Annotated in this window: 56 protein-coding genes and 1 tRNA gene; 36 read left to right on the top strand and 21 right to left on the bottom strand. The window is 55.2% G+C overall.

What is annotated here, in order from left to right; translation table 11 throughout:
- The 6 genes from alaS to speB form a co-directional block, all read left to right on the top strand.
- Positions 1–2,557, top strand: a 2,557-nt coding sequence (alaS, locus tag VNL73_02115; GenBank protein ID HXF48206.1) for an alanine--tRNA ligase, incomplete at its 5' end; no start/stop codon positions are given.
- On the top strand, positions 2,557–3,300 hold the full coding sequence (locus tag VNL73_02110) for a geranylgeranylglyceryl/heptaprenylglyceryl phosphate synthase (GenBank protein ID HXF48205.1): 744 nt from the start codon (positions 2,557–2,559) through the stop codon (positions 3,298–3,300). The genes alaS and VNL73_02110, both read left to right, overlap by 1 nt.
- 77 nt (positions 3,301–3,377) lie before the next feature.
- A complete protein-coding gene (locus VNL73_02105; GenBank protein ID HXF48204.1) occupies positions 3,378–3,884 on the top strand; it encodes an SIS domain-containing protein in 507 nt (168 codons plus the stop codon).
- Complete coding sequence (locus VNL73_02100; protein HXF48203.1) at positions 3,885–5,084, top strand: O-antigen ligase family protein; 1,200 nt, start codon at positions 3,885–3,887, stop codon at positions 5,082–5,084. It begins immediately after the preceding gene.
- 97 nt (positions 5,085–5,181) lie between these two features.
- Entirely contained in the window at positions 5,182–5,733 is a 552-nt protein-coding gene (locus VNL73_02095; GenBank protein ID HXF48202.1) for an arginine decarboxylase, pyruvoyl-dependent, read from the top strand.
- A 91-nt stretch (positions 5,734–5,824) separates the two neighbouring features.
- Positions 5,825–6,715 (top strand): agmatinase, encoded by an 891-nt coding sequence (speB, locus tag VNL73_02090; protein HXF48201.1) that lies wholly within the window; start codon positions 5,825–5,827, stop codon positions 6,713–6,715.
- 7 nt (positions 6,716–6,722) lie between these two features.
- Here speB and VNL73_02085 read toward each other — a convergent pair whose 3' ends face one another.
- The 9 genes from VNL73_02085 to VNL73_02045 form a co-directional block, all read right to left on the bottom strand.
- A complete protein-coding gene (locus VNL73_02085; GenBank protein HXF48200.1) occupies positions 6,723–7,538 on the bottom strand; it encodes a methyltransferase domain-containing protein in 816 nt (271 codons plus the stop codon).
- Between the two features lie 65 nt (positions 7,539–7,603).
- The gene (locus VNL73_02080) at positions 7,604–8,014 is read right to left on the bottom strand and encodes a VOC family protein (protein HXF48199.1); all 411 of its coding nucleotides are present in this window, start codon (positions 8,012–8,014) and stop codon (positions 7,604–7,606) included.
- Positions 8,015–8,035: 21 nt separating this feature from the next.
- Positions 8,036–8,506: a hypothetical protein gene (locus tag VNL73_02075; protein ID HXF48198.1), complete on the bottom strand. Its 471-nt coding sequence runs from the start codon at positions 8,504–8,506 to the stop codon at positions 8,036–8,038.
- A gap of 58 nt (positions 8,507–8,564) precedes the next feature.
- On the bottom strand, positions 8,565–8,774 hold the full coding sequence (locus VNL73_02070; protein HXF48197.1) for a hypothetical protein: 210 nt from the start codon (positions 8,772–8,774) through the stop codon (positions 8,565–8,567).
- A complete protein-coding gene (locus VNL73_02065) occupies positions 8,774–10,261 on the bottom strand; it encodes a lyase family protein (GenBank protein ID HXF48196.1) in 1,488 nt (495 codons plus the stop codon). The genes VNL73_02070 and VNL73_02065 overlap by 1 nt, the downstream gene beginning before the upstream one ends.
- Positions 10,262–10,411: 150 nt before the next feature.
- Positions 10,412–11,635 carry a PD-(D/E)XK nuclease family protein gene (locus VNL73_02060; GenBank protein ID HXF48195.1) on the bottom strand — a complete coding sequence of 408 codons (1,224 nt, stop codon included), beginning with the start codon at positions 11,633–11,635 and terminating at the stop codon, positions 10,412–10,414.
- A gap of 9 nt (positions 11,636–11,644) precedes the next feature.
- On the bottom strand, positions 11,645–12,850 hold the full coding sequence (locus tag VNL73_02055) for an acyl-CoA dehydrogenase family protein (GenBank protein HXF48194.1): 1,206 nt from the start codon (positions 12,848–12,850) through the stop codon (positions 11,645–11,647).
- 25 nt (positions 12,851–12,875) lie between these two features.
- Complete coding sequence (locus VNL73_02050; protein HXF48193.1) at positions 12,876–13,268, bottom strand: RidA family protein; 393 nt, start codon at positions 13,266–13,268, stop codon at positions 12,876–12,878.
- Complete coding sequence (locus tag VNL73_02045; protein HXF48192.1) at positions 13,265–15,184, bottom strand: S9 family peptidase; 1,920 nt, start codon at positions 15,182–15,184, stop codon at positions 13,265–13,267. The genes VNL73_02050 and VNL73_02045 overlap by 4 nt, the downstream gene beginning before the upstream one ends.
- A gap of 85 nt (positions 15,185–15,269) precedes the next feature.
- Here VNL73_02045 and VNL73_02040 point away from each other — a divergent pair, with 85 nt between their 5' ends.
- Together VNL73_02040 and pth are read left to right on the top strand one after the other, a co-directional pair.
- On the top strand, positions 15,270–15,752 hold the full coding sequence (locus tag VNL73_02040; protein HXF48191.1) for an acyl-CoA thioesterase: 483 nt from the start codon (positions 15,270–15,272) through the stop codon (positions 15,750–15,752).
- On the top strand, positions 15,749–16,357 hold the full coding sequence (pth, locus tag VNL73_02035; protein ID HXF48190.1) for an aminoacyl-tRNA hydrolase: 609 nt from the start codon (positions 15,749–15,751) through the stop codon (positions 16,355–16,357). Before VNL73_02040 ends, pth begins: the two co-directional genes overlap by 4 nt.
- A gap of 34 nt (positions 16,358–16,391) precedes the next feature.
- On the opposite strand, the gene VNL73_02030 is transcribed toward pth, so the two are convergent.
- Both VNL73_02030 and VNL73_02025 read right to left on the bottom strand, forming a co-directional pair.
- Positions 16,392–18,707: an efflux RND transporter periplasmic adaptor subunit gene (locus VNL73_02030; protein ID HXF48189.1), complete on the bottom strand. Its 2,316-nt coding sequence runs from the start codon at positions 18,705–18,707 to the stop codon at positions 16,392–16,394.
- Positions 18,679–19,890 (bottom strand): cation:proton antiporter, encoded by a 1,212-nt coding sequence (locus VNL73_02025; GenBank protein HXF48188.1) that lies wholly within the window; start codon positions 19,888–19,890, stop codon positions 18,679–18,681. Before VNL73_02025 ends, VNL73_02030 begins: the two co-directional genes overlap by 29 nt.
- 215 nt (positions 19,891–20,105) lie before the next feature.
- On the opposite strand from VNL73_02025, the gene VNL73_02020 reads away from it, so the two are divergent.
- A complete protein-coding gene (locus tag VNL73_02020) occupies positions 20,106–20,669 on the top strand; it encodes a nicotinamidase (protein HXF48187.1) in 564 nt (187 codons plus the stop codon).
- Between the two features lie 43 nt (positions 20,670–20,712).
- Here the strand turns inward: VNL73_02020 and VNL73_02015 are convergent, their stop codons facing one another.
- Positions 20,713–21,450, bottom strand: a complete 738-nt coding sequence (locus VNL73_02015) for a VCBS repeat-containing protein (protein ID HXF48186.1) — start codon at positions 21,448–21,450, stop codon at positions 20,713–20,715.
- Between the two features lie 114 nt (positions 21,451–21,564).
- On the opposite strand from VNL73_02015, the gene VNL73_02010 reads away from it, so the two are divergent.
- Positions 21,565–22,911: a trypsin-like peptidase domain-containing protein gene (locus tag VNL73_02010; GenBank protein ID HXF48185.1), complete on the top strand. Its 1,347-nt coding sequence runs from the start codon at positions 21,565–21,567 to the stop codon at positions 22,909–22,911.
- A gap of 98 nt (positions 22,912–23,009) precedes the next feature.
- On the opposite strand, the gene VNL73_02005 is transcribed toward VNL73_02010, so the two are convergent.
- From VNL73_02005 to VNL73_01990, 4 genes are all read right to left on the bottom strand, one after another.
- A complete protein-coding gene (locus tag VNL73_02005) occupies positions 23,010–23,576 on the bottom strand; it encodes a tetratricopeptide repeat protein (GenBank protein HXF48184.1) in 567 nt (188 codons plus the stop codon).
- A gap of 189 nt (positions 23,577–23,765) precedes the next feature.
- On the bottom strand, positions 23,766–24,314 hold the full coding sequence (locus VNL73_02000; GenBank protein HXF48183.1) for a tetratricopeptide repeat protein: 549 nt from the start codon (positions 24,312–24,314) through the stop codon (positions 23,766–23,768).
- Positions 24,315–24,414: 100 nt separating this feature from the next.
- Positions 24,415–25,557 (bottom strand): aminotransferase class V-fold PLP-dependent enzyme, encoded by a 1,143-nt coding sequence (locus VNL73_01995; protein ID HXF48182.1) that lies wholly within the window; start codon positions 25,555–25,557, stop codon positions 24,415–24,417.
- A 29-nt stretch (positions 25,558–25,586) separates the two neighbouring features.
- Complete coding sequence (locus tag VNL73_01990) at positions 25,587–25,970, bottom strand: hypothetical protein (GenBank protein ID HXF48181.1); 384 nt, start codon at positions 25,968–25,970, stop codon at positions 25,587–25,589.
- A gap of 133 nt (positions 25,971–26,103) precedes the next feature.
- On the opposite strand from VNL73_01990, the gene VNL73_01985 reads away from it, so the two are divergent.
- From VNL73_01985 to VNL73_01930, 12 genes are all read left to right on the top strand, one after another.
- Positions 26,104–26,979, top strand: coding sequence for a DMT family transporter (locus tag VNL73_01985; GenBank protein HXF48180.1), 876 nt, complete (start codon positions 26,104–26,106; stop codon positions 26,977–26,979).
- Complete coding sequence (locus tag VNL73_01980) at positions 26,979–27,422, top strand: PaaI family thioesterase (protein ID HXF48179.1); 444 nt, start codon at positions 26,979–26,981, stop codon at positions 27,420–27,422. Before VNL73_01985 ends, VNL73_01980 begins: the two co-directional genes overlap by 1 nt.
- A gap of 1 nt (position 27,423) precedes the next feature.
- Positions 27,424–27,711 carry a hypothetical protein gene (locus VNL73_01975; GenBank protein HXF48178.1) on the top strand — a complete coding sequence of 96 codons (288 nt, stop codon included), beginning with the start codon at positions 27,424–27,426 and terminating at the stop codon, positions 27,709–27,711.
- A gap of 6 nt (positions 27,712–27,717) precedes the next feature.
- Positions 27,718–28,119: a VOC family protein gene (locus VNL73_01970; protein ID HXF48177.1), complete on the top strand. Its 402-nt coding sequence runs from the start codon at positions 27,718–27,720 to the stop codon at positions 28,117–28,119.
- A 58-nt stretch (positions 28,120–28,177) separates the two neighbouring features.
- On the top strand, positions 28,178–29,290 hold the full coding sequence (gene hisC / locus VNL73_01965) for a histidinol-phosphate transaminase (GenBank protein HXF48176.1): 1,113 nt from the start codon (positions 28,178–28,180) through the stop codon (positions 29,288–29,290).
- A gap of 8 nt (positions 29,291–29,298) precedes the next feature.
- The gene (gene hppD / locus VNL73_01960) at positions 29,299–30,432 is read left to right on the top strand and encodes a 4-hydroxyphenylpyruvate dioxygenase (protein ID HXF48175.1); all 1,134 of its coding nucleotides are present in this window, start codon (positions 29,299–29,301) and stop codon (positions 30,430–30,432) included.
- A complete protein-coding gene (locus tag VNL73_01955; GenBank protein HXF48174.1) occupies positions 30,433–31,422 on the top strand; it encodes a fumarylacetoacetate hydrolase family protein in 990 nt (329 codons plus the stop codon).
- 40 nt (positions 31,423–31,462) lie between these two features.
- The gene (locus VNL73_01950; protein ID HXF48173.1) at positions 31,463–32,680 is read left to right on the top strand and encodes a homogentisate 1,2-dioxygenase; all 1,218 of its coding nucleotides are present in this window, start codon (positions 31,463–31,465) and stop codon (positions 32,678–32,680) included.
- Positions 32,677–33,309 (top strand): flavin reductase family protein, encoded by a 633-nt coding sequence (locus VNL73_01945; protein ID HXF48172.1) that lies wholly within the window; start codon positions 32,677–32,679, stop codon positions 33,307–33,309. Before VNL73_01950 ends, VNL73_01945 begins: the two co-directional genes overlap by 4 nt.
- Before the next feature lie 138 nt (positions 33,310–33,447).
- A complete protein-coding gene (locus tag VNL73_01940; protein HXF48171.1) occupies positions 33,448–33,993 on the top strand; it encodes a hypothetical protein in 546 nt (181 codons plus the stop codon).
- A 159-nt stretch (positions 33,994–34,152) separates the two neighbouring features.
- A complete protein-coding gene (locus VNL73_01935; protein HXF48170.1) occupies positions 34,153–34,707 on the top strand; it encodes a hypothetical protein in 555 nt (184 codons plus the stop codon).
- Positions 34,708–34,807: 100 nt separating this feature from the next.
- Positions 34,808–35,587 carry an energy transducer TonB gene (locus VNL73_01930; protein HXF48169.1) on the top strand — a complete coding sequence of 260 codons (780 nt, stop codon included), beginning with the start codon at positions 34,808–34,810 and terminating at the stop codon, positions 35,585–35,587.
- A gap of 49 nt (positions 35,588–35,636) precedes the next feature.
- Here VNL73_01930 and VNL73_01925 read toward each other — a convergent pair.
- Positions 35,637–35,710, bottom strand: a tRNA-Val gene (locus VNL73_01925).
- 58 nt (positions 35,711–35,768) lie between these two features.
- On the opposite strand from VNL73_01925, the gene glmM reads away from it, so the two are divergent.
- The 5 genes from glmM (at position 35,769) to VNL73_01900 (ending at position 42,758) form a co-directional block, all read left to right on the top strand.
- Entirely contained in the window at positions 35,769–37,121 is a 1,353-nt protein-coding gene (glmM, locus tag VNL73_01920; protein HXF48168.1) for a phosphoglucosamine mutase, read from the top strand.
- Between the two features lie 11 nt (positions 37,122–37,132).
- Entirely contained in the window at positions 37,133–38,959 is a 1,827-nt protein-coding gene (glmS, locus tag VNL73_01915; GenBank protein ID HXF48167.1) for a glutamine--fructose-6-phosphate transaminase (isomerizing), read from the top strand.
- A 62-nt stretch (positions 38,960–39,021) separates the two neighbouring features.
- The gene (locus VNL73_01910) at positions 39,022–39,441 is read left to right on the top strand and encodes a hypothetical protein (protein HXF48166.1); all 420 of its coding nucleotides are present in this window, start codon (positions 39,022–39,024) and stop codon (positions 39,439–39,441) included.
- Between the two features lie 114 nt (positions 39,442–39,555).
- Positions 39,556–41,316: a HEAT repeat domain-containing protein gene (locus VNL73_01905; protein ID HXF48165.1), complete on the top strand. Its 1,761-nt coding sequence runs from the start codon at positions 39,556–39,558 to the stop codon at positions 41,314–41,316.
- Positions 41,313–42,758: an HD domain-containing phosphohydrolase gene (locus VNL73_01900; GenBank protein HXF48164.1), complete on the top strand. Its 1,446-nt coding sequence runs from the start codon at positions 41,313–41,315 to the stop codon at positions 42,756–42,758. Before VNL73_01905 ends, VNL73_01900 begins: the two co-directional genes overlap by 4 nt.
- Before the next feature lie 10 nt (positions 42,759–42,768).
- Here VNL73_01900 and VNL73_01895 read toward each other — a convergent pair whose 3' ends face one another.
- On the bottom strand, positions 42,769–43,914 hold the full coding sequence (locus tag VNL73_01895) for a deoxyguanosinetriphosphate triphosphohydrolase (GenBank protein ID HXF48163.1): 1,146 nt from the start codon (positions 43,912–43,914) through the stop codon (positions 42,769–42,771).
- Positions 43,915–44,020: 106 nt separating this feature from the next.
- Here VNL73_01895 and VNL73_01890 point away from each other — a divergent pair, with 106 nt between their 5' ends.
- On the top strand, positions 44,021–44,392 hold the full coding sequence (locus VNL73_01890; protein HXF48162.1) for a hypothetical protein: 372 nt from the start codon (positions 44,021–44,023) through the stop codon (positions 44,390–44,392).
- A 1,007-nt stretch (positions 44,393–45,399) separates the two neighbouring features.
- Positions 45,400–46,755 carry an SBBP repeat-containing protein gene (locus VNL73_01885; protein HXF48161.1) on the top strand — a complete coding sequence of 452 codons (1,356 nt, stop codon included), beginning with the start codon at positions 45,400–45,402 and terminating at the stop codon, positions 46,753–46,755.
- A gap of 168 nt (positions 46,756–46,923) precedes the next feature.
- On the opposite strand, the gene VNL73_01880 is transcribed toward VNL73_01885, so the two are convergent.
- Positions 46,924–48,420, bottom strand: coding sequence for a pitrilysin family protein (locus tag VNL73_01880; GenBank protein HXF48160.1), 1,497 nt, complete (start codon positions 48,418–48,420; stop codon positions 46,924–46,926).
- 10 nt (positions 48,421–48,430) lie between these two features.
- Positions 48,431–49,942, bottom strand: coding sequence for a pitrilysin family protein (locus VNL73_01875; GenBank protein ID HXF48159.1), 1,512 nt, complete (start codon positions 49,940–49,942; stop codon positions 48,431–48,433).
- Between the two features lie 184 nt (positions 49,943–50,126).
- Between VNL73_01875 and VNL73_01870 the strand changes: the two genes are divergently transcribed.
- Genes VNL73_01870 through VNL73_01840 form a run of 7 tightly spaced genes read left to right on the top strand, consistent with a single transcriptional unit; the run spans position 50,127 to position 54,432 of the window.
- Positions 50,127–50,927: a hypothetical protein gene (locus VNL73_01870; GenBank protein ID HXF48158.1), complete on the top strand. Its 801-nt coding sequence runs from the start codon at positions 50,127–50,129 to the stop codon at positions 50,925–50,927.
- Complete coding sequence (locus tag VNL73_01865; protein HXF48157.1) at positions 50,908–51,267, top strand: Rieske (2Fe-2S) protein; 360 nt, start codon at positions 50,908–50,910, stop codon at positions 51,265–51,267. The genes VNL73_01870 and VNL73_01865 overlap by 20 nt, the downstream gene beginning before the upstream one ends.
- A 34-nt stretch (positions 51,268–51,301) precedes the next feature.
- Positions 51,302–51,898 carry a redoxin domain-containing protein gene (locus tag VNL73_01860; GenBank protein ID HXF48156.1) on the top strand — a complete coding sequence of 199 codons (597 nt, stop codon included), beginning with the start codon at positions 51,302–51,304 and terminating at the stop codon, positions 51,896–51,898.
- 8 nt (positions 51,899–51,906) lie between these two features.
- Positions 51,907–52,545, top strand: a complete 639-nt coding sequence (locus tag VNL73_01855) for an O-methyltransferase (protein HXF48155.1) — start codon at positions 51,907–51,909, stop codon at positions 52,543–52,545.
- Positions 52,545–53,090: a DUF4149 domain-containing protein gene (locus VNL73_01850; protein ID HXF48154.1), complete on the top strand. Its 546-nt coding sequence runs from the start codon at positions 52,545–52,547 to the stop codon at positions 53,088–53,090. The genes VNL73_01855 and VNL73_01850 overlap by 1 nt, the downstream gene beginning before the upstream one ends.
- 46 nt (positions 53,091–53,136) lie before the next feature.
- The gene (gene nth, locus VNL73_01845; GenBank protein HXF48153.1) at positions 53,137–53,799 is read left to right on the top strand and encodes an endonuclease III; all 663 of its coding nucleotides are present in this window, start codon (positions 53,137–53,139) and stop codon (positions 53,797–53,799) included.
- A 60-nt stretch (positions 53,800–53,859) separates the two neighbouring features.
- On the top strand, positions 53,860–54,432 hold the full coding sequence (locus tag VNL73_01840; protein HXF48152.1) for an HDIG domain-containing protein: 573 nt from the start codon (positions 53,860–53,862) through the stop codon (positions 54,430–54,432).
- A gap of 82 nt (positions 54,433–54,514) precedes the next feature.
- Here VNL73_01840 and VNL73_01835 read toward each other — a convergent pair.
- Positions 54,515–56,059, bottom strand: a 1,545-nt coding sequence (locus tag VNL73_01835) for a T9SS type A sorting domain-containing protein (protein HXF48151.1), incomplete at its 5' end; no start/stop codon positions are given.

The raw sequence follows: 56,059 nt of genomic DNA, 5'->3' as shown, positions 1-56,059 counted from the left end.
CCGGGTGCCCTCTTCTCCCCTTGTTCCCGAAGAGGACCCGACTTTGCTTTTCACCAATGCCGGGATGAACCAGTTCAAAAAGGTTTTTTTGGGGCTGGAGAACCGCCCGTACAAACGGGCCGCTTCCTCGCAGAAATGCATGCGGGCGGGGGGAAAGCATAACGATTTGGAAAACGTTGGTTTGACCCCCCGGCATCACACTTTTTTTGAAATGCTGGGAAATTTTTCCTTCGGGGACTATTTCAAAAAGGAGGCGGTGGCGTTTGCGTGGGAGTATCTGACCAAGAAGTTGAAGTTGCCCGCCTGGCAGCTTTGGCCCACCATTTATAAGGATGACGACGAGGTGGAAAAGCATTGGCTGGCCGTAGCGCCGGAGACGAAAGGGCGAATCCGCCGGTTCGGGGAGGCCGACAATTTCTGGTCGATGGGGGAAACCGGCCCCTGCGGCCCCTGCTCGGAAATTCATTATGACCGGGGAGAAAAGTACGGCTGCGGCAAGAAGGATTGCGGCCCGAACTGCGAATGCGGCCGGTTTATGGAGCTTTGGAATCTGGTTTTTATGCAGTACAACCGGGATGAATCGGGAAAACTAACCCCCCTCCCCAAGCCCTCCGTCGATACCGGCGCCGGGCTGGAGCGGCTTTCGGCCGTTTTACAGGGAGTGGAGTCAAATTACGACACCGATTTGTTCGTGCCGATTATCCGAAAAATCGAGTCGCTCACTGGAAAAAAATATTCGCCCGGGCCGGAAGGGGTTTCCTTCCGGGTGATTGCCGACCACCTCCGGGCACTTTCCTTTTGTTTTGCCGACGGGGCCCTCCCTTCCAACGAAGGGCGGGGGTACGTTCTGCGACGGATTTTGCGCCGGGGGGCGCGCCACGCCCATCTTTTGGGGAAAAAAGAGCCGTTCATTTACAAGTTGGTGGATACGCTCGCTGCGGAAATGGGCGATGTTTACCCGGAGCTTTCGGCCAAAAAGGAGCACGTCAAGCTGGTCATTGAAGAGGAGGAGAAAAATTTCGGCGTCACGCTCGAAACCGGATTGGAGCTGGCGGCCAAGGAGTTTCCGGCTCTTGTCAAAAGAGGGCAAAAGATTGTTCCGGGGGAGCTGGTTTTTAAATTTTACGACACGTACGGTTTTCCGGCCGATTTGACCGAGCTGGTGGCGAAGGATTACAAGCTCACCATCGATTGGGCCGGTTTTGAAAAGGAACTGGAAAAACAACGCCAGCGCTCGCGGGAGCATTCCAAATTCACGGCCGCCTCCACAGACCAATTGGTGATCCGCATCAAGGAAAAGAGACTGCCGGAAACACGCTTTGTCGGCTACGATCCGGCCAACGTCAAATGGAAATCGAAAGTGCTCGAAGCGGACGCCAAGGCAATGGTTTTGGAATCGACCCCTTTTTACGCCGAATCGGGCGGTCAGGTGGGGGATACTGGCAAACTGATTGCCGACCATACCGCTCTGCCGGTTACTGACACCCAGAAAAAAGACGGGTACATTTTCCACGAGCTGGCGGATACACCGATTAAGCCACAGGAGATGGTAGGAAAAGAAGTTGCCGCCGAAATCGACTGGCAACGCCGGCAGGAAATAATGCGGAATCACTCGGCCACCCATCTGGTGCACAAGGCCTTGCGCAACGCTTTGGGAGAGCACGTCCATCAGGCAGGCTCCCTGGTGGCGCCCGACCGGCTGCGTTTCGATTTCACCCATTTCAAGCCGCTTTCAAACGAAGAATTGAAACGAATCGAAGAAGAGGTAAATGAAAAGATACTGGAAAGCATAATGATAGAAACACTCTTGGATATCCCCTTGGAGCAAGCCAAAAAGATGGGGGCAATGATGCTTTTTGGCGAAAAGTACGGAGAAAAAGTCCGGGTCATTAAAATCGCCGACTATTCAATGGAGCTTTGCGGCGGCACGCACGTGGCTTACACCGGCCAAATCGGGCTTTTTTCCATCCTTTCGGAAAGCGGTATCGCTTCCGGCGTCCGCCGTTTGGAGGCTGTCACCGGTTCCGGTTTTCTGCGGCTGGCCAAAGGGGAACGGGAGCTATTGAATTTGCTTGCCGAAAAGATGAAAGTGCCGGCGGAAATGCTGGCCCAGAAGGTTGAAGAGTTGCTTTCCACCCATCGGCAGTTGGAAAAGCGGCTGGGAGAGCTGGAAAAGGAACAATCCAAAGAAAAATTGACCTTGGCCTTGCAGAATGCCGTGCAGGTTAACGGCATCAAGGTTGTAGCAACAGCTTTGGAAGTGGAAAACCGGCAGGCGTTGATGGACTCCGCCGATTTGATTGTGAACGCCAAGGAAAAAATTGCCGGCGTTCTGGCGGCGGTTTTGGAATCGGATGTGGCCTTGGTGGCGGCGGTCTCCAAACCGACAATGGAAAGTTTGAAAGCCCCCGATTTGGTCAAGGAAGTGGCCGTGCGACTCGGTGGAACCGGCGGAGGCAGGCCGCATTTAGCCCAAGGAGGTGGCAAGGATAAGGCCAAACTATCCGAAGTTTTGACCGAAGTGCCCAAAATGGTCGAAAAGCTTTTAGCACGCTGATGGGTGTCTTTCAACACCTCACCAATGAACTGAAAAAAAAACGGGGGCTTTTCTTTTTGCTTTTGGACCCGGACAGAAAAGCCGCCGCCGAGTTGGCTTGTCAGGCGGAAGTGGCCCAAAAGGCCGGAGCGGATGCTGTTTTGGTCGGCTCCTCCATGCTGGTCAATTCCCAGTTCGACGAGGCGGTGGCGGCCATCAAGCAGAAAATTTCGATCCCCCTCGTTCTTTTTCCCGGCAATTCCAACCAGATTGCGCCAAAAGCGGATGCCGTTTTATTTTTGTCGCTTCTTTCCGGACGCAATCCGGATTTTTTAATCGGCGAACAGGTGAAAGGGGCGCCTTTGGTCAAAAAATACGGTTTGGAGCCGATTCCGACCGGGTATTTGCTCATCGAATCGGGGAAAACGACATCGGTTGAATACGTTTCCGACACCCGGCCGATTCCGCGCGACAAGCCGGACATCGCCTGTTCGCATGCCTTGGCCGCCGAATATTTCGGGATGAAACTGGTCTATCTGGAAGCTGGCTCCGGTTCGGCAACCTCCGTGCCGGACGAGGTTATTTCCGCAGTTTCGTCTTTCGTCTCACTTCCGGTCATTGCTGGAGGAGGCATCAAAACGCCGGAGGAGGCGGCCTCGAAGGTTCGTGCCGGGGCTAAGATTGTCGTGGCGGGAAATCAGTTTGAAAAAAATGATTCAGGCCGGTTTTTGAGCGAATTTGCCGCCGCCTGCCATAAGGGATAGTGAAAAACTCGCCGCAGGAAATCGCCCGCAGGATTCTGGCCGACTCCATCGAGCTCCGGCAGCATTGCTTCGACTGGATCGAAGAATGGGCGGCCGCTTACCGGCTGCTTTATTCGGCCTTGAAAGCGGGCAAAAAAATCCTTCTATGCGGCAACGGCGGCTCGGCGGCCGACTGCCAGCATTTTGCGGCCGAGCTGGTCGTCCGCTTGCGCAAGAGAAAACTGCAGAAAGCCCGCCCGGCCATCGCGTTGACCACCGACAGCTCTATTTTGACCGCCACGGGCAACGATTTGGGATTTGAAAAGCTTTTTTCCCGCCAGGTGGAGGCCCTGGGTGCTACTGGTGACGTTTTGGTGGCGATTTCCACCTCCGGCAATTCGGCCAACGTGCTCGAAGCGGTGCGTATGGCCCGAAAAGAACGGTTGAAAGTCATCGCGCTGACCGGCACAAACGGCGGAAAGCTGGGAAAGCTGGCGGACTTGTGGGTCGCCGTTCCCTCCGTCGATACCCAGCGGATTCAGGAAATGCATATCACCATCCTCCATTTCTGGGGTGAGGCGCTGGAAGCGGCCCTTTCCCGGTAAATGGGGACCATCCGCCAACTTTTATGGTGGGGGCAGCTTTTCGGCTGTTACCTTTTTGCTTTTTTCGCTCCTTTTTGGACTTCCGGAGCAGAGGCGGGTTTTGCCTTGGTGCTTTCCTGCTGGGTTTTGGATTGGCTTTTTGAATTGCCGCGCCCGTTTCCGGCCTCCTTTCTCGTTTTTCCGACATTGGTTTTCTTTGCGGTACTGTTTCTTTCCGCCATATTCGGACTTTCCTTTTCCAATTCGTTTGTTTACATCTCCAAACAGTGGGTATTTTTGGGGATTTTCTTTTTCGCCCTGCGATTTAGAGATGAACTCGTTCGGCGGAAAGCATTCGTGCTGCTTGGAATCTCCTCGGGGCTGGTAGCCGTTTATTCTATTCTACAGTCCTTTACCGGGTGGGATTTCAATATGATTGACCCGATGGAGTCGCTTGGAAAACACTTCCGGGCGCGCGGTTTTTTTAACGTCAAGCTGGTCTTTGGGCTTTTTTTCAGCTTGACGGCTCTGACCTTTATGGCGCTCGGCTGGCCGCGACGTAAAGAAACGCTCGGGAAGTTTTTTCTTTCCGTGGCCGCTCTTTGCTATCTGGCGGTGCTTTTCGGCGCCGTGCGGGCCGGGCTTTTGGCTATAGCGGTTGGGCTGGCTCTCTACCTTCTGCTTTCACCAGAAAAAAAGAAAGCTTATCTGGTTGGCGGTGTCGCCTTTTTGACGCTTTCCGCGTGGGGGATCAATCCGGCCCTGTTTTCCCGCTTCGAAATCGTGCAACGATTCGATATGCAGGCCGCCAATCCGGAAAGCCGGGCCTCGATTTGGCAGAAAAGCTACGAAATTTTCCAGGACCAGCCGGTTCTGGGGGTCGGCACGGGGAATTTCCGGCTGGCCTACGGCCCGAAAATAAAAGGGATGGATACCACCTTCTTCGGCCATGCCCATAACGAATTTCTAAACATGCTCGTTTGTTGCGGGCTTTTCGGGCTGGCGGCCTTTCTTTTATTCTGGAAGGAACTGATTTGGCGCATTTGGACAAATTTCCGGCAGAACCGGGCCTCCCACTATCTTTTGATGGGAGTTGTGACCGTTGCGACCTACCTGGTCTTCACGCCGTTTGAATCCGCACTCGTGCACCGCGAAGTGCGGATGATACTTTTTTTCCTTCTGGGTGTGAGTTTGGCGACGGGGGAGGCAAAAACGGCGTGAAATCCGCCCCGTTTTCGCAAAAAATTATTGCATTTATGCGGCGCTTCCCTATATTTTTCGGCGCTTTGACAAAAAACAGACCGAAAGGGAGGCGAAAATGGTAATTCTGCCGAAAAAAATTTTTCTGACCAAGGGGGTGGGGAAGCACAAAGAGCAGCTATCCAGCTTCGAGCTGGCGCTGCGTTCGGCCGGCATCGCCCGGTTCAACCTGGTTTCGGTCTCCTCCATTTTCCCCCCCAAGTGCAAAATCATCAGCAAGCAGGAAGGGCTGACCTATTTGTACGACGGGCAGGTGGTTTTTTGCGTGATGGCCCGGGCGGCGACCAACGAGCCGAACCGGCTGATTTCCTCCTCCGTGGGGCTGGCCGTGCCGCAGGACCGGCGGCAGTTCGGCTATTTGTCCGAGCACCATGATTACGGGATGACCGAAAAGAAAGCCAGCGATTACGCCGAGGATCTGGCGGCGGAGATGCTGGCCACCACCTTGGGGCTGGAGTTTGACCCGAACAAAGGGTACGACGAAAAGCGGGAAATCTGGAAAATTTCCGGCAAAATCGTGCGCACCCGCTCCATCACCCAGTCGGCCGAGGGGGACAAAAATGGGCTTTGGACCACCGTCGTGGCAGCCGGGATTTTCATCACGGAATGAGGCGCGGGGAGTAGGGGCGTATTGCAATACGCCCCTACGGGGTTCAATTTATTGAACCCCTACAAAAACATATCTGAAAAAGGAAATCATCTTGGCTGACGCCCTCCATTTTCATCACAATAATTTTTTAGGGATTCCGCCGGAATTTTCCTCCCCAAAATCCCCATTCGTCATCCTGCCGGTCGGCTACGATTCCACCACTTCCTACAAGGCCGGTACGCGGGAGGGGCCGGCGGCCATTTTGGCCGCTTCACGCCAAGTGGAAACCTACGATGACGAACTTGGATTCGAGCCGTATGAAGCGGGGATTTACACCCATCCCTCCTTGGAAATAACCACCAAGGGGCCAAAGGAGATGGTGGAACGTGTTTATCGGGCCGTTTTGCCCTTGGCGCGCAAGAAAAAGAAGGTGGCGATGCTGGGCGGGGAGCATTCCCTCACTTTCGGCACCGTTCGGGCCTACAAGCAGATTTACAAAAACCTTTCCGTTTTGCAAATCGACGCCCATGCCGATTTGCGTGATTCCTTTGAAGATTCCCCTTACAACCACGCCTGCGTGATGCGTCGGATAACCGAGCTTTGCCCCACGGTCGGCGTTGGCATCCGCAATTATTCGATAGACGAGGCCAAGTTCATCAAAGCCAAAAAAATCCCGGTCGTCTCCGCCTACAGTTTCATTTCCGGTGAGACCTCGATAGACGAAATTTTAGACCGCTTGACCGACACGGTCTACTTGACCTTTGATCTGGATGGTTTTGACCCCTCCTTTATGCCGGCGGTCGGCACGCCGGAGCCGGGAGGGGTGGGCTGGTATGAAACGCTCAAACTTTTACGTTTTTTGGCCGAGCGCAAGCGGGTGGTCGGCTTTGACGTAATGGAGCTTTGCCCCCTTCCCGGCCAGATTTCCTCCGATTTCATCGCGGCCAAGCTGGTTTATAAGATTATCGGGTATTTGGTGGCGGCGGGGAAACGTCCCGCGTAATTTTTATTTACTTCCGAACCGCAATAATCTCCAACACCCCCGGCGTTATCATCAGCGTGCCGGGCTGGGCTTCGCGGGCGGCAAAGTCCTCCGCAATGGCCCGGGCGCGCTCCGGCGAGATAAGTCCCAAATCCACCAATCGGCGTGTGCCGACATCCACAAACGCTTTTGGCCATTGCCACCAGTAGCTGGTTTTGGGAAAGATTTCGATTATCGGGTTCAGTGTTTTTATTTTGAATCCCAATTCCGAGAGCCAGCCGGGGAGGGAAAGCCCGATGTCCGGTTCGCCGCCCGCGTCGCGCCAGCTTTTGACCACCAGCCGGACAAATTCCTCGTGTATTGGAGAATGAGGCGCAAACCGCCAAGTGCGATAGTCGAAATATTCGTGGGAGACAAAAAAGGCGCCCGGTTTCAAAGCCCCGGCGATGCGCTGGACCAGCTTGCGCGGATGTTTGACGAACGCCAAAACCCAGCGGCACCAGGCGCCGTCCGCTTGGACGGCGGGCAATTCCGAGTCGTCCAAATCCAGTTCAAAAGTCGAAATGTTTTTCAGCCCGCGCTGTTTGGAAGTGGCTTCCAATGCGTCGAGAAACCGCCGCGAGCGGTCGATGGCAAAAACTTTTCCGGAAGGGCCTGTGATTTCGGCCAAATCGAGCGAGGCATATCCCGGGCCGCAGCCAGTGTCCAGAATCGTCTGGCCTATGGTAAGCCCCGCCCGTTTCCAAGCGTCCAGCACCTTCGGCCGCCAGACCCGGTGCTGCAGACCGAGGCGCTCGATTTCCTCGTCGTGGGTGCCGAGGATGTAGTCCTTTTCCGGCTCCATTGTTTTTAAAGGTTAGCCAGTCGAGCTCTGGCTTAGCTTTTTAAAGTAGGCCTCGGCCCGTTTTTTCATTTCTTGGGTGGCACGTCTTCCTTGTGCGTGGCAATCCACCATTCGTTGCCGAAGGGGTCTTTCACCCCGGCGTTGCGGTCTCCCCAGAACATATCCTGCGGCTCCATTGTTGAGGTAGCGCCGGCGGCCAAGGCACTTTTGTAGAAAGCGTCCGTGTTCTTTACATAGAGGTAGATTTTTCCCGGCGCCGCTTTATATTTCTCGGTCGCATCCCCCATCATCACAATCGAATCGCCGATTTTGACCTCGGCGTGACCGATGCTGCCGTCCGGCCGGATCATCCGTTCCTTTTCCCTGGCGCCAAAGGCCTTTTTCAAGAACTCAATCAGCCGCGCCACCCCCTCAACGGTCAGGTACGGCGTGACGGTGTGATACCCTTTTGGTATCGGGTTCACTTTCTTTTTCATTTCAACCTCCCGTTATGGTTTTCAGTCAAACTCCACCCGTTTATCGGACTGCTCCGGCCCCACCCGGCCGGTTACGATTTCGGCCTTAAAGTAGTTTTCACCTTTAACCGGCGAGCCGGCCAGCCGGCGGAGCATCGCAATCTGCCCGACGTGGTTTAGGGCATCGGCAATCGGGCCTTGAAAGATTTTTTCGGCCGGATTGCCCAAAGGGGCCTCCGAAGCGAGGCAGTCATCCAATTCCTTGAGTTCGTCAAAGAAGCGTTTGACCTCCTCCTCCCATGGCCGGGGCGGCACCTCTTCCCATTTGTGCGGCCCGATGGCCAAAAGCCGTCCCCATTTGAGCAAATCGCCGATATGTTTCAAAATTTCGATGGGGGTTCTGGTTTTGTCGCCAACTTTGAAGTTGGCGAAACCTTCGGGCGCATCCCGGACGGCCTTGCCCCCACGGTAAGCGAGCGTGGCTACCGTGTGGCGCAGGAATTCGCGCTTCAAATCGATCCTTTGTGTTGGTTTCCGCCGTCTGTTTTTTTTCGGTTTTGGGCGGTTTTTTCTATTGGTTGTTTTTTTCATTGCCGTGCTTGTGGTTCCCGGTGGCTTTAGCCATCAGCAGTTGCAGTTCCTCCTCGCCGGCCGTCCGGGCTTTTTCCAGGAAGCCGGAAGCGGCCGCCCGGGCCAGCGTGGCGGCCAACCGGCCGCGATGGAAAATCCGGACGCGACCATCCGCCGTGCTTTGATACGAAAACCCGGCCGGTTTGCCCATTATTTCCGTTTTTTCAATTCTGCTTTCAACGCCTCAAGATCCGCCGAAAAATCCGACCTTGGAGCCGGCTTTTTCAATTCCGTTTTCAACCGGGCCAGCCGTTGGGCAACGGTAGCGGCGATTTCGACCGCCCGGACAGGGGCGGCACCGGCGTAGGCGGTCGGGTCGTCCAGAACCTTTTTGGTCAAGTCCGATATTTTGTTCCAGTACTCCGGCAGTTCTTTTTTGACAATGGCAACGGGATTTTCACCTTTGTTTCTGAGGCGGTTGGCCAGCTCTTTCGCTTTTTCATACGGCGCGGAATGCCCGGCCAGGGCCAAGGCGATGTAAATCGGCTCGGCCACGGTCAATGATTTGCTTGCTTCGAGGTTCTTTTTCAGATTCTCGCGGTTCGGTTCCAGGCGGGAAAGGGCCTTGTTCATGCGCAAAACCGCCTGCTCGAAGGCGACGAAAAGCTCCACCGCGAAGCGGTTGGAGGCGGAGTTAGTCAAGTCCCGCTGGTGTTCCGAAATCTGGTCGGATAGCAGGGTCACCATTCGCGGCGCGTACGCCTTCCAGAGGGATTTGACGTTTTCGAAATCCTTGGGATTGATTTTGTGCGGCATGGTGGAGGAGCCGACCCGCTTTTCGGCCCCCCGCTCGTACACCTCGGCAATTTCGGAGCGATACAAATGGCGCATATCATCGGCCAGATTGGCCAGAACGGAGAATGCGGAAAGGATGGCGTAGCCCAAGTCCGCCAGGGGCTCCGGCTGGACGATTTGGGTCGAGACCTGCTGTTCGTCCACTTCCAAGCCAAGCCGGTTCAGAATCAATTTCTCAAAAAGCGGGGCTTTATCCCCGAAGGCCAAGGCCAGCGAATTGTAGGCCCCCACCGGACCGGCGAATTTTCCAACCAGCTTGTTATTGGCCTCCTGAATTTTTTCGATGCGTCCCAAAAGGCGACTGGCGTAGTAGGCGAGATAGAAACCGAAGGTGACCGGCTCGGCGAACTGCCCATGGGTGCGGCCGATTTGGGTTGTTTTGGCCTCTTTTTTGGCCATCTGGGCTATCAGTTCGGTCAGCGCGATAAAATCGGGAAGAATCGCCTCCTGCACCATTTTTTTGATGCGCAGGGCCTGGGCTGTGTCCGTGATGTCCATCGAGGTGGCAAAAAGATGGACGTAGGGGGCCGCTTCCGGCGGGAGGGTTTTTTGAATCAGATTCACCAGCGCCCGGACGTTATGCTCGGTTTTCTTTTCCTCCTCGTAAACTTTTTGGGCGGTGATTTGTGCTTTCCCGGCTTTGGCGTACGTGCCCTTTGGAACAATGCCGAGTTCTTCCAAGGCCCACAATAGTTCCAATTCTACTTTCAACTGGGCCTGCACGTAGGCCTCTTCCGAGGCGTGGTTTTTAAGCCGCTCAAAAACGGCCGTATCCGATGCGTAATAGCGGAAATCGAGCGGGGAGGCGAGGTCGAAAATGGAAATTTTGTCGTTTTCCTTCATTTCGGGGGAATATATGTTTCCGAAAGCGAAATGCGAACCGGTACTTGGCTGCCCCTCCGCCCCACCAACCAGATTCTTCGCTTTGCTCAGAATGACAAACCGTGTGTCGTACTGCTGGAGGAAGGAGGCCCCGCGGTTTTGTGGAAGGATTTACTCCTCTTCTTGTACCAGCTCGTCTTTTCGGCGGAGAACGGAGACGGTAAACTGTTTTTCCACCGGCGCCAAAGTCCGCAACTTTTTTCTTACTTCTTCGGGAAGGGTACGGTCTTTTAAAATCCTATCCAGCTTGAAGCGGCTGACTTCGGCGGCCTTTTCCCAGAGATTGTGTTCCTTCAAAAGTTTTTCCAACGCCTCGCGGGCTTGGGGATTTGTCTTTCGATCCGGCAGCCGGGGCCATTCGGAATCCTTGATTTGGGCAATCTGGCCGCTGCCGAAGAGAGCGGTAAGTCCGTTCTGGCGGGCGAATTCGAGAATGATTTCCCGCACCTGCTCGATTCTGGCCTCCAGCTCGACCTTGTCCGCCTTCAGCCGGGCCAGCTCGTCCACCATCTGCTTTCCCTGGTCGGCGTCGGCGATTTTTTCTTTTTCCTCCTCCAGCCAGAACAGATGCTTCCAGGCGGGGCAGATATGCTTGTAGTCGCACCAGCCGCAAAAATCGGAGACCTTGGTGGGGAAATGGCCGGCTGCGCGGGCCGCCTCCACTTCGTCAATCCGCTGCATCACTTTTTGCTTGGCTTCCTCCACCTGTTCCGGGGTGCGGACGGTTTCCAAAAGCTCGTCGAAGCGCAAAAAATGCCAGATGGAGCGGACTCTGTTGACCTGCGGCCAGAGCTGACGCACCAAAAGATTATAGAGGGTCAACTGCTGGTCGGATTCTAAATCGGCCTGGGTTGGGAGATTTTTGCCGGTTTTGAAATCGTGAATTTCGTAGGTCTCGTCCGGCGATTTGGCCAGTCGGTCGATGAAACCGGTCATTTTGTAACGGCCGGACTCGTCCAACGAAACGGTGGCCTTGTAGTCCAACCCCAAAGTCCGGCTCTGGTTAAACGGATGATGGTGCTGGTAAAAATCCCTCAGACACTTTAAACCGATGCGGTGGTAGTCCCCGGCGTCATAATCCCCGGACATCCGCAGACCCGAATGCCATTCTTTTTTCCAGAACTCGTCGAAGTTATTTTCCACCTCGGGCAGGGCCGGGATTTTTTCCATCTGGACATCTTGAAACAGACGGGAAAGGGTTTTGTGAACGGTGGAGCCAAGTATCGTTTCCGCGGTGGCCACTTCCGGCACTTCCGGCTTCAAAATGTAGCGGAACTCGTACTTCTTGGGACAGATGCGGAAGGTTTCGAGTTGGGTATGGGAGTAAACCGGCATTGCAAAAACTTAGTCGAAAGGATACGGCGGCAGCTTGACCCGCACCGGCTTGTCCGTGCGGTAGCCCAGAACATAGTCGGCCTGCATGAGGGTGTGGATTTCCCGCGTCCCCTCGTAGATGGAAGAGCCCTTGGAGTTGCGGTAGAATCGCTCCACTGGATACTCGTCCGAAAAACCGTAGCTGCCGTGCACCTGCACGGCGTCGGCGGCCGCCTTTTCCGACTCCAGACAGGCGACCCATTTCGCCAGCGAGGTTTCGCGGGTGTTACGCTCCCCTTTGTTTTTCAGCCAGGCGGCCTTGAGCCACAAAAGCCGGGAGACCTCGTACCCCTTCACCATATTGGCAATCATCTCTTTTACCAATTGGTGCTCACCAATGGGGCGGGTGAAGGTTTTGCGCGTCTGAGCGTAGGAAACGCAGGCGTCCAGACAGGCGCGGGTGAGCCCCGTGGCACCGGAGGCGACGGTGAAACGCCCCTGTTCCAGACAGAACATTGCAATCTTGAATCCCTCCCCTTCCTGTCCCAGAAGATTTTCTTTGGGGACCGGCACGTCGGTCAATACGATAAAGCCGGTGTTGCCGGCGCGAACCCCCAGTTTGCCGTGGATGGTGCCGGTTTTGACGCCAGGGAAGGAGCGTTCCACGATGAAGGCGGATAAGCCGGTGTGGTCCCGCTTTTTCTTTTTTTCCTGGTCGGTCCAGCCGAAAATCAAAAAATTATCTGCCACGTCCGCCAGCGAAATCCAGATTTTTTCGCCGTTCAGGATGTACTTGCTTCCATCCTTCCGGGCGGTGGTCTGGATGCCGACGGCATCGGAGCCGGCGTTCGGCTCGGTCAGCCCGAAGGTCGCCACTTTCTCCCCTTTGGCCTGCGGAACCAGATATTTTTGCTTCTGCTCTTCCGTTCCCCAGGAAAGAAGGGTGAGGGAATTGAGCCCCAGATGGACGGACATTATCACCCGGGCGGAAGTGTCGGCATATTCCAGTTCCTCGCAGGCCAGCCCGAAGGAGATGTAGTCGTAGCCTGCGCCGCCGTAGCGCTGGGGGATGCAGATGCCCAAAATGTCGGCCTGCCCCATTTTTTTCAAGAGATTCGGGTCGAACTTCTGCTCCCGGTCCCGTTCCCGGATGCCGGGGAGCACTTCGCGGGCGGCGAACTCCCGCACTAGCGTTTCGATATTTTTGTGGTCTTCGTTCAACTCAAAATCAATCATGCCTTCGGGCCTTCTCCATCACGCGCTATTTTTTTTGGACGACCGCCACCGCTTCGATTTCCACTTTGGCCCCCCGGGGGAGGCGGGCGACCTCGACCGTCGAGCGGGCAGGGGGATTGGCCCCGAAGTAACGGGCGTAGGTTTCGTTCATCAAGGTGAAATCATCCATCGACTGCAAAAAGACGGTGGTTTTGACCACATCCTCCATTCCCGCTCCCGAAGCGGCCAGAATCGATTTGACGTTTTCCAGAACCTGCTTGGTCTGCTCCACAATCCCGCCGTTGGTCAACTCCCCCGAGCGTGGGTTGATGGCAATCTGGCCGGCGGTGTAGATGATCTTCCCGCAAGCGGCGGCAATTCCTTGACTGTAGGGGCCGATGGCGGCGGGGGCCTCCGCGGTTTTGATGACCTCCTTCACTTGTCCAGGCCGCTCCCCCCGCCGGTGGTGGCGGCGGATGAGCGGTTCTTCACGTATTTGTCCAGAAAATCGGCCGCGGCGGTATAGGCCTTGATCTGGTTCGGAATTTTGGCCAGCCCGTGCCCCTCGTCCGGGAAGAGCAGATATTCCACCACGCCCCCCTTGGCTTTCAATTTTTCGGCAATCTGGTCGGCCTCGATTTGCGGGACGCGCGGGTCGTTGGCTCCCTGAATAACCATCAAAGGGGCGGTGATTTTATCCACCATGTAAATGGGGGAAATCGATTTCATAAAGTCGAGGTCCTTGTCCAGATAGCCGTACTCCGATTCCCTAAGCTTCCGCCGCCAGGCGCCGGTATTTTTCAAAAAGGTCTCAAAGTTGGCAATCCCGACAATCGACACGCCGGCCGCCCACAAGTCGGGATACATCGTCAGCATCGCCAACGTGGAATAGCCGCCGTAGCTCCCCCCCATCACGGCAATTTTCTTCGGGTCCGCGTACCCGGAGGATTTGAGATATTCCACCGCCCAGACTAAGTCCTTCAGAGCCTCCGGGCGTTTGCGGATATTGTCCATCGCCATAAATGTTTTGCCATAGCCGGCCGAGCCCCGCACGTTGGGGGCCAAAATGGCGTAGCCGCGGGACAGGTAGTATTGGTATAGCTTTGCAAACCAGGGGCGTTCCTGGCTTTCCGGCCCGCCATGGACGGAAAGAATGACTGGCAGGGAGCCGTCCTTTTTGGCCCCGGCCGGGAGATAGAAGAAGGCCGGGATTTCCAACCCGTCATGGCTTTTGTACTTGATTAAAGCTGGCTCCACCATCGTGGAGGCATCAATCCCCCCCATCGGAGCACGGGTCAACTGGCTTACGGTCTTGGCGGTCTGGTCGTAAATCCAGACGTCGTTGGTACGCGCCGCCGAGGTGAAGCTGAAGGCCAGCTTGTCACCGGTTTTGGTGAAGGAGAGCCCGCCGACGATTCCTTTGGGCATTTTGGGGAGATTCACCATTTTGCCGGTCCGCATATTCTTCACAAACAGCTCGCCGTAGCCGTCGACATTGGCCGTGTAGGCCATGTAGCGGCCGTTCTCGGAGAGAATCATTCCGGAAACCTCCCGCTTTTCGTTTTCCAGATAGGCCAGTTTGCCGTTCGGCAACTCGATTTTGGCCAGATTCTCAAAATCCCGATCCTGGTCGGAGGAAAGGTAAATCGTTTTGGAATCGGGGGTGAAACGGACGTTTGAGTAAACGGCATCCCCTTCGTGTGGGGTCAAAAGAGCCGCTTGGCCGGTGGCGATATCGAAGAGATACAGATTGGCGTTCGTATTGGTCACCGTCTCCTCGAGAATCAAACTTTTGCCGTCCGGCGACCAGTCCGCCACGGCGAAATTGCCGTCCTTCTGATAGACCATTTTTTTCTCTTTAGTGGCCAGATCCATCACATAAATGTCGAAATATGCTTCGTTCCGTTCGTTGGCGGCGAAGGCGATTTTTTTGCCGTCCGGCGACCAGTCGCCGAAGCTGTGAATCACCTTGTTGTTATCCGTCAATTGAATTACCTTTTCCCCGGTGGGGCTGGATAAAAAGAGCTGGATGCGCTCGCTGCCGCCGATATCCTTGCCGAACAGTATCCACTGCCCGTCCGGCGACCAGGTTCCATAGGCTACCCGGTCTTCGTAAAACGTTATCTGATTCGGCCAGCCCCCCTTGGAAGAGACGACAAAGAGCTGGGCCACCCCCGGCATGTTGGAGGTGAACAAGACCTTGTCCCCCGCCGGCGAAATGTCCCCCCCGCCGCAGGATTTGATGTTCATATACTGGGCGAACGGATACGGCTGGGCCCAAAGACTTGCTGCCAGAAGCAAAACGGCAACAACGCCCAAGAACTGTTTTTCCCATTTGTTCGCAAAGCCCGACATTTTTCCTCCTTGCTTTCGGTTTCTTGCCCCCAATATTATCAAGCTTTGGGCGGTTGGCAACCGCTTTTTAGGCCAAAGGAGAGCCATGCGCGGAACGAAAAAGGCAGTCGAGACGATTTTAACGGAGCAGGTGATGCTGCCGTACACGAACCACTACGGCACGCTGTACGGGGGAAAGCTCCTGGAGCTGATGGACAAGGCCGCCTTCATCGCCACCTCCCGCTTTGCCGACTCCGACACGGTGACGGCCTCCTCGGAGTCGGTCGATTTTCACCATCCCATCCGCTTCGGGGACATCATCGAGCTTGCCGCCAAGGTGATTTTTACCGGGCGCACCTCGATGGTGGTGCGCATCCACGCCTTTGGGGAGGGGCGGCGGGACCATAAAAAGTTTTTGGCCACCACCGGGTATTTCAACATGGTGGCCGTGGACGAGGAGGGCCGCCCGAGGGAAGTCCCGGAGCTAATCGTCGAAACCAGCGAGGAAAAGCGGGAATGGGAAACCGGCAAGCGGATTAAAGAACTTTCCAAGGAAAGGGCGGCCCGGAAAAGCCGGGGAGGCTCGTGAGCCGGCCGCTTTCCCTAATCGTCGGACTGGGGAATCCCGGCCGGCAGTACGCCAAAACCCGCCATAATCTGGGCTGGCAGGTTTTGGACCGGCTGGCCGGGAAACTCAAAATCGGTTTCAAATCCGGCAAAGGAGACTACTACGTTGCGTTACTTGAAGAGGATGACAGGGAAGTCGTTTTTCTCAAACCGACAACTTTTATGAACGGGAGCGGAATAGCGGTCAAAGAGGCGCTGGCGTTTTTCGGCAAAACCCCGTCCGACCTTCTGGTGATTCTGGACGACATGGCCTTGCCTTTGGGGGAACTGCGGCTGCGCGCCAAGGGTTCTTCCGGCGGCCATAACGGGCTGGAATCGATCATTTACCAACTGCAAAGCGAGGAGTTTGCCCGGTTGCGACTCGGCATTGGCACGCCGGAGGCCAAGGAGGCAGCCGTCGGCCACGTCCTTGGCGAGTTTTCACCGGAGGAGAAGAAAACGGCCGAAGAGATGATGAAAAGGGCCGTTGTTCTTGTGGAGACCTGTTATCAAAAAGGATATCAAGCGGCCCTCAATTATTTTTCCCGACGGGGAGCCACACCCGGGGAAGTTTCAGAGGAAAAATAGGGCCGGATGCGTTCGCCGGGCCGATGAGGCGGTGTTACCACCAGTTCCAGAATTCCACTTTGAAAAAGCGAACCACGGAACGGCCCAAAATCTTGAATAGCGACTTTTTCCCCGCGTGGATTTTCAACTTGCCGCTCATTCCGGCTTTCAGCCGGCCGTCGGAATTGGCCAAAACTCCGGTCACCTTGAAAAAGCTCTGGGAACGCATCTCCTCCGCCTCGTTGCTCACCTGCTGGACGTGGCCGGAATAGCTTTGGTTCGGAAAGCTGTGCAACCGCAATTGGATGGGGGCCTCCGGCTTGACCAAATCCAAATCGGTTTCGGAAACCCTGGTCAAAACCCGCACGGAGTCCAGCCGGATGATGCGCAACAAGGCCTGCGGGGAATTGACCAGCGTGACCCGCCCCGGAAAGGGGGATACCACGGCCTGCTTGGCCAGTTGCTCTTTCAGGTAACGGATGGTACCCTCCAGCTTGGACATTTCGGCCTGGGCCTGCCGTATTTCCTCTGGACGCGCGCCGGAGGCGAGGCCGGCGTAGGCCTGGCGGGCCTCCTTCCAAGCCGCCTCGGCCTTGTTCTTTTCGCTTTCGAACTTTTGAAATTCCTCCTGCGAAATCGCCTTGCGGTCGAAAAGCTGTTGCGAACGGTCAAACTCCCGTTTCTTCTGTTCGTATTCCACCTTCAGCCGCTTCTCCGCCTCCCTCAACCGTTCCAGTTCCTCCGGTTTGGCCCCCTTTCTCAATAAATCCAGTTTGGCACGGGCTTGGTCGTAGGCCGCCTGATTCGATTTCAACTCATTTTCATACTGGTTGGATACGAGGTGGGCCACCGTTTCCTGCGCGGCGACCATATCCCCCACCTTTACCCGGGAACTGATTCTGACCGAGGCGAAATCGGTTCCAAAAAGGGCCGTCAGCTCGGTCGAGCTTTTATCCTCCTGCCCGCCCATCACGATTTTTTCCTCCAGCACCCCCGGCTGGGGGGCGGAGAGGGTATAACTGGCCAACGGCTCGATTTCCGCGTCCCCCGAGACGGTTTGCGGGTAGGGAAAAAAGAAAAAGAAAAGCAAAAAAAGAAGCCCCCCTCCAATTGTGATTCCCAGCTTGGTGCGAGATAGTTTTTTCAAGTTCTCCTTCCCGAAAAAACCGTACATCTTCTGGATGGTGTGCGCCACCGGCACGGCAAAGATAAAGAGGGCGAAAGCCGAAAACAACAGGAAACCGAGCCCCCGCCAGGCACCGGTCAAGACCCGGAAAAGCCAAAGGAAGAAGAAACCCAAAAACAAAAAGGAATAAACCAGCCCCGAAACCCCGTACAAAAGAAAAATCCGCTTCTCCCGGGGCGTATAGGGGGGCAGCGCGGGCCGGGCACCGAAGGCGACCTGTAAAAGCTTCGCTTTGAGGAAACCGAAAGCCTTGGCCCGCAAATTGGGGATGCCGACCCAGTCGGTCAGAATGTAATAGCCGTCCAGTTTGATGAGCGGGTTCAAATTGAACAGGGTCGTAAGCATGGTAAATGCGGAGGCGATGAAGAAAAGATGGCCCAAGGCCGAACCTTCCGGCAGCAAGTGCCAGGCCAGGGTGGCCAGACTCCACAAGAATATTTGGAAAATCACCCCGGCAAACGTCACCAGGATTTTTTTTCTTTTTTCCGCAAACAAATAAGCGTCGGAAACGTCGCAGTAAAAGCAGGGCTGGAAGTACAAAAGCAAAAACCCCATCTGGCGCACCTCCCCGCCGAAATGTTTGAGGGTGATGGCGTGGGCGAATTCGTGGAGCGAGATGGTGGCGAAAATGGTGAACAGCACCACCAAAACCGATTCCGCCCGGAAAAGCTGCCCCAACGTCAGCCCGGAAAATTCCTCCCAGCGCGCGACGGTCACTTTGGCCGCTAGGAAGCAGAGCAAAAGGCCCAGGGCCAGAAAGTACGGGGAGAATACGAATTGAAACTTCTTTTCCAGCTTCGCAACCAGCTCGTCCGGGTCGAAGGCCTTCAACTTGACAAAAAGCATTCGTTCCAAGAAGGTTTTGTCCTGTTTTTCCCATTTTCCACCCCGGGCTGCGAGCTTCTTTTCCGATTTTTCCGATTCCAAAAACAAAAGGTCGTCGAGCTTGTCCACAAACCGCTCCAACTGCTCGAGCGAAAGATTGAAGCCGAACTCTTCTTCAATCTTCGGGACAATCTCCGGCAGGGAGGTCCGGCCGTCCAACAGCTGGACGATGCGGTGCTCGACTTCCCGCATGCGGAAAAAGCTTTGGGTGCGGGGGTCTTTGACGATGTAGTAGGTCTGGCCCCCTTCTTCCTGCCGGCTTTCGACTAAGTCAGTTCGAAGTCGGGGATTCGGGCTCAAGATTCGCTCCGGGTTCCGGCGGGGAGTCGGCGGCCGGTTTGATGTTTTTCAGGAAAACGGGAAAAAGAGGAGGGACAATCAAGGTCGTGACGGTCACCATAAACAGCACCACGCCGTAAAACGATTCCGATATCACTCCGGCGGAAAGCCCCACCAAAGCTACAATGGCGCCGACCTCCCCTCGCGGCACCATCCCCCAGCCCACGGCCACAGAATTGCGGAACCCCAATTTCCATACCGGAAGGGCGCAGCCGACAAACTTGGTTAAAATGGCAATCAGGGTGATTATGCCGGCCACGCCGATGGTGGCGGGGTTGAAAAGTGCCTCCGGCGAAAGCTTGGCCCCCAAAGCGAAAAAGAAAAAGGGGACGAAAAAATCGTATATCGGCTCGAATTTTTCCTTCAGCCGGAACTTGGCATCGTAGTCGGAAAGTACCATTCCGGCCAGAAAAGCCCCCACGATGGCGGCGATTTTTATTTCCGCGGCCAAAACGGAAAGCCCCAGGCAGAAAAGGAGCGCGAAGGCAAAGGCCGGATTTCTGGTTTTGAACCGTTCCACCCGTCGGACCATCGGCCGGGTAATGCGGTGGCCGAAAAAAATTAGAAAAAGCACAAAAACGGCCGCCTCCAGAATCACGATCCCCAACCCCAGCCAGGAAAAACCGCCCAGGGCAAGGCCGGAGACCACCGCCAGAAAAACCATCCCCAGAATGTCATCAAAAACGGCGGCACCCAAGATTACCCGGGCCACCTTGGTGTCCAAGAGCCCCCGCTCGGAGAAAATGCGGGCCGTGATGCCGACGGAAGTCGCCACCAGGGCCACCCCCCCGAAAAGCGCCTCGTATCCGGGGTGGTCGGTGGCGTACAGATAGGAACCCCCCACGCCAAAAGGGAGGGCGACGCCCAGAACGGCGACCATGAGGGAAAGTTTCCCCACTTCCAGAAGCTTTTTGGCCGGCGTCCCCAACCCCACCTCGAATAAAAGAAAGACCACGCCGATTTCCGGCAGAACCTCCAGAACGGTTTCCCCGTGTATGGCTCCCAGCACCGGCACCAAAAGGACGCCGGCCGCCATTTCCCCCACCAACGCCGGCAGGCGCAGCCGCTCGAAAATTTCCCCCGCCAGTTTGGCCGCCCCGAAAGCCAGAAAGATTTCCAGAAGCAGATTGACGTGGGGCTCCATTGCGCCTTATGGTAATAAATTTTCCGTTTGTAAGAAATGGAAAACTTTCCCGTAAAACAGGAAGGCCGCCTTTTGGGCGGCCTTTCACCTTTAACCGGAAAGGGACTGTTTTCAAATCTTCTTCAAATCTCTATTTTAGCTTACGTGAATAAAGGTGGTTTGGTTTCCTTTGTTTTGCTGCTTTGCGTGCGAGCGTAAAGGGTGACAAATACAGTATGAAGATAAACTTGGGCACCGACGCATTGATAATGGTTGACGTACAAAACGACTTCTGCCCGGGCGGAGCGTTGGCCGTCCGGGAAGGGGATATGGTGGTCAAACCGTTAAACCACGCGCAAAAGTTCTTCCGGCACATCTTTGCCACCCGCGACTGGCACCCGGAAGACCACTCTTCCTTCATGGGCCGGGGCGGCCCTTGGCCGCCGCATTGCATTCAGAACACGCATGGCGCCAAATTTCACCCGGATTTGGAGATCTCCCGCACCTGGGTGATAAGCAAGGCGTTTGAACGTGACAAGGACGCTTACTCCGGCTTTCAGGGGACCGATTTGGAAACCCGGCTCAAACGGGAAGGGATAAAGCGGGTTTTTGTCGGCGGGCTGGCCACCGACTACTGCGTCCGGGCCACGGTCTTGGATGCTTTAAACACCGGTTTTGAAGTAATACTTTTAGAAGACGCCATCCGGGGCGTGGACGTCAAGCCGGGAGATAGTGAAAAAGCCGTAAAAGAGCTCAAAGAAAAAGGCGCAGGGCTTACGAAAGTTTTTGACTTGAGTTAAAAGCTGAAATTCTTTTGGAACCGGAAACTATTTTGCCCGCCCTCTAATCTTTGACGGGCGTGGTTGTTTTCTTTGTATCATAGTGCTTGTAGGCCTTTCCATCCCATCGATAAAATTCGGAATAGGTCACGAGCGTATCCACGGCCTGACTCCAAACGTAGCGTTTATGGTTTGCAATAATTTCCTTCATCCCGTCCCCGTTCAGGTCTGTAATCACGATGGAATTTCCCGTAACCCGGCCTATGACTTGAGCGGTTTTTCCATCCCAGCCATATAACTCAAGCGTCGTATCCATGGCATTTCTTTCAGGATGATAGAAAAAAATCTCCTTGTTTCCGTCTTTGTTAATGTCCTGCGGCTCGCCGAGTCGGCCAAATTTCACGCCGATTCCGAAATCGGGGCTCTGCCACAGCAGTTTGTGCTCTTGTTTTTGGTTCTTTTTCAAAACGGCCAGGTAGCCGGATTCGAAACAGCGATAGTGGATGATGGCGTATTCTGCCGAGTCGGGGCCCAAATCCCCCATCCAAAAGCTCCCTGCGCGCAGTGCGTTGCCCCTCCAAACAGCCGTATCCCTTAACTCTTTAGGGCTGAAGCGGGCCAGATAGATTCTGAACTTTCTTTCCGCCTCCTTGCAGGAATCCAGAATGCTTTGGGGGGCAATTTTTACCAACTCGTCATCGGGGGCGGGGCTTTGGGACTGGCAGGCGCCAAAGGGAGCCGCAAGTCCCCATCCCACGAGGGTGGAAAGAACCAGCGCAATCAACGGTTTGAGCGTTTTCACGGCCGGTAATAAGATAACAATTCCCTTCCCTTTTAAGTTTTTTTTTGCATATAATATACCGATAGAAGGTAATGACAGGGTTGTTGGTTTTTGCAAAAGTCGAAAGGAAAAAAGATGAAAAAGTTTAGCCAAGTTGTCATGCTCATGCTGGTTCTTGCCTATTTCCCCGCCGCCGGTTGGGGACAGAAAAAGGACGTCCTCAAAACCTTCGAAGAACTGCAGCAGGTCATTATCTCGGTCTCCAATTCGGTCAAAAACTCGGTGGTGCATATCGAGGTTGTCCAAAAGGTGGACGACCGGAAGTTCAAGGTGATGGGCTCCGGCGTGGTGACCCACGAGGACGGCTACATTTTGACCAACGAACACGTGGTGGACAACGCCCAGCAGATTATGGTCACCCTCCCCTCCAAGCGGGAATATCCGGCGGACTTAATCGGCGTGGACAAGCAGACCGACTTGGCGGTCATCAAGGTGAACACCCCGGAGAAACTCACCCTCTCCAAGCTGGGCAACTCGGATTTGACCAAGGTGGGGGAGTGGGTGATTGCCGTGGGGAACCCCTACGGCTTTGACCGCACGGTCTCCTTCGGCATCGTGTCCGGCAAGGGGCGGGTGATGCCCACCTTCGGGCGGGAAGTGCCGTTCGTGAACGATTTTCTGCAGACCGACGCCGCCATTGACCCCGGCAGCTCGGGGGGGCCTTTGGTTAACCTCAAAGGGGAAGTCATCGGCATCAACTCGATGGGTTTGGGGCGGGGACAGGGGTTCACCATTCCGATTAACATGGCCAAGGAGGTGGAGAAAAAGGTAATCGCCTCCGGCACCATTGAACGGGGTTGGATCGGCGTGGTCATTCAGCCCTTCAACCGGGAGTTTGCCCGTTACTTTGGGGAGCCGGAGCTTTCCGGCGTTTTGATTGCCGACGTTTTGGAAGGTTCTCCCGCCGAGAAGGCCGGGTTAAAGGCCGGAGACATCGTCACGGCGGTCGGCAAAAAGGAAGTGACGGCCGAAAAAGAGGACGACTTAAACGCCTTCAGCTTGAGCATTTCCGAGACGCCGGTGGGAGAACCGATTGAACTGAAAATCCGCCGCGGCAAGGAGGAAAAGAAACTGGTTTTGAACGTCGGTTCCCAGCCCAAGGTCAAGCCGGAGGAATTTGAAACCGGGCTCGGTTTTACGGTCAAAGAGATTACCGAGGGGCTCTACCGCCAGTACGCCCTGCCGGACAAGCTGGGGGTTCTGGTCAGCTTCGTCGAGGTGGGGGGGGCGGCCTTTCAGGGGAAACTTTCCGAAGGGGATGTGATCGTCAAAGTCGAAGAGACCGACGTGACCGATTTGCCCTCGTTCAAAACGGCCATTGACAAGCACGCCAAAAAGTCGCAACTGCTTTTGCGCGTGGTGCGCGGCAAGGACAAGGTTTTTGTCCTCATTCCCGGCGCCAAACAGAAGGCCGAAAAATAATTTGGGAAATTTCAAGAGGGGCGTATTTGCGATTCATCTCTTACAAATACCTACAAAAAAAGCGCCCGCAGGGGCGCTTTTTTTGTAGGGCGGGCATTTCAGTCATTTTTGCCCTTGTAATTGTAATGCTTTCCCTTACCGCGGGTTTTGCCGTCGTCATCCTGATATTTTTTACCGGCCAACCGGGATTTTCCTTTAACCGCCGGTTCAAAGTCGGGCACGGCAACCAGGGCCAAATCGTAATGCTCGTGCGCTTTGGCCAGATGCCCGCGCCGCTCGTGCACCAGCCCGATGGAAAACTCCACCTTGGCCACCCAAACCCGTTCGCCGGGACGCAAATCCCGAACCCGGTGGTAATGCGACAGGCAGCGGTCCCAATCCCGCAATTCCCGGTAGCATTCCCCCAGATAGAAATGTGCTTCCCAGTTGGAGGGGTCTTTGGCCAGCGCCAGCTCGAATTGCTGAATGGCCTTGCGGTAATGCCCCCGATTATAAAAACGGATGCCGTTGCGGGTGTGCACGCGGGAGGCGTTTTCCAGCCCCGGCGTTCTGGCTTCCGACGGCGGAGGGGGCGTGGTCCGTTCGTGCACAATGACCGTCCGCGAGGCGGTGCAACCGGTCAAAAAGAGACCCAGCAAAAGTCCCCATCCCAAAAGCTTGCGCATATGCCCTCCTTTATTTTTTGGTTTCAGGGTTCAAAGGAACTCCCAAGTCTGACTCCCGGTCACCCGGAACGCCATATCCTATTTTCGGCTGTTTTTCCCTTTTCCTAAGCCCGATTTGACCCAAGAGGGAAACAACGGGCAATAAAAAAAGCGCCCGTGCGGGCGCTTTTTTATTCGGAAAAATCCGGCCTAATTGTCGTCTTCCTTTTTTCCCCGGTCCCGGCGGCGGTCATCATCGTCTTCGCCATCCTCCCAATCCCGGTATTTTTTCGATTCCAGCCGCCGTTTGGCCTCCCGCGCCTCCCGGTGGTTCGGAACGGCGACCAAGGCCAGTTCGTAATGGGAGCGGGCCTCCCGGTACTTTCTTTGTTTTTCGTACACCCAGCCGATTTTGTATTCCACCCGCGCGACCCAGGCCGGCTCGGAACGCAGTTCCAGGACGATGCGGTAATGTTTCAAACAGGGGTCGTACTCCCGCAGTTCACGATAGCACTCTGCCAAATAATAGTGAGCCTCCCAGTTGGAACGGTCTTTGGCAATCGCCAGTTCGAACTGGACAATCGCCTTGCGGTAGTGAGCGCGTTCGTAAAAACGAATCCCGTTGCGGGTGTGCACGCGGGAGGCGCGAATTTGCCCGGGCGGCTCGCTTTCCGCCACGACCACCGTGCGGTAGCCGCCGCAGCCGCCCAACGCTGCGAGGGCGGCAAAAATTAGTACCAACCAAAGCATCCTGCGCATAGGTCCTCCTTTTCTTTGGCTTTCGTTTGGTTTACGGGAAGAATCGTAGATGCTTGTAACTTTGATACCTCCAGCCATATAGACCCGTTCCCGGCCAAGTTCATTTTTTTCGGACTTTCCGGCCGGCAAAACGTTTCAGCTCGGCAATTAAGCGCTCGATGTCACGAGGTGTGTTGTAAAAGTTGGCCGAGACCCGCACGCCTCCTTCCCGCAAGCTGACGATGATTTTTTTGATTCTCAAATAGCGCACCAGCTCCTCGACTTTCGGGTGGGTGAAGGAAAGAATCGAGGAGCGGTGGGGCTCTTCCAGCGAGCCGCGCAAATGATAGGGAGAGTCGGACAGATAATCAATCAACAAATCGAGCAGGGTTTTGTTGTAACGCTCGATTTTGGCAATGCCGACTTTGTGCAGAAGCGCCAGCGACCAGTAAAAGTGGCGGATGGCCTGATGCGGATAGGAGCCGATCTCGAAGCGGCGGGCGGAATCGAACGGCTTTAAATCTTTCTTCCACAAATCCGACCAGTCCAGTTTCCAGTCCACCCCCATCCAGCTGAAATAGGTGGGCCGAAGCTTTTCCAAAAGGGTTTTTGAGCAATAAAAAAAGCCGGTTCCCCCGGCGGAAAGGAGCCATTTCTGCCCGCTGGCGGCCAAAAAGTCCACGCCAGTTTGGTGCACGTCCAGCAATTGATTGCCGACTCCCTGAATGCCGTCCACCACCAAGAGCGTCCCATTATGACGGCAAACTTCGGAAAAGGCGGCCAAGTCATGTTTGTATCCGTTGAAAAACTGCACGTAGGAGGTCAAAAACACCTTGGTCTGCGGCGTTAGACCCACCGCCAGCTCTTCCGGCGTCAGGTAGCCCTTCTCGGTTTTTAAATAGCGGGTGGTTACCCCCTTCTGCTCCAGCAACTTCAGGGCATACACGCCGGCCGGGAATTCCAGTTCGGAAACCACCGCCTCGTCTCCCGGTTTTAAGTCCAGCCCGGAGATGCAGACGTTCAACCCGTGGGAGGTACTGGGGCAAAAACCGATTTCCTCCGGGTCGGCGCCAATCAGCCGGGCGCACATTTTACGGATTTCCTCCAGCATCCGGAACGTTTCCTCGTCGAAACGGGTATCCCCCGCCAGCCAACGCTTATCAAACTCCGCCAGTTTCTTTTTGACAAATAGGGACAGCGGCCCGACGGAGGCGGTGTTTAAGTAGATATTCGTAAGCGGGAAATGCCGCCTATAGGCGGCCATCGACTTCGTTCGCCTGGAAAGAGGGGCGCTCATACCCCATACGCTTTCTGTATCCCCCACAAGGATACGCTCATGGCCGCGAAAATCCAAAGAAGCGTGAAGAATAGATATCCCCAGTCGAAATTGTACCGGCCGCCCAAAAGAACGGCCAGCGGCAAAAACCCCAGAAGAAAAATCACGGCCGTGGCGGCCAGCGCGGTCACCAAAGAGGAGGAGAACAGCTCCGGCCGGAATTGAAAGTAGATCCCGGCGGGAATCAAATCGCAAAACAAAAGACACCATAGAAAGCGGAAAAGCCCCTCCCCCAAAAAGAGGCCGCCGGGGGCGTTTTTCAGCTTACTGCCAAAGGGAAATTTTTTCTCCAGCCAGATCGAAAGGAGGGCGATTCCCAAAAGCGGGGGGATGGGCAGCACCAGCGAGCGCGAAAAAAGAAGGAAGTTTTCCAGTTTAGCTTCTCCCGTTCACTTTTGCCGTCACAACCGGCAAGTATAGGCACGAATTGCCGCTTGTCAAAACTTCCCCGCTCGGATAGATTGCCCATTCCTTATGGCGAGGCCGCCTCTCCCCGTTGTAATCGCTCTTTCGGCCCAGTTGCTTCTGGCCTCCGGCACCTTTTTGGTGGCCAAATTTGCCCTGTTGGAATTACCGGTCATTGATCTGGCGACCGCCCGCTTTGTTCTTTCCGCCCTCTTTCTTCTGGTTTTGACCCTTCTATCCGGAAACATGCGCCGGATTGAAAGGGAGGATTACAAGGGGTTTTTCCTTCTGGGGCTGCTCGGAATTCCCATCAACCAGGGGCTTTTTCTCTGGGGGCTTTCCTACACCAGCCCCACCCATGCCGCCCTTTTGTACTCCACGTTACCCGTTTCGGTTTTCCTGATTGCGCATTTTTACCTGAAGGAGGAGTTTCGCTGGCAAAAGGTCTTCGGCATTGCCCTGGCCTTTTTAGGCGTTCTCTACATCATGCTGGAAAAGGGGCTGAAATTTGAGACCCGATACCTCTTTGGCGATTTTCTAATACTGCTTGCCGTTTTTGCCTGGGCCGCCTATACCGTGATGGGGAAGCCGTATCTGTCCAAATACGGCCCCCCCTTTCTGACGTTTGCCGCCGTGGCCATCGGCACCCTTCTTTCCCTCCCGTTTGGCATCGTGCCGGCTCTGCAATACGATTGGGGTTCGGTTTCCACCAAAGCTCTGCTCTCGCTCGGTTACATCGCCTTTTTGACCTCTGGAATCGCCTATATTCTCTGGTACTATGCCCTCTCGAAAATGGAGGCCTCTCGGGTGGCGGTGGTGAACAACTTTCAGCCGGTGGTGACGGCTCTTTTCTCGTTTGCTTTTTACGGCGAGCGTTTTTCGTTGGGATTCGTGCTTGCCGGCATCGTGGTTTTAATCGGCGTTTTGCTGGTGGAGGTGGCGTGATGAAAAAACTTTCCGTAAAGACGGCGCGGGCGCTGAAAAGAAGATTCTCCGCCGTTCCCTTTATATCCAACCTTAAAATGAAGTTGGGAACGGTCGGCGCCGGTGCGGCCCGCGTCTCGATTGACTTTGAACGCCGACTGGGACAGGTGCACGGCTTTATGCACGGCGGGGTTTTGGCTTCCCTTGCCGACACGGCCGCCACCTACGCCGCCAACACGCTGCTTTACCCCGAGCGGGATGCCATCACGGTCGAGCTGAAAATCAACTATATCGCCCCGCTCATCACGAAGAAGGCATACGCGGAGGCGGTTATTTTGCATTCCGGCGGCAAGACCTCGATTGCCGAAGTGAAGGTCTTTGACTCCAACAAGAAACTCTGCGCGGTGGCTTTGATTACCAATCTGATTTTGCCGCGGGGAGAGATTAAAAAAGAAAGGAGGTAGTATGGCTGGTGGGGCGCATGTGGCGATTCACGCGGCGGCCGCGGCCGCCCTAGCCCAAGCCACAAAGGCGATGGGGGGAATCGTCAAAGTGGAACCGGAGGTTTTTATGCAGCTTTTGGGAAAGGCGGATTCCCCCTGGGTGGTCGGCGCCAAGGGGAGCTTTTTCGGTCCTAAGTTCAAGTATTTGGCCAGTCTTAAGGGGTTTTTCTTCTATACCGAGTCGTCTTCGGCATTGGCCTTGGGAAACGCCGAGCTGATTTGGGCCGAAAAAATCTGGATTCCCGGGTAGGGTCGAATGCCCGAACTTTCCCGCATTCTTGAAACGGTGCTCTATGCCGTCGATATGGACGCTGCAGAGAAATTTTACTCGGATGTGCTGGCACTTCCACTTTTGACCAAGGAGCCGGGTCGAAGCTTGGCCTATACGGTCGGAGTCGATATGCTTTTGATTTTCTACGCGCCGGAATCGCTCAAGAAAACCAACCTGCCGCCGCACGGGACGAACGGCCCGGGGCATATCGCTTTTGAAATTGATAAAAATGAGTACGAGGTCTGGAAAAATTATTTGGCGGAAAAGAAGGTTATAATTGAAAAAGAGGTCACCTGGAAAAGCTCCGCCCGCTCACTTTATTTCCGTGACCCTTCCGGCAACGTTTTGGAAATCGCCACGCCCGGGGTCTGGAAAGCGGTCAAGTAGCGTCCAGCTTGCCAAACAGGCCGTTTTGGGTATCTTTTTGGCTGGGAGAAATGCGAAAATGAGCTTGGTGCCGTCCTATATCGAAAGCTTGCGCCCGTACGTTGCAGGCAAATCGATAGAGGAAATCAAGCGGACCTACGGGCTTTCGCGCGTCATCAAGCTGGCCTCCAACGAAAACCCGTTGGGGCCTTCTCCCAAGGCGTTGGATGAGGTCAAAAAGTCGCTTTCCGGTTCGCATCTGTATCCGGACGGCGGTTTGTGTCTGCGGACGGTCTTGGCGGAGCGGTTCGGTTTGAAGCTGGAAAACGTCATCGCCGGGGCCGGTTCGGAGGGGATCATGTCCAACATCATCCGCACCTTTTTGGCCGACCGGGATGAAGTTTTGACCGCCGAGCACACTTTTCTCGGTTTTATGGTTTTGGCCCGCTCGCGGGGAGTCAAGGTTAACACAGTTCCTTTGACCGGTGATTGGCGGTTCGATTTAGCGGCCATGGCGGAAAGAATAAACGAAAACACCAAGATTCTATATTTGGCCAACCCGAACAACCCCACCGGCACCATTTTCACCCGTACTGAATTCGAGGCCTTCTTGAAGAAAGTTTCGGAGCGGCTTTTGGTCATTTTGGACGAGGCGTACTTTGAGTTTGCCGGGGAAAATCGGAACTATCCCGACTCGATGGCCTATCGCCACGACAATGTGATAACTTTGCGCACCTTTTCCAAAGCATACGGGCTGGCCGGTTTCCGCATCGGCTACGGGTTTGCCCACGGGGAATTGATAAGAAACCTGCTCAAAGTCAAGCTGCCCTTCGAGCCCTCTCATGCGGCCCAGGCAGCCGGTTTGGGGGCCTTGGAGGATTCCGAATTTCTCGAAAAGACCTTGGAAAACAACCGCAAAGGGCGGAAGTTTTTGTTTGGATCGCTATCCGAGCTCGGTTTCCAGGTGATTCCGTCCGATGCAAATTTTGTTTTGGTCTTGCTACCCGGCGCGGAGATGGCACAAAATCTATTCCAAACCTTGCTCACGAAGGGGATCATCGTCCGGCCGCAGGAGGCCTCCGATCTGCCGCAGGGAATCCGTATTTCGGTCGGGACGGAAGAGGAGAATCAAGTTTTGATTGAAGCGTTGGAAAAAATTCTGAAAGCCCAGCCGGCTTTGGTCGGCAGTTAGGAGGTCGAATGGCCAAAGGGCAGGAAAGCACCGAGAAAATCCAGACCGCACAGGATTTTTTGCCCATCAACGGGATTGATCACCTCGAATTCTACGTCGGCAACGCCAAACAATCCCAGTTTTTTTTCCGCAACGTGCTCGGTTTTTCACTCGTTGCCTACGCCGGCCTGGAAACCGGCGTGCGGGACCGGGCCTCCTATGTTCTGGAGCAAGGGAAAATCCGTTTCGTTTTAACCACGCCCCTGCAGCCGGAACACCCCATTTCCGAGCATATCAAACTGCATGGGGACGGCGTCAAAGACATCGCTCTGTGGGTGGATGACGCCGAGCGGGCGTTTGCCGAGACAACCAAGCGGGGGGCGCGGGCGGCTTATGAACCGGTTGTCTTGAAAGACGAATTCGGCGAGGTGAAAAAATCGGCCATTTTCACCTACGGCGAGACTTTTCACAGTTTTGTGGAACGGAAAAACTATAAGGGGGCGTTCTTGCCCGGCTACAAACCGGTTCCCCAACCGGATAAACTGGCTCATCCGGTTGGGCTGAAGATTGTTGACCACGTGGTGGGGAATGTTGGCTGGAACGAGATGAACAAATTCGTCGATTTCTATGAGCGGATCATGGGATTCCGGCTCTTCAAGCATTTCGACGACAAGGATATCTCCACGGAATATTCGGCCTTGATGTCCAAGGTGGTGACCAACGGCAACGGGAGAATCAAATTTCCCATCAACGAGCCGGCGGAGGGGAAGAGAAAATCCCAAATCGAGGAATATCTGGACTACTACAAGACCCCTGGCGTGCAGCATATCGCCATGGCCACGGACAACATCATCGACACCGTGACCAAGCTGACCGCGCAGGGGCTCGATTTTCTTTATGTTCCCACCAGCTACTACGAAGATTTGCAAAAGCGGGTGGGAAGAATCGACGAGCCGGTGGACCAATTGGCAAAGTTGGGAATTCTGGTTGACCGGGACGACGAAGGATATTTGCTGCAGATTTTCACCAAGCCAGTGGAGGACCGTCCCACCCTCTTTTTTGAAGTGATACAGCGCAAGGGTTCCAAAAGTTTCGGCAAAGGGAACTTCAAGGCGCTTTTTGAGTCAATCGAGCGGGAGCAGGCCCGCCGCGGAAATTTATAAATGCGGCTGGTTACCTTTGAGGTAGCCACCCCGGTCGGCCGCAAACGCCGCTTGGGCGCCCAGACGGATAAGGGGATCGTCGACTTGAACTTCGCCTGCGCCTATCAGCTTAAAAAAGCGGGACAGGCCCAGCCGTATCGCTTGGCCGATGCGTTTGTGCCGGCCGATATGCTTTCCTTTCTGCGAGGGGAGAAAAATTCGATGCTTAGAGCCCAGGAGGCCCTTGCCGCCTTGAAAGCAGATTTGGAGTCGGGAAAAATCTCCGTTGGCGAAGAAGGGGAACGGTTGTTTTATCGTCCGGAGGAAGTGAAATCGAAAGCCCCGTTGCCCAACCCGACTTCCCTGCGGGATTTTTATACCTTCGAGCAACACGTCAAAAAAGCGTTTGAACTGCGCGGCGAGCCGGTGCCGCCGGAGTGGTACGAAATGCCCGTCTATTACAAAGGGAGCCACCAGTCCATTATCGGGCCGGAGGAGGAGGTCACCTGGCCCAGCTTCACAGAAAAATTCGACTACGAGCTGGAGCTGGCCTGCGTCATCGGCAAGAAGGGGAAAAACATTCCGGAGGAGCGGGCGGCTGACTTCATCGCCGGTTTTACGGTGATGAACGATTTTTCGGCCCGGGATGTTCAAAAAAAAGAAATGAAAATCCGGCTCGGCCCGGCCAAGGGGAAGGATTTTGCCACCGCCTTGGGGCCCGCTCTGGTTACGCCGGATGAAGTCGGCAATCCGCACCGGCTAAAAATGACTGCCCGGATTAACGGCGAGGTTTGGTCGGAAGGAAATTCCGGAAAGATGCATTATTCATTTTCACAGATGATCGCCTTCGCTTCCAAGGAGGAAACGCTTTATCCCGGCGACGTTTTGGGCTCCGGCGCGGTCGGCAGCGGCTGTGGGTTAGAACTGGACCGCTGGGTCAAACCGGGGGACGTTATCGAGCTGGAAATCGAAAAAATTGGTATATTGCGGAATCGAGTGGTAAAAAAATAAAGAGGTTGCAAACTTCAGGCGGTATCGAAAGGAGCAAGTCATGAATTACCCATTGAAAAAAGGAAAAGCCGCCCAGCAGGCCCACGTGGGGCTGCCGGAAGGGACGTTTGAAGAAGAGCACGGCCGCAAGGGGTTTTACGGCAAGTCGGCCCATCTCTATCACACCCATCCGCCGACCGCTTGGATTCGTTTTGAAGGAAAACTGCGTCCCCACTGTTTGGATTTGAACAAGCTGGAGCCGGCCGACCAGAAAAGCGCCAAAGGGGAGCCAGTCGCCTTTATGGGGAACAACGACATTATCCTCTACGTTTCCCGCCGCACAGAGCCGATGCCGTTTTACCGGCGCAACGCGGACGGGGATGAGCTCTGGTTCGTGCATCGCGGCAAGGGGCGCTTGGAGTCCGATTTCGGACCTTTGGATTTTGAGCCGGGAGATTACCTCATCGTCCCCCGTTCGGTCACCCACCGCATCGTTCCCCAAACGAAGGATAATTTCTTTTTGGTAATGGAGTCGAAAACTGAATTTGAAGAGCCGGAAAAGGGGCTTTTGGGACAGCATGCCCTCTACGACCCGGCCGTCGTTACCACCCCCGAACCGCAGCCGATTAACGAGGAGCGGGAATGGGAAGTGCGCGTCAAGGCGGACGGGGAGTACTCCTCCCTTTTCTATCCCTTCAACCCGCTGGACGTGGTGGGTTGGAAGGGGGATTTGACCGTATGGAAAATCAATATGCGGGACATCCGGCCGATTATGAGCCACCGAGCGCATCTGCCCCCCTCGGCCCACACCACCTTCGTCACCCAAGGGGCGGTGGTCTGCTCCTTTCTGCCCCGCCCCTTAGAGCAGGATCCGGAAGCGGTGAAGGTGCCGTTTTTCCACCGGAATACTGACTACGACGAGGTGATTTTCTACCACGAGGGGAATTTCTTTTCCCGGCACAACATTTACGCCGGGATGCTGACCTTGCACCCGCGCGGCATCCACCACGGTCCCCATCCGCAGGCCCGCTTGGCGCAGGCGACCAAAACAGAAACGGATGAATATGCCGTGATGTTAGACGGCTTGAACCCCTTGCATCTGACCCCCGCGGGTGAAGCGGTGGACTGGAAGGAATACTGGAAGTCCTGGCTGGAGGATGTGAAAAAGCCGGCTCCCCACCGTCCGGCCGAAGCGGTCAAAGCGGCCGCCACGGCGATGGCCAAGACGGGAAAAACCCCGGGGAACAGCAAAAAGCCGGTGGGAGCCAAAAAGGGGTGATTATAGACCCCAAGGCCAACGACCCAAAAAACATCTATAAGTTGATGATTGGGTCGATTGTTCCCCGGCCCATCGCCTTTGTCTCCACCCAAAACTCGGAGGGGGCCACGAACTTGGCCCCCTTTTCCTTTTTCAACGGCGTTTCCGGCAATCCCCCCGCGGTGTTGTTTTGCCCGCTCGTCCGCGCCTCGGACAGCAAGACCAAAGACACCCTGCGGAACATCACCGCCACCCGTGAATTCGTGGTGAACGTTGTCACCGAAGCGATCGCTGAAAAGATGAATTTGACTTCGGCTGAATTTCCGCCGGAGATAAGCGAGTTTGCCGAGTCGGGCCTGACCCCCGTTCCCTCGCAAAAAGTAAAACCGCCCCGGGTCAAAGAATCCCCCATCAATATGGAATGCAAACTGCTCCAAATGGTCACGGTGGGAACCGGACCTTTGGGCGGCACGGTGGTTATCGGCGAAGTGGTTTTGTTTCACGTAGCCGATGAACTGTTCGACAATTTCCGCATCGACTTGAAAAAGCTGGCCCCCATCGGCCGCCTGGCCGGTTCTTCCTACTGCCGGGTAACGGACATCTTTGACCTCGTCCGTCCCAAAACGGGGGAAATAAAACCGAACGGTTAGGCATCCCGAAAACCCGGAGTTTTCCGGCTGGTTGACATTTAGTTGGGAACGAATTTAATTCCCGCAGTATAAATGAATGTTGGAGGAACATTTTTGAAACCTGCAATGTTTTCTCTATCTCATAAAGGAGGTGAAAAAATGACTAAAAAAGTCTTAACCGCAGCGCTCTTTGTCATTCTGGCAATCGGTCTCGTTTGGGCCGGCGATAAAAAAGCCGCCGGCAACGCTCAAATGGAGCAAATGAAAGCCGAGATGATGAAGTGCGCGGTTTGTAAGAACGTGGCCATGCACATGGACGAAATCGGCCCAATGGGCATGGAAGCGGCCAAGCTCAATGACGGTCTGGCTATCCGCCACTGGGTGAAGAGCAGCGACGCCGCAAAAGTTGCGGCCTTCCACGCCGCCTGCAACGCCGCCAACAAGGCGGGCGAAGCCACGCTTGGCTGGAGCGATGAACAGGCGAAAACCGACCTGTGCCAGTTCTGCCAGGATATGCGCACGGCAATGAAGGCTGGCGCGCATATGAGCTACGGGGACACCAAAAACGGGAGCGTGATGGTTTTAACCTCTTCCGACCCCGGCGTTCAGACCCAGCTTACCACCCTCCACGAGAAGTGCGCGATGATGGCCGCCTCGATGGAAACCCCGGCTGCTGGTGCCAAAACCACGGCCAAGAAATACTAATCCGATTACACCCAAAAGCCCTCCGCCGAGGAGGGCTTTTTTTATTTGAATCGTTGACAATTACTTTGGAACGATTTTAATTCCACCCGTATAAATGACTGTTGGAGGAACTTTTTTGACGTACGCGATGTTTTTCAATCCCATAAGGAGGTGAAAATAATGACCAAAAAAGTCATACTGTCAGCGCTCTTTGTCGTTTTGGCTTTCGCTCTGGTTTGGGCCGGGGATGCCAAAAAAGGGACGATGGACCCCAAGATGATGGAGCAATTCAAAGCCGAAGCGATGAAGTGCGCGGTCTGTAAAAATATGGTCGGCTCGATGGAGCAGTTGATGCCGGTAACGAAAATGGAAGTGATAAAGCTGGACAACGGAATGGCGATGACCGGCACGATCACCGACCCCAAGCTGGTGGCCACCTACCACGGGCTTTGTGATAAGTGGAGCGCGGGCTTTGCAACGGCTGTGCAAATGACCGACGACCAAGCCAAAACCGACCTGTGCGAGCATTGCCGGAGTATGCGCGGTGTGGTGAAAGCCGGGGCGCAGGCAAGCTACGGCAAGACCGAAACCGGCGATTTGCTGGTGTTTTCGTCCAGCGACCCTGCCGTTCAGGCCAAGATATCGGACTTTCACGCGCTGTGCGTGACGATGATGGCTGAGATGGATGGTTCGAAGGAAATCAAGCCGGCCACGACGGAGAAAAAGAAATACTAATAGGGGTTTGCCCCAAAAAAGCCCTCCGCCGAGGAGGGCTTTTTTTTATTTATCGTCTTACTACTTTAACAGCGTATATCTTTCGTAAAGGAATGAACCGGTGAAGAGAAGGATTTTTATCAGCTTGTTTTTGCCTCTATTCTTTTTTGGTTTTGTAAATGCGTCTGACGGGATAACAGCGATAGATGAGGAGCCAGTCGTTTTGAAGAAGGTTGAGGCAATTTATCCTAAAGAGGCCTATGAAGAGAAAATCGAAGGTCAGGTTGTCGTGGCTGTTCGAGTCGGAGATACAGGTGTTGTGGAAACTGCAAGGGTAGTTAAATGTGAAAACGAGATTTTTAACAAGGCGGCTGTGGAAGCGGCGAAGCAATGGCTTTTTAAACCCGTCATTCAAAATGAAAAACCGATAAAATTTTGGTATAACATTCCGATGGCTTTTTATTTGTGGAAAAAAACGTACTTGAACGCTAATACAAAACCTAATATTGAAAGCCCTAAGGATTCGGTTTCTATTAGTAAGACGAAGGAACAGAATGAGGCTGGGGTACGTATAGATATACCTATGGATCTCACCCTCGATACGACTGCCATAGTTTTTGCTAAGCCTCCCTTTGATGAAAAACCGATTTTAATTCAGAGAATCGAACCCGAGTATCCGGCGATTGCCCGAATAAATAAGATTTGGGGTCGTGTGGTTTTGGGGTTGTTGGTTGATTCGGTCGGCCGTGTAGAAAAGAATATTATTTTGGAAGGCTCCAATGAGATTTTTTATGAATCTGCTATAACAGCTACAAAACAATACTTTTTTAAACCCGCGATTTACAACCAGAAACCGACAAAGGCTTGGTATATCGACTCGGTTATTTTTAGAGTGGAGTAGCTTTAATCCAGTTTTTACTAATCCCCAATCACTAATCCCTGTCTTAAACTGGGCGGGAGAGGACTCGAACCTCTGACCTTCTGCGTGTAAGGCAGACGCTCTAACCAACTGAGCTAACCGCCCGTTTGCCCCCAATATAACCTTCTTTGACAAAAACGGAAATCGGCTCTAATTTCGCACTGTGGAATCAAAGCCAGCGCCCCTCGTTTCCGTCTCCGGCATACGCGGCATCGTAGGCGAATCGCTGACGCCGGAGATTATAACCACCTACACTTCCGCTTTCGCCCGGTTGGTCAAAAAAGGAACGGTGGCCGTCGGGCGGGATACCCGCCCTTCGGGTGTGGCCATCGAAAATCTGGTGGTCGACAACCTGATGGCGGCGGGAATCGATGTTTTGATGCTAGGAATCGTGCCGACGCCCACCCTCGAAATGGCCATTTTGGAGAAAAAACTGGCCGGCGGGGTTATGGTCACTGCCAGCCATAACCCGGCGGAATGGAACGCGCTCAAATTCTTTGGGCCGGAAAGCACTTTTTTAAATCCGCAACAGGTGGAAAAGTTAAAAAAATTGACAAAAACGTCACGGGTTCGAAAGGGTTCCGGCAAACAAGGAAAAAAGGCAAGCTGGGAAGGGGCGGTGGAAGCGCATATCGAGAAAATTTTGGCTCTCGGATTGGTGAAAAAAGAAAAAATCGCCGCCCGACGTTTCAAAATTGCCATTGATTGCGTCAATGGGGCCGGATACTACGCTCTGCCGTTGCTTTTGAAACGGATGGGATGTGAAGTTGCCGCTATCAACACAACCCCGGACGGCCGTTTTCCCCATAATCCGGAGCCGGTGCCGGAAAATCTGGGCCAGTTGGAAGCAAAAGTCCGTGAATTGGACGCCGAACTGGGTATGGCAACCGATCCGGATGCCGACCGGCTGGCTTTGGTTTCGGAGGCGGGCAAAGCAATTGGAGAAGAATACACTTTGGCTTTGGCGGTCGATTATGTTTTGTCCCAAACGCCCGGGCCGGTGGCTGTGAATCTGTCCACTTCGCAAATGAACGACGAGGTTGCCAAGAAATACGGTCAAAAATGCTACCGTACGCCGGTTGGGGAAGCGCATGTGGCCTTGGCTTTGAAAAAATACCGCGGCGTTATCGGCGGCGAAGGGAACGGGGGCGTGATCCTGCCCCAACTGCATCCGGGGCGGGATGCCTTGGTGGGGGCGGCTTTGGTGCTTTCGCATCTGGCCGAAAGCGGCAGAACGCTGGCGCAGGCGGTTGACGCTCTCCCCCGCTTTAGCTTTATTAAGGCCAAGGGAACTTTAACCCCCAAGTCGGATATAAAGGGGAAACTGGTGAAAATTGAAAAATTGCATCGAAAGGGCCGAAAAGATAAAAGAGACGGGCTGTGGCTCGGCTTTCCGGAGGGCTGGTTTCAGGTGCGGCTTTCCAACACCGAGCCGATTTGGCGGCTGGCGGTCGAAGGCCGGCCGGATTGGGCGGAAACCAAGGCCCGGGAACTTAAAAAACTGTTAACCGGTTAGGGAAAACACTTATGTGCGGCATTGTGGCTTACGTGGGGGAGAAAAAGGCGCTCCCGATTTTGATGGAAGGGATTCACCGGCTGGAATACCGGGGGTACGATTCGGCCGGCGTCGCCTTTTTGGAAAAGGGAAAGCTCGTCATCAAAAAAGCGGCCGGCAAAATCGCCGTTCTGGACAAAATTTTGGAAGGGAACAACTTTTCCTCCAGCATCGGTTTTGCCCACACCCGCTGGGCCACCCACGGGGAGCCGAACGATTCCAACGCCCATCCCCATACCGACTGCAAGGGAAAGCTGGCCCTGATTCACAACGGCATCATCGAAAACTATAAAACTCTGCGGGAGGTTCTGGCGGAAAAGGGGCATATCTTCCGCACGGAAACGGACACGGAAGTTCTGGCGCATCTGATTGAAGAAAACTACGACGGGGATTTGCTGGACGCCGTGCGGGAAGCCTTGACCAAAGTGGAGGGAACCTACGGCATTGCCGTTCTGCACGAGGATTGCCCGGATGAAATCATCGCCGCGCGGCGGGGTTCCCCCATTCTAATCGCCCGCGGGGAAAAGGAAAACTTCGTCGCCTCGGATGCCGCCGCCGTTTTGCGCCACACCAACCAGGTGGTTTATCTCGAAGACAAAGAGGTGGCCCGGGTGCGCAAGGACGGTTTCTCCGTTTCCACCATAAACAAAGTGGAAGTGACCCCCAAGCTGGAAGAAATCTCCTGGAGCTTGGAGGAGGCGGAAAAAGAGGGGTTTTCCCATTTTATGCAAAAGGAGATTTTCGAGCAGCCGACCACGCTGGAAAACTGTTTGCGCGGGCGCTTGAACTTTACCGACGGCACCGCGCGGCTTTCCGGCTTGCATCTTTCCCCGCAAGAGCTGGCGGATATAGACCGGATCATCATCACCGCCTGCGGCACCTCCTGGCATTCCGCCTTGGTCGGCGAATATATGCTGGAGGAAATCGCCCGCATCCCGGTGGAGGTGGAATACGCCTCCGAGTTCCGCTACCGCTCGCCGGTGGTGAATCCCGGAACCATCGTTTTCGCCATTTCCCAATCGGGGGAGACGGCGGATACGTCGGCTGCGCAGCGGGAAGCCAAAAGCCGGGGGGCGAAGGTCTTGGCCATCTGCAACGTGGTCGGCTCCACGATAGCCCGCGAGGCCTCCGGCGGTCTCTATATCCACGCCGGGCCGGAAATCGGGGTTGCTTCCACCAAGGCCTTCACCGGGCAGGTGATGACTTTGGCCTTGATTACCCTGCTTTTGGGGCGCATCCGCACAATGTCCCTGGAGCGGGGGCGGGAATTTATCATCGAGCTCAACAAGATCCCCGCTCTGGTTCAAAAGATCCTCGGAACGGAGGACCAGCTTAAAAAGCTGGCGGAAAAATACCACACCAAGGAGCATTTTCTTTACTTGGGTCGGGGCATCAACTTCCCGGTGGCCTTGGAAGGGGCTTTGAAGCTGAAGGAGATTTCCTACATCCACGCCGAAGGGTATCCGGCGGCGGAAATGAAGCACGGCCCGATTGCCCTGATTGACGAAAACATGCCGGTGGTGGTGATTGCCCTGAAAGACCCGATTTACGACAAGGTGGTCTCCAACATTCAGGAAATAAAAGCCCGCCGGGGGCAGGTGATTGCCGTTGCGACCGAAGGGGATACGGAGATTGCCCGTCTGGCCGACCATGTGATTTACATTCCCCCGACTTTGCCGGTTTTGACCCCGATGCTTTCGGTTATTCCGCTCCAGCTTCTGGCCTACCACATCGCCGTTTTGCGCGGCTGCAACGTGGACCAGCCCAGAAATCTGGCGAAAAGCGTCACGGTGGAATAAAGGCGGTTCACGAGCCGCTTCCCGCTCTAAAATCTTTCTTCCCATTTGCCGATACACTTAGTATGGAAAAAACCTACAATGCAGGGGCGGCGATCGGCATTATGGGGGGCGCTTTGGGATCGGTCATCTGGCTTTTTATCACCGGGCTGGCGACCAATTCCCCATTTTTCGCGTTCGTTCCCACAATCTGCGGCCTGGCGGGGGGGTTTTTTGCCCTCTTTCTCTTGACCCGCAAGCCGGAACGGCGCCAGCTCATCGCCGGCGGGGTCATCCTCTGGCTGGTGGTAATTAACTTCATTTTTGGCAATCTGCTTTTTGACCGGATTCCCCCGACCGTCTGGGGAATGTCCACCGGCAAGGAAATGTTCTCCCGGCTGCATCTGAATCTGCTTCTGGTGGCGATGTCCCTTTTCGGCATCTATTTGATGTCCCAGGGATGGCGGAAAAAGCCGGAGACCAAGCCCTTTGACGCGGCGGGCTAATCGTCCGTTCGAAATCCCCGCAACTTTAGAATTCGCAAGCTTTTCCGATAAAAAGAAGGACGGCTTTCCGATTGCGGAAAGCCGCGCGGCAACCTTTGTTGCGGGGAAAAGCGCTTGACGGAAGAAAAAGCGACACTCGAAAAACCGAAAATCGACGAGCTGAAGTTTTTGTTCGGCCTGTTTTCCAAGACCGTGAAGACGGTGATGCTCTACCCGCCGGACAACCCCCTGCCGAAGGAATTCAAGAAAAACTTCTCCGAAAAATTCTGCGCCTTTCTCTCCTCCGGCGGCCCCATCACGCTCGCCGTCAAACCGGGGGAATTCTGGTGCGGGGAGGAAAAGGTTTTCGTGGAGTCCACCCGCGAGGAATCGATTGCCACCCGGATGCACACGGACGGCATCCGCGAAGTAACCTTCGCCGGGGAAACGACGCCGGAGGAGATTCTGGCCTTTCTGGAAACCTTCCGGGAAATCGCGGAGGCGGCCGAGAAAGCGGCCGCGGTGGAAAACGGGGGGGCGGCGGCCGACGACCTGGTGGCCCGGTTGTGGGAAAAGGACTTGCGCCACATCCGCTTTGCTGTGGTGGAAGCCCCTTTTATGCAAACTTTGGACACGACCCCCTTTGAAATCAAAAAAGAGGACACCGGCAAAATCGAGTACAGCGAAATCGCCCTGGAAGAACAAGGAAAGGGGGAGCTTTCCGCGGAAGAGAAAAAAGACGACCGCCAGAGCTTCCAGCCCCAGGTGCGGGCCATCGTGGAGAGCTTGGGAGACCCCCAGAACCTCGAAAAAGAGGAGTTGGAGGGGATTCTGGAGCGGCTCTCCCGCGAGGCGGCTTTCGACTCTTTCGAGATGGCGCTTTTCATCCTGCGGGAGACCCTGTTTTTGGAGACCGACCGGCCGGCTTTCGACGAAACGGTCACGCTTTTGGAAAAACTTTTTGAGGAACAATTGAAGGCCGGCAACTTTTCCGCCTGTTCAAAAATTCTGACGGCGGCCAGCGAAGTGGGGTATTTGATCGGCGAGGAAAACCCGCAGCGTCGGGAGCGGTTGAAAACGCTTTTGGCCCGCGCGGGGGACCGGGCCCGGGTGGCCCTCTTGGTCAAGGCGGTAAATTCCAATCCGGAGGCGTCGGTCAACGACTTTAAAACCTACCTTTCCTTTATGGGCCGGCCGGCCTTCGCCAACATGGTGGCGATGCTGGGGGATCTGGAAAGCTTCGCCTTCCGCCGGGCGGTTTGCGAGGCGTTGGAGGTCAAGGGGAGCGAGGTTTTGGACATCGTCGGCAACGCCGTTTTCGACAAGCGCTGGTTTGTGGTGCGCAACGTCACCGCCGTTTTGGGGAAAATCGGCGGGGAGCGGGCCCTGGATTACTTGAAAAAGCCCTTGGCCCATCCGGACAACCGGGTGAAAAAAGAGGCCCTCTCCGCCTTGGCGCGCATCGGCACCCCCAAGGCGTATCTGCTTTTGGCCGAGGCGTTGAAGGACGCCGACGAAAAGATTCGCATCATGGCGCTGCAGCTTCTCTCCCGCTGCACCACCAAAGAGCTTTTGGCCCCCCTGGCGGCCGGGATGGAGGCCAAGGATTTCGCCCATAAATCCGGGGAGGAGAAAAAGGCCTGGTTTGAAGCAGCCGCGAGAGTCGGACAGGAAGAAGCGGTGCTGCCGTTGGTGAACCGCATCAAGCGTTTTTCCTTCTTCGGCCGGAAGGCGCTGCAGGTCGAAAAGCTTCTGGCCGTCGAGGCTTTGGGCTTTTGCGGCAACGCGGCCGCCTCCTTTTTGACCAATTTGGCCGGCAGCGGCGACAAGGAGATCGCCCGGCGGGCGCAGGAGGCGCTTTCCCGCTCGGGATACGTGACCAAGGAGCGAAAGTGAGAGCCAAACCGGCCGCCGTCAAACCCCCCGCACCCGTTTCGGAAAAGGGGCTTGACCTCAAGCGGGAGTTGGTGAACGGGTTTTTCGTTTTGTTCCGCACGGCCGAACTGTACGCCGCCACTCACCCCTCCTATCAAAAGCAGGCGGAGCATTTTTTTGCCACGGTAAACGGCCTTTTGGAGGGGGAGGGGAACGTCCTCTTGGAAACCCTGGACGGGCATTTGTTCGTCAACGACGCCCGCTTGAAGTTCGATTTCGAGGGGTTTGCCGCCAGCAAGTTCGTGGTGGGGCTTCTGGCCTCCCACAACCTGGGGGGGTTTTCTTTCGAGGCGGGGATTTCCCGCGAAGAGCTGGACCGCTTCGTGGCGCTCTTCAAAAAACCGCCCGAGGAGCTGGACGGGCTCCCGGACCTGCTTGCCCGGGAGCAGATCACCCACATCGTTCCCAAGCAGAAAGCTGAGAAGGAAGACCCCAAAAAGATTGAGAAGCTGGAGGGGTCCCGCGCCGCCGCCCGCAAGACCTTCGCCACGGCCGTTTCCTTGGTGGAGACCACGATGGCCGCGGCGCGCACCGGCAAGGGGGCCAACTTGAACGCCGCCAAGCGGGTGGTGCAGGAGCTGGTGGACCAGATTATGTCCGACGAGGCGGCCTTGATGGAGCTGGCGGCCTTGAAGCATTACGACAACTACACCTACGCCCACTCGGTCAATGTGGCGGTTTTGTCCATTTCACTCGGCGTCCGCCTGGGGCTGGATAAAAAAACTTTGGCCCTTCTCGGATTCGGAGCGCTCTTCCACGACATTGGCAAAGTCAAACTGCCGGCCGATTTGATCAACAAGCCCTCCGAATACAACGAGGAGGACTGGAAACAAATGCGGCGGCATCCCGTTCTGGGGGCCAAGACCGTGATTTTGACCCGCGGCACGGACGAGTACACCGGCCGGGCGGCGGAGATCGCCTTTCTGCACCACGTCAACCAGGACAAGACCGGCTATCCGGTTTTGACGGAAAAACGGGTGCCGGGTGTTTTTCCGATGATCGTCAAGATCTGCGACACTTTCAACGCCCTTTCCTCCGGGCGGATTTATTTTGCCAAGCCGTTTTCCCCGGACGAGGTGATCCAGAAGATGATCGCCGGAATCGGGACCCAGTACGACCCGTTGCTCTTGAAAATCTTCGTCTCCACCGTCGGTGTCTTCCCCATCGGGTCGCTGGTGCTTTTGGACACCGGCGAGGTGGGGATCGTCTATAAAACCAACCCGGAAAACATTTACCGTCCCAAGGTGCGGGTGATTGCCGGTCCCTCCGGCCAAACTTCCGATTTTCAGGTGGTGGACCTGGCGGAGCGGGACCAGAACTCCGGCCAGTTCGTCCGGAACATCAAGCGGTTGCTCAACTCCCACGACTACGGGATTGATTTGAGCAAGTTCCTCTACGTTTAAATTTTCCTAATCAGACCCGCTCGGCCGGGTCGAATAATCTTTGGTGTTCCAAAATTGCATAGCGGTCGGTCATTCCGGCGATGTAGTCGGCGGCGGCCCGCTTTGCTCCCTCCTTTTTCAACCGGGCGCGGGTGCCGGGGGGGAGCAGGTCGGGGTTGCGAACATAAGCGGAAAAGAGGTCGGCAATAATCCGTTTGGCCTTGTCCGCCATTCGCACCAAGCGGTGGTGGCGGTAGAAATTTTCGTTCAAAAAGGCCCGCAGCTCCTTGTTCTCTTTCTTCATCCCTTCCGAAAACCCGAGCGGGCTTTTTGGAGCTTTTCTAACGTCGGTTAAACTCCGGATTTTCCGCTTTTCAATCGCCTCCAGCGAGGTCGTCACCAAGTCGTTCACTTCCCGGTTTATCATCTCCCGCACGACGTGGCTTTGCAGGCGGGCAAAGGGTAGCTGTTTGAATTTCCGGAGGGCGGAGCTTTCCAGATTTTTCCAAACGGGCAAGGTTTTCACCTGCTCCGGGGTCAAAATTCCGGAGGTGAGGCCGTCGTCGACGTCGTGGCAGTTGTAGGCGATTTCATCCGCCAGGTCGACCAGGTCGCATTCCAGCGTGGGCTGCTCCTCGGGGTGAAATTCCTTCGGCACGGGGAGCTTGGTTGCGGTTTTGTGCTTGACGATTCCCTCCCGCACCTCGTAGGTCAAATTCAGCCCCAAAAAATCCGGATATTTCTGTTCCAGCCAGTCCACCACCCGCAGGGACTGGCGGTTGTGGGAGAAGCCGCCGGCCTCGGCGGTCAAATCGTTCAAAATTTCCTCCCCCGTGTGGCCGAAGGGGGTGTGCCCCAAATCGTGCACCAGCGCAATCGCCTCCGCTAAATCCTCGTTCAACCCCATCGCCCTTGCCGCCGAGCGGGCAATTTGGGAAACCTCGATGGTGTGGGTCAGCCGGGTGCGGTATAAATCCCCTTCCAAATTGACGAAGACCTGCGTTTTGTATTCCAGCCGCCGGAAGGCGGTCGAATGGACAATCCGTTCCCGGTCCCGCTGGAAGGGGGAACGGTAGGGATGCTCCGGCTCCGGGTGCATGCGGCCGCGGCTTTGTGCCGAGTGGGCGGCATAGGGCGCCAGGATTTTTTCTTCCGGAAAAATGAGCGGCTTTACCATTTTATTCTTATGCCAAAGCTGTTTTCACCCCCCAGTTCCGGGTGGCTGGTGTAACTGTAGTTAAACTGAAAGAGTTTGTAAAGTGGCAAAAACGGGAGATAATTAGTTGCGATTTTGTAAAAACAAACAAAAAAAATCTCCCCGTGATTCTTTGCTGCTTTTAAATCGGGGGGAGTTTGAAGCGTTTGCGGCGGGCGGCGCCGAGGGGGAGGGCGGGACGCAGGAAGTCATGTTGCTTACCCAAGAGGAAACAGTAGCGACAGACTTGCAGGATAGCGCGGTCGTCGTAATCGCCGGATTTGATGACCATGTACAGCCCGGATTAGATGCGACGGCGACGGATTTTTCTGTCAAGATAGCGAATGACTCGTTCCGGGTCATTTTCGCAAAGGTGGCAGCGTTTGATTTTACCCTGCCTGGGATAGGCGGTTTTTTGCAAATTGGAGTAGATTTTGCCGAAATCCGGGCGCATGAATAGACATACCTCCTTTTTGGCTGCAAAATCGGGGGGATTTTGCACGTAAAATGCAACCTCTCCCCGACCCTCTCCTACAAGGAGAGGGGACAAGAGGTTATTTTAAGGAGAGGGAGGGGCAGAGCGGGAGCTCTGTCCCTCTCGCCTTTCCTTTTTTTGTTTCTTTTTTTTTCGTGCGACGGGTTTTAAAACGGCCGTGAAAGTGGGAGACGGAACCTACTCTGAAACGGGGCTTTATATCCCCGTATGGTGGTCCTCTCCGTACGGCCTGCCTGTTTATTTTGTTCTGCCTTAGGCGCGGCAAGCGCCGCCCAGGCGCGTCTGGTCTAGGTCCGCTTTCCCTTTCAAGGAGAAGCGGCGGTTTAGCTAAGAAAAAGCGGCTGTCCATTCCCCCCGACCATTGAGAGGAAATCAACCCCATAAGGAGATAAAGCCGTGGATTATGGTCGGTACCGGCTTTGGGTCTCCTTTTGGGGTTCGGCCCGGTCACGCCAGAGGCGCCGAGCCGACCCGATGCACGACAGAGATTGGAGACTGGAGATTAGAGATTCGTCCCCACCTCGCAACCCCTGTTAAAGAGGGATGGCGGCTTGGGGGTTAGTCCTCACCACGTCCCTCTACCCTATGGCGGGGGTGCGAAAAAACCTCCGATTTAGGTGTGAATTTGTGACCTCACCCCCTAACCCCCTCTCCGATGCGGAGAGGGGGAAGGGCGTATAGCAATACGCCCCTACAAAGACAAAGAGGGGAAACGGGCAATTCATGAATTGCCCCTACAAAAACAACGACGAACGCGGGCAGGCAGGGGGACAGAAAAATGGAATGGGTGGATGATTTTGGTGGGTGGTTTTGCCGATAATTTGAAAGAGATGCGCAGCTTTGCAAAGAAAATTTCAGTCGTTCTATTTTTCTGCCTTTTGGCATTTCCCCCTTCCGCCTTTTGCCAAGTCGATACGGTCTGGGTACGCTATTATAGCGGGTCGGGAAGCAATTTTGACGATTCCTATACGGTGAAAGTGGATGACAGCGGGAATGTTTACGTTGCCGGCTATATCGGCGGCAGCGGCTCAAGTTGGGCTGTATTAAAGTATAATCGAAATGGCGACCTCGAATGGCTTCGTCAACGCCCAGCTGCCGACGGCTGGTCATTCTACCTTATTTTGGATCCGGCGGGTAATATCTACGTCAGTGGGGGAGACCCCGATTACACGATTATTAAATACGACCCGCAAGGAAATGAAATTTGGGTGGCAAAATACGACGGACCCGCTGGGGGAAGGGATCGGGCTCACTGGATGGTTATCGATAAAGCAAATAATATCTATGTTACGGGAGGCTCGGCCGATTCCAGCGGAGAGCGGGAAACGGCAGTCATAAAATATGACCCCAATGGCAATCAACAATGGGTGGCACGCTACAACAGCCCGCTGAACTTCCAAGATCCGTGCGGCTTCATCGCAGTAGACAACAATAAAAACGTCTACGTTGTCGGCCCGTGCTGCATTGGGGGAGGGGAATTGAACACCATCAAGTACGATTCACTTGGGCAGGAAAAATGGGTCAGGACGTTTAAACTTTGGTCAAACGCGAGCCGAAGTTTGGCGACGAAGATACGGGTTGACGCTTTTGGAAATGTGATAGTCACCGGCGGCAGTACGGACAGCGCCAGTGCGCTCGACTTTGTTACCATTAAATACGATTCCCTTGGCAATACCCTTTGGATGGCACAGGAAAACGGGCCAACATACAGCGAGGATCTGGTGATCGTTCTGGATTTGGACTCCGTTGGAAATGTTTATATAAGCGGATACAGCGGGAACGAAACAGCCACCATCAAATATGATATCAGCGGCAACAAATTGTGGGAACATCGTTACACCGGCCCCACCGGTTCCACCATGCCTTCGGGAATTAAAGTGGATAAAAGAGGGAATGTCTATGTGGCTGGACGTACCATGGGATTTGGATCGAGGCGGGATTTTATGGCGCTCAAACTCGATTCGATGGGAAATGAGCTTTGGGCGGCACACTATGTTGGCCAAGATACTTCTTCTGATGATTTGGCCACGTTTGCAGATTTTGATGAGATGGGGAACGTTTATATAACCGGCAGGTCGGATCGAAACGGCCAATCAGATATTTTGACGCTTAAATATGCCACCCTTCCCGCCCTGAAAGGGGATTTGAATTTGGATGGGGTTTTAACGATGGCCGATGTGGTTTTAATGCTCAATTTTGCCTTTTTGGGAGACCCGTTTGCGGCGGCCCCCTCGGCGGGGGATTTGAACTGCGACGGGAAAATTTCCCCGGCGGATGCCGTGATTATGCTGCAGATTTTCTTTCTTTCGGTTTCGCCGCCCTGTTAGAATAACGGGCACAATATATTGTGCCCCTGCGAAAGACGAAAAAACAAAGACTGGCGAACACGAGGTTCGCCCCTATAAAAACAAAAATGGGCAGGCACGGTGGAATTGCCCCTACGGATAGAAAAAAACCCCGCCTCTTGGGTGGGGTTTTTTGTTGGGTGCAAAAATCTAATCTACTGAAGGGGGCGTTAAAGCCACTTTGGTGGTGGAGCCCAAGTCGGACAAATCGCCGTCGAAGCCGGAGACGTTGCCGACGACCACCATCGTCAAATTTTCCGGTTTTAAGTAGGTTTTGGCGACGCGGAAAACATCCTCAACCGTCACTTTGCGGACGTTGTCCAGGTAATTGTTGAAAAATTTCGGGTCGCGGCCGAAATAGTCCAGCCCCATCAACTGCCCCACCACGGCCCCCGCGGAGGTGAACTGGAAAACGAAACGGTTGATGTAGGCATCTTTGGCCGTTTTCAGCTCCTCTTCTGTCACGGGGGCTTCGCGCATCGCCTTTATCACCGCCAGCATTTCGGCGGCGGCCTTGTGAGTCGTTTCGGTCTTGGTCTGGCAGGTGGCGGCGAAGGTGCCCAAATCGCGCGAGCCGGTGTTGAACTGGGAGCCGACGGAATAGGCAAGACCCAAATCGGAGCGGACGCGGGAGGTCAGCCGCGAGGTGAAGCCGCCGCCCCCCAAAATGTAGTTCATCACGTTTAGGGCGTAGATATCCGGGTTGGTGAAATCCACCCCCAGATGCCCCATTGTCAGATTGGTCTGGTTCAAGTTCGGCTTGTCCACCACGTAGATGCCGGGGGCGGGTTTTTCGGCCACTTTGGGAATTGAAGGAAAGTTTATACTTTTCTTTTCCCATTTGGCAAAGACTTTTTTGATTTTTTCCACCACTTTTTCGGCGTCGAAATCGCCGGAGATTCCCAGCATCACGTTGTTGGGGGCAAAATAGGTCTTGTGCCAGTTAATCAAATCCTCGCGGGTCAGTTTTTTGACCGTTTCCCATTCCAAAATGCGGCCATAGGGGTGGCCGCCATAAATGCGGCTGGTGAATTCGCGGGCCAAGATGGAGCCGGGCTGGTCGTTGCGGCGGCGGATTTGCTCTTTTATCTGGTCTTTGGCCAAATCGAATTTGTCCTGCCGAAATTCGGGGTTCATCAAAACGTCGGCGAAGATTTCCAGCCCGCGGTCGATGTCCTTGGAAAGCACGTTCAGGGAGGCGCTCCCCTGCTCCGTGCCGATGCCGGTTTCCACCGAGCCGGCCATAAACTCCAGCTCGGCGTTCAAGGAATCCGGGCTCAAATTTTTCGTCCCCCCGGTGCGCATCACGGTGCCGCAGAGGCGCGCAAGGCCGGATTTTTCGGCCGGCTCGTAAATTTCACCCGTGCGAATAATGGCCTGCACGTTGAAGACCGGCAGGGCGTGGTCGGGGTACAGATAGAGGGTCATGCCGTTGGCCAAAGTCAGCTTCTTGACTTCCTTGCCGATTTCCGGCACGGTCCAGACCAGGTCGCGGTATTTCAAGGCCTCCAGTTTTTTGGACCCGGGGGAGACCTTCGCCGGGTCTTTTTTGGTTCCGCCTTCGGCGGGGCGGCCGTGCTGGGCGTAGACAAAGCCCGAGGCCAACAGGGCGGCAGAAAGCGTCAGTATCCAGATTTTGGTTTTCAATTTCGGCTCCTTACAGTTTGGCGCTGGGGGATTTTTCCTTGGTAACCAAGGTCACCACCGTGCGGTTGGATTTAGTGAAATATTTTTGGGCCACTCGCATAATGTCATCGGGGGTCACTTTTTTCATGTTCTCAATATTCTGCAGCAAATAGCGCCAGTCGCCGGTGAGGGCGGTCACCTCCACCAAGCCGAAAGCGATGCCGGTGTTGGACGACAAGGATCGAATGAAGTTGGCGTCCAGCTGGTTTTTGACCTTGTCCAGCTCCCACTGCGAAACCGGCTCGGTTTTCAGCCGTTCGAGCTCCTCGTAGACCGCCGCTTCGATTTCCGCCGGGGTGTGGGGGGCGAGGGGGGTCGCCGTTATGTAGAACAAATCGGGATAGCGGGAGGAGGAGTTATCGGCGCTGATATTCACCGCGAGCTTTTTCTCCTCCACGATTTTTTTGTAGAGCCGGCTGGTACGCCCCTGCGATAAAACGGCGGCGGTAACATCCAGAACCTCGTTATCCGGATGGGCAATCTCGCGGGCCATGTAGCCGATGGCCAGTAGGGGGTTGGCTTCAAATTCCACTTCCCCCCGACGCTCCCCTTCTTGCTTGGGCTCGTCCGTAAAGACCGGCCGCGGCGGCTCGGGAAAGGGGGGGATATCCTCGAAGTAGCGGGTCATCATCGCAAAAACTTCCTCGGCACGGACATCCCCGACGATGGCCATAATCGCGTTGTTAGGGGCGTAATACTGCTTGAAGAACGCTTCCACCTCCTCGCGCATCACGGTTTTCAAATCCCCCGGCCAGCCGACCACCGGCCAGCCGTAGGGGTGGGCGGCGAAGGCCAGCGCGTTGAACTGCTCGAACAGCTTGCCGAAGGGCTGGGTGTCCGTCCGCAGCCGCCTTTCCTCAAACACCACGTCCCGCTCGGAGTAGAACTCCCGCAGGACGGGGCTGCGCAGGCGGTCCGATTCCAGCCAGGCCCAGAGCTCCAGCCGGTTGGCGGGCAACGAGACATAGTACTGGGTGCGGTCGTTGCCGGTGGAAGCGTTCAGGCCGGTGCCTCCGTTTTCGAGATAGGTTTCCCAGAGCTCGTCTTTGATGATGTATTTTCTCTGCTGATCCTGCCATTTGGCGATTTCCTCCCGAAGGAATTTGATTTTGGCGGAGTCCCCTCCCCAGAGGACGTTTTGCAGCTTGTTCTGCTCGGCGCGCAAAAGGACGGCCAGGGAGTCGATTTTTTTCATAATCGGGACTTCGGCCTCGTAGTTGGTGGTGCCAATCTGTTTGGTTCCCTTGAAGAGCATGTGCTCCAGAAGGTGGGCTGTGCCGGTGATGCCGGGGCGCTCGTCCACGGAGCCGACTTTGAAGCGCATCATGCAGGAGACCACGGGGGCGGTGTGGTTTTCCACCACCAGCAGTTTGAGCCCGTTTTTCAAGGTTTTTTCCTTGACGTCCAGGGTGACTTTCCCCCATGCAAAGGAAAAAAGCAGGAAAAGGAGGGCCCAGGATAAGGCCGTTACGCGTTTAAACATACATCCTCCAGGGTTGTTTTTGGGCCATAGAATACATCAAAACGAAGGGAAGTATAAATGCGGAAGCGGGCGGTGTAAAGCGGTCATTACACCGGTTTATACGGTGTAATCGGGGCGGGGTTGCGGGGAGCTTGGGGCGTGCGGCCGGCTTGACCGGCAAAATGCGGGGGGTTAGATTGAAGGCATGAAGTTCTTCAAGGCGGTGCTGCTTGCCATCGGGAGAACGATACACCGGATTTCCCCCCGGTTTTCGAAAAAGCTGGAGCCGGGGTATCCTTTTGCCCGGCGGGAGCCGGGCCGGCTGGCGGCTTTTGCAACGAAAACTCCGCGGGTGGCGCTTTTATCCAGCGCGGGGCTGTACTTGGAAAATCAACAACCGTTCCAATACAAGAATTTCTACGGCGATTTTTCGTTCCGGATTTTTCCGGCTGACTTTCCGCTATCCAGTCTACGGCTGACCGAATCGGATTTCGACCGGAGCCGTTTTGAGGCCGACCCGGGGAGTTTGTTTCCGCTGGCGGAGTTGAAAACGGTTGCCGCCGAATTTGGCGGGGGGGCGGCGGCGCATCATTTTTCGCTTTTGGGGTTCTGTTTGAAGCCGAAAAAACTTCTGGAAACGAGCATCCCCTTGATTTTGAAAACCCTCAAAGAGGACGGGACCAATCTTGTGTTCCTCGTTCCGGCCTGCGTGGTGTGTCACGAGGTTTTGCCGCAGGTTGCATCAAAGTTGGAGGAGGCAGGCGTTGCCACCGTAACATTTGCTTTTATTGAGCGGGCGCTGGAAGCGGCCAAGGGACCGCGGACGATTCTTTTCGGCGGGGACTGCGGGCTGCCGTTCGGCGCTTCGGCCGTCGAGACCCGCAAGGAGCTTTTGCAGCTGGCGATTCGGGCGGCCTTCGAGATGAAAACGGCGGGGGAAGTGTGGAGATTTCCTCCCCCCGCTTCGAAAGAGAAATCGGCCAGAAATGCCGCCGCGGTTCGTTAAGGCGACGACTCTCCGGCTTTTGCGGGAACGGCCGATACGGTCGTTCAAAATCGGGCTTTTCAAAAGCGTGACTATTTTTTACGCGGAAGGAGAGGTTTTTGCCACGCAGGGGCACTGCGCGCATATGCACGCACCGCTTTTGACCGGACACTTGGAAGGCAGAGAGCTTACCTGTTCCTGGCACGGGTGGCGGTATGATGTTTCCAACGGGCAATGTTTGACCAACGAGTGGGCGAAGCTGGCAACCTATCCGGTGAAAATCGAAGGGGAGGAGGTTTACGTCGGCCTGCCGGAGGAGGCGGCGGTCGAAAAGCTGGCGGAGGACTGGGAGACGGGGTGAAAGTTCCAGTCCGCGAAAAGTAAAGGAGGTTAAGATGAAAAAACTTTTGTTGATCGCGATGGGCTTCGGACTGGCGGCGAGCGCGGTTTTGGGGCAGGCAAAGGAGGAGAAAAATTACCAAGCCTCCAAGCCGCAGGAAACCAACAAAGCGGAGGTGAGCGTGCCGGACGTGGGAGAAAAGGCGCCGGATTTTCAATTGCCGGTGGCGACCAAGGACACCATTTTTGAGGAGGAGAAAAAGCTTTCCGAATTTCTGGGCAAAGGGCCGGTGGTTCTGGCCTTTTACCCGGCCGACTGGTCGGGGGGCTGCACCAAGGAGGTTTGCACGCTGCGGGACAGTTTTTCGGAATTCGAAAAACTGGGGGCCACCGTCATCGGCATCTCAGGCGATTATGTGTATTCCCACAAGCAATGGGCGGCCCATCATAATCTGCCGTTCTACCTCGCTTCCGACCATTTGGGAAAGGTCTCTGTACAATTTGCCAGCTACAATCCGGAATCGGGGTACAGCAAGCGGACGGTTTATGTCCTCGACAAAAACGGTGTGGTGCGCTACAAAAATCTGGCGTTCAAGGCCGGAAGCGACGAGGATTACAAGGCGTTGAAAGAGGCCGTGGCGGCCGCCAAATAGGAGGAGAGATGCCGAAAATCTGGCCGCTTTTGTATCAGGGATTGGATGAATATCTACTCAAAGTTACGCCCGCGCGGGAGCCGGTGCTTCAAGAAATGGAAGCACTGGCCAAGGAGAAAGATTTTCCCATAATCGGGCCTCTGGTGGGGCGGTTTCTGTACCAGCTGGCGCATTTAACCAAAGCCCGGCGGATTCTGGAACTAGGGAGCGGGTATGGTTATTCCGCTTTCTGGTTTGCGCGGGCCATCGGCGCGCGGGGGCATATTTTCTGCACGGAAGGGGATGCCGAAAACGCCCGGCGGGCGCGGGATTTTTTCAAAAAAGGGAAAATCAAGACGCAGATAGAATACCGCATCGGGGATGCTTTGAAGCTGGCGGCCAAAATACCGGGGAAGTTTGACATCATCTTGTGCGACATTGACAAGTGGGAATACCCGGCCGTGGCGCCGTTTGCCGAAAAGCGGCTGAAAAAAGGGGGCGTTTTGGTCACCGACAACCTGCTTTGGAGCGCGCAGGTTCTGGACGAAAATCCGGACGAGGATACCAAAGGGATTCTGGAGTTCACCAAAAAGTTGTACGCCAGCAGGCATTTTTTCACCACCATACTCCCCCTGCGGGACGGGGTTTCGGTCTCCATCCGGCTTTAATGACGCGCCTGGTCGGGTTTTTGCGGGGGGTGGAGAATTTGCTTTTGGGAGTATGGGTCGGCGGACTCGTTTTTCTGGCGGCCTTCACCGCGCCGGTGGTTTTCAAGGCGTTCGAATCCCGGGCCATTGCCGGGTCGGTGGTGGCGGTCATCATCCAGAAATTTTCGCAGATGGAATACATTTTTGCACTTTTATTGTTCTTTGTCGCCATCGCGCTGCTTTTAGTCACGGAGAAAAATTGGGTGCGGACGTACAGTTCGATTGTTTTGGTGTTGATGTTTCTTTTCGCCACGCTGTATGCCAAGGTTTGGCGGCCGCAAATGAGCGCCTTGCGCGTGCAGGTTACAAACTTTGACATTCCAGCGGAACAGGATACGTCTCATGCGCGGCGGGAATTTGAAAAGCTGCACCGGCGGTATACGGCTTTGGTTTCGGTTAACCTGCTTTTGGGGATTTCGATTCTTCTTTTGAAGGGGTTTGAGACGGCGGGGAGGCGGAAGCAAGCCGTTGCGAATGCGTCAGGAGTAACTCCTGACGCGACTTAAAATCCCCCCAGCAGGGGCTGGGGGACTACCCATAGGTGGTGGATAAGTGAAAATCAAAAGCTGGAAAGAGACGCCGGAGGAGAAAAAGAAGCGGGCGAAAAAGATTATCGCCCTGCTGGCCAAGGCCTATCCGGAGGCGAAATGCTCGCTCGATCATAAAAATCCCCTGCAGCTTCTGGTGGCCACCATCCTTTCCGCGCAGTGCACGGACAAGCGGGTGAATTTGGTGACGCCGGCTTTGTTTGCCCGCTTCAAGACCGCCAAAGATTACGCCGAGGCCAGTTTGCCGGAGCTGGAAAAATACATCCGCACGACCGGGTTTTACCGCAACAAGGCGAAAAGCTTGAAGGCGATGGGGCAGGCGCTCGTCGAACGGCACGGCGGAAAAGTACCCAGAACGATGGAGGAAATGATTCGCCTGCCCGGCGTGGGACGCAAGACGGCGAACGTCGTACTAGGCACCGGCTACGGCATTGCCTCCGGAGTCGTCGTCGATACCCACGTTTCCCGCATTGCCGCGCGACTGGGGCTTTCACCCGCTTCCACGCCGGAAAAGATGGAAAGGCATTTGATGGAAGTGATCCCGAAGAAGGATTGGATTTTGTTTCCACACCAAATCATCCACCACGGCCGGGCGGTTTGCAAAGCCCAGCGCCCGAACTGTCCGGGGTGCGTGTTGAACAGGCTGTGCCCGTCGTCAACCGCATGAAAGGGAAGGAGAAACAATGATAAGCCGGTTTTTCGGTGGCGTATCATTGCGAAAGACAAGATGAGCGGTAATAATTTTTCGATTCCGCGCGAGAAATCGTGGGAGTTGCTTTGCGAGTATACGAAAAACGAGAATTTGCGGCGGCATATGCTGGCGGTGGAGGCGGCGGTGCGGGCGTATGCCGCTAAATACGGCGGCGATTTGGAGCTTTGGGGGACGGTCGGGCTTTTGCACGATTTTGATTACGAGCAGAACCCCGACCCCTCCTCCCATCCGGTCAAAGGGTCGGAAATTCTAAAAGAGCGGGGGTATCCGGAAGAAGTGCGGCACGCCATTTTGACCCACGCGGAGTATCTGGGATTGCCGCGGGTGACCCCTTTGGAAAAGACGCTGTATGCCTGCGATGAGCTGTGCGGGTTCATCGTGGCGGTCGCCTTGGTAATGCCGAACAAAAAGCTGGCGGAAGTGACGGTGGATTCGGTGAAAAGCAAATTGAAAAAGAAGGAATTCGCCCGGAAGGTGAGCCGGGAGGATATTCAAAAAGGGGTCGAGGAATTGGGCGTTCCCCTTGATGAACACATTGCCACGGTTTTGGGGGCCTTGCAGGGGATTGCGGATAGAATCGGGTTATGAAATAAAATAGGGGCACGGCGTGCCGTGCCCCTACGAGTTGCGGGGCGTAAGGGCGAGGCATGCCTCGCCCTTACAAATTCGGTTATTTCACAAAGGTCATTTTCTTGGTGGCCAGATAGTCGCCGGCTTTGAGTTTGTAGAAGTAAACGCCGGAGGAGACCTTATTTCCTGCCGCATCCGTGCCGTCCCAGAGAGCCGATTTGGGACCGGCGGCTTCGTAGCGATCCACCAGCGTGGTCACCTTCTGCCCCAAGATGTTGAACACCTCCAACCGGACGTTGGCCGCTTCCGGCAGGTCGTATTTGATCAAGGTCTGCGGGTTGAAGGGGTTCGGAAAGTTCTGGTGAAGCTCGTATTTTGTCGGCATCAAGGCGGTCTGGCCCGTTGTTTTTGGTGTTACGGTCAGTTCGAAGTGCCGATCCTCGCTGGCGATGAAGCGGTACACCGCTTCGGTGCGCAGGTTCTGCTTGGCGCGTCCTTCAATGTCGGTCAAAATGACATCGAACCCTTCCGGGACGTCCGCCAAGCCGCCGAAGGAGAGCTCGATGGCGCGGGATTCCCCGGGCTGGACGGTGAAGCCCCAGGACTCGCTTTCGGTCAAAGTGGGGCGGATATCGGTCAGGTAATCCCCGGCCTGCCCGAAATCCTTATCCCTTTGGAAAACGACCCGCAAATCGCCGGGAAGCGCCGGAGGGAGTTCCCAATCCATACGGTCATATCCCGACAGGGCGGCTTCCGAAGTCCCCAAGGTGGTCGGCGGGACTTCCAGCTCGCCGCTTCGGGCGGCAATGTCGATTTTCCAGTTCAGTCCGGCGGCCACGGGGGCAACCGGCACGGGGGCGGAGATGGGGAAGTTGGCATCGATTTTTGGGAAAAGCAGGAGTACATCTTCGGGGCCGTTGTTCATAAGGAAATAACCCCGCCAAGGCTTTAAAAGCGGAGGGTTGGGAACAATGTAGCCGGCGGCAGTTCTCTCCCGCAAGTTTATCACGGCCTGACCACCGATGCGATTATCCCGTATCGGGTCCGTGACTTCACGTACCTCCAAGTCAATGTCAGGTACCAAAACATCCACAGAGTCCAGATGAACCGTGTAGGGGAAGGGGGTGGCAATCATGTTCCAGCCGGAATCGACCGTGAACAACGCCAGATAGTATTCCACCGGCACGCTGTCACCGAATGGTGTGGGGCGGGGAATGGTAATATTGGGCTGGTTGGAAAGCCCAACCGCGTCATACACCTTTGAGCCGACCGTGGCCAGAAACATGGAGCGGCCGGGGGTAAAGGCAAAATTTGTCAGACCGGGAAAGGGAAACTCCCGGTAACCTTTCAAACTGGAGGTGTCGGACGTGGTATCCGCCAGGATCGGATCCCACCAGAAGAGCCGGGCGGAATTCGGATCGGACAGACTGAAGTCGTCGGCGATTTGAATATTGGGAGTCCCATTTGTCCCAGTAAAACGCATCGGAAGTGAGACCAGTTGATAGGAACGATTGAGCGTGGGGGGCGCGTTTTCGGTAACCGAGGTGCTCAACCGGTTATAACTTGAAGCCGGATTATTGGCGGTTACAAAGCCATCCGAGGTGCGGAAAAAGTATTCCAAGCCCCGATTGGTCATTGTCCCCGC

The organism is Verrucomicrobiia bacterium (assembly GCA_035574275.1).
Classification (GTDB): Bacteria; Zixibacteria; MSB-5A5; order DSPP01; family DSPP01; genus DSPP01.
This window is presented reverse-complemented; position numbering and strand designations above follow the sequence as displayed.

Bases quoted from the DNA above. Each gene is read 5' to 3' on its own strand.
- VNL73_02040 (HXF48191.1), top strand. From the start codon at position 15,270: ATGCGCGGAACGAAAAAGGCAGTCGAGACGATTTTAACGGAGCAGGTG.
- VNL73_01980 (HXF48179.1), top strand. From the start codon at position 26,979: ATGAAAAAACTTTCCGTAAAGACGGCGCGGGCGCTGAAAAGAAGATTC.
- VNL73_02000 (HXF48183.1), bottom strand. From the start codon at position 24,314: ATGCGCAGGATGCTTTGGTTGGTACTAATTTTTGCCGCCCTCGCAGCG.
- VNL73_02010 (HXF48185.1), top strand. From the start codon at position 21,565: ATGAAAAAGTTTAGCCAAGTTGTCATGCTCATGCTGGTTCTTGCCTAT.
- VNL73_02060 (HXF48195.1), bottom strand. From the start codon at position 11,635: ATGCCGGTTTACTCCCATACCCAACTCGAAACCTTCCGCATCTGTCCC.
- VNL73_02100 (HXF48203.1), top strand. From the start codon at position 3,885: ATGGGGACCATCCGCCAACTTTTATGGTGGGGGCAGCTTTTCGGCTGT.
- VNL73_01895 (HXF48163.1), bottom strand. From the start codon at position 43,914: ATGGTAAAGCCGCTCATTTTTCCGGAAGAAAAAATCCTGGCGCCCTAT.
- VNL73_01970 (HXF48177.1), top strand. From the start codon at position 27,718: ATGCCCGAACTTTCCCGCATTCTTGAAACGGTGCTCTATGCCGTCGAT.
- VNL73_02005 (HXF48184.1), bottom strand. From the start codon at position 23,576: ATGCGCAAGCTTTTGGGATGGGGACTTTTGCTGGGTCTCTTTTTGACC.
- VNL73_01850 (HXF48154.1), top strand. From the start codon at position 52,545: ATGACGCGCCTGGTCGGGTTTTTGCGGGGGGTGGAGAATTTGCTTTTG.
- VNL73_02055 (HXF48194.1), bottom strand. From the start codon at position 12,850: ATGATTGATTTTGAGTTGAACGAAGACCACAAAAATATCGAAACGCTA.
- VNL73_01870 (HXF48158.1), top strand. From the start codon at position 50,127: ATGAAGTTCTTCAAGGCGGTGCTGCTTGCCATCGGGAGAACGATACAC.
- VNL73_01940 (HXF48171.1), top strand. From the start codon at position 33,448: ATGACTAAAAAAGTCTTAACCGCAGCGCTCTTTGTCATTCTGGCAATC.
- VNL73_02095 (HXF48202.1), top strand. From the start codon at position 5,182: ATGGTAATTCTGCCGAAAAAAATTTTTCTGACCAAGGGGGTGGGGAAG.
- VNL73_02045 (HXF48192.1), bottom strand. From the start codon at position 15,184: ATGTCGGGCTTTGCGAACAAATGGGAAAAACAGTTCTTGGGCGTTGTT.
- VNL73_02110 (HXF48205.1), top strand. From the start codon at position 2,557: ATGGGTGTCTTTCAACACCTCACCAATGAACTGAAAAAAAAACGGGGG.
- VNL73_02020 (HXF48187.1), top strand. From the start codon at position 20,106: ATGAAGATAAACTTGGGCACCGACGCATTGATAATGGTTGACGTACAA.
- hppD (HXF48175.1), top strand. From the start codon at position 29,299: ATGGCCAAAGGGCAGGAAAGCACCGAGAAAATCCAGACCGCACAGGAT.
- VNL73_01860 (HXF48156.1), top strand. From the start codon at position 51,302: ATGAAAAAACTTTTGTTGATCGCGATGGGCTTCGGACTGGCGGCGAGC.
- VNL73_02080 (HXF48199.1), bottom strand. From the start codon at position 8,014: ATGAAAAAGAAAGTGAACCCGATACCAAAAGGGTATCACACCGTCACG.
- VNL73_01975 (HXF48178.1), top strand. From the start codon at position 27,424: ATGGCTGGTGGGGCGCATGTGGCGATTCACGCGGCGGCCGCGGCCGCC.
- VNL73_02070 (HXF48197.1), bottom strand. From the start codon at position 8,774: ATGGGCAAACCGGCCGGGTTTTCGTATCAAAGCACGGCGGATGGTCGC.
- VNL73_01855 (HXF48155.1), top strand. From the start codon at position 51,907: ATGCCGAAAATCTGGCCGCTTTTGTATCAGGGATTGGATGAATATCTA.
- VNL73_01840 (HXF48152.1), top strand. From the start codon at position 53,860: ATGAGCGGTAATAATTTTTCGATTCCGCGCGAGAAATCGTGGGAGTTG.
- VNL73_01955 (HXF48174.1), top strand. From the start codon at position 30,433: ATGCGGCTGGTTACCTTTGAGGTAGCCACCCCGGTCGGCCGCAAACGC.
- VNL73_01875 (HXF48159.1), bottom strand. From the start codon at position 49,942: ATGTTTAAACGCGTAACGGCCTTATCCTGGGCCCTCCTTTTCCTGCTT.
- VNL73_02025 (HXF48188.1), bottom strand. From the start codon at position 19,890: ATGGAGCCCCACGTCAATCTGCTTCTGGAAATCTTTCTGGCTTTCGGG.
- hisC (HXF48176.1), top strand. From the start codon at position 28,178: ATGAGCTTGGTGCCGTCCTATATCGAAAGCTTGCGCCCGTACGTTGCA.
- VNL73_02085 (HXF48200.1), bottom strand. From the start codon at position 7,538: ATGGAGCCGGAAAAGGACTACATCCTCGGCACCCACGACGAGGAAATC.
- VNL73_01865 (HXF48157.1), top strand. From the start codon at position 50,908: ATGCCGCCGCGGTTCGTTAAGGCGACGACTCTCCGGCTTTTGCGGGAA.
- VNL73_01995 (HXF48182.1), bottom strand. From the start codon at position 25,557: ATGGCCGCCTATAGGCGGCATTTCCCGCTTACGAATATCTACTTAAAC.
- glmS (HXF48167.1), top strand. From the start codon at position 37,133: ATGTGCGGCATTGTGGCTTACGTGGGGGAGAAAAAGGCGCTCCCGATT.
- VNL73_01935 (HXF48170.1), top strand. From the start codon at position 34,153: ATGACCAAAAAAGTCATACTGTCAGCGCTCTTTGTCGTTTTGGCTTTC.
- VNL73_01910 (HXF48166.1), top strand. From the start codon at position 39,022: ATGGAAAAAACCTACAATGCAGGGGCGGCGATCGGCATTATGGGGGGC.
- VNL73_01985 (HXF48180.1), top strand. From the start codon at position 26,104: ATGGCGAGGCCGCCTCTCCCCGTTGTAATCGCTCTTTCGGCCCAGTTG.
- VNL73_02065 (HXF48196.1), bottom strand. From the start codon at position 10,261: ATGAAGGAAAACGACAAAATTTCCATTTTCGACCTCGCCTCCCCGCTC.
- VNL73_01950 (HXF48173.1), top strand. From the start codon at position 31,463: ATGAATTACCCATTGAAAAAAGGAAAAGCCGCCCAGCAGGCCCACGTG.